This is a genomic window from Staphylococcus schweitzeri (genome assembly GCF_002902405.1).
Taxonomy (GTDB): domain Bacteria; phylum Bacillota; class Bacilli; order Staphylococcales; family Staphylococcaceae; genus Staphylococcus; species Staphylococcus schweitzeri.
In genome coordinates, this window is sequence record NZ_PPQS01000042.1 from 15,626 (window position 1) to 73,296 (window position 57,671).

Annotated in this window: 53 protein-coding genes (1 of these 53 cut by a window edge); 42 read left to right on the top strand and 11 right to left on the bottom strand. The window is 33.0% G+C overall.

Annotated features, from left to right (window positions below; translation table 11 throughout):
• From CD116_RS09355 to CD116_RS09365, 3 genes are all read left to right on the top strand, one after another.
• On the top strand, positions 1-345 hold a 345-nt coding region (locus CD116_RS09355), incomplete at its 5' end, for a DUF1433 domain-containing protein (RefSeq protein WP_240625125.1).
• 16 nt (positions 346-361) lie between these two features.
• Positions 362-781, top strand: a complete 420-nt coding sequence (locus CD116_RS09360) for a DUF1433 domain-containing protein (RefSeq protein ID WP_047549977.1) — start codon at positions 362-364, stop codon at positions 779-781.
• 449 nt (positions 782-1,230) lie between these two features.
• Positions 1,231-1,653: a carboxymuconolactone decarboxylase family protein gene (locus CD116_RS09365; protein ID WP_047549974.1), complete on the top strand. Its 423-nt coding sequence runs from the start codon at positions 1,231-1,233 to the stop codon at positions 1,651-1,653.
• Positions 1,654-1,728: 75 nt separating this feature from the next.
• Here CD116_RS09365 and CD116_RS09370 read toward each other — a convergent pair whose 3' ends face one another.
• Positions 1,729-3,267 (bottom strand): AbgT family transporter, encoded by a 1,539-nt coding sequence (locus CD116_RS09370; protein WP_047549971.1) that lies wholly within the window; start codon positions 3,265-3,267, stop codon positions 1,729-1,731.
• Positions 3,268-3,501: 234 nt separating this feature from the next.
• Between CD116_RS09370 and CD116_RS09375 the strand changes: the two genes are divergently transcribed.
• From CD116_RS09375 to cntE, 12 genes are all read left to right on the top strand, one after another.
• Positions 3,502-4,320: an SDR family oxidoreductase gene (locus CD116_RS09375; protein ID WP_047549968.1), complete on the top strand. Its 819-nt coding sequence runs from the start codon at positions 3,502-3,504 to the stop codon at positions 4,318-4,320.
• A 99-nt stretch (positions 4,321-4,419) separates the two neighbouring features.
• A complete protein-coding gene (locus tag CD116_RS09380; RefSeq protein WP_047549965.1) occupies positions 4,420-5,187 on the top strand; it encodes an MBL fold metallo-hydrolase in 768 nt (255 codons plus the stop codon).
• Between the two features lie 279 nt (positions 5,188-5,466).
• Positions 5,467-5,598 (top strand): hypothetical protein, encoded by a 132-nt coding sequence (locus tag CD116_RS14065; protein WP_269320005.1) that lies wholly within the window; start codon positions 5,467-5,469, stop codon positions 5,596-5,598.
• A 279-nt stretch (positions 5,599-5,877) separates the two neighbouring features.
• Positions 5,878-6,699, top strand: coding sequence for a histidine racemase CntK (cntK, locus tag CD116_RS09385; protein ID WP_047449334.1), 822 nt, complete (start codon positions 5,878-5,880; stop codon positions 6,697-6,699).
• 10 nt (positions 6,700-6,709) lie between these two features.
• Positions 6,710-7,528: a D-histidine (S)-2-aminobutanoyltransferase CntL gene (gene cntL / locus CD116_RS09390; RefSeq protein WP_047426444.1), complete on the top strand. Its 819-nt coding sequence runs from the start codon at positions 6,710-6,712 to the stop codon at positions 7,526-7,528.
• On the top strand, positions 7,521-8,825 hold the full coding sequence (gene cntM, locus CD116_RS09395) for a staphylopine dehydrogenase CntM (protein ID WP_047549963.1): 1,305 nt from the start codon (positions 7,521-7,523) through the stop codon (positions 8,823-8,825). The genes cntL and cntM overlap by 8 nt, the downstream gene beginning before the upstream one ends.
• Positions 8,826-8,964: 139 nt before the next feature.
• Positions 8,965-10,563, top strand: a complete 1,599-nt coding sequence (cntA, locus tag CD116_RS09400) for a staphylopine-dependent metal ABC transporter substrate-binding lipoprotein CntA (protein ID WP_047426441.1) — start codon at positions 8,965-8,967, stop codon at positions 10,561-10,563.
• 12 nt (positions 10,564-10,575) lie between these two features.
• Complete coding sequence (opp1B, locus tag CD116_RS09405) at positions 10,576-11,511, top strand: nickel/cobalt ABC transporter permease (RefSeq protein WP_000472237.1); 936 nt, start codon at positions 10,576-10,578, stop codon at positions 11,509-11,511.
• The gene (gene cntC, locus CD116_RS09410; RefSeq protein ID WP_000584765.1) at positions 11,508-12,377 is read left to right on the top strand and encodes a staphylopine uptake ABC transporter permease subunit CntC; all 870 of its coding nucleotides are present in this window, start codon (positions 11,508-11,510) and stop codon (positions 12,375-12,377) included. Before opp1B ends, cntC begins: the two co-directional genes overlap by 4 nt.
• On the top strand, positions 12,374-13,189 hold the full coding sequence (cntD, locus tag CD116_RS09415; RefSeq protein ID WP_000173873.1) for a staphylopine uptake ABC transporter ATP-binding protein CntD: 816 nt from the start codon (positions 12,374-12,376) through the stop codon (positions 13,187-13,189). Before cntC ends, cntD begins: the two co-directional genes overlap by 4 nt.
• Positions 13,182-13,931: an ABC transporter ATP-binding protein gene (locus CD116_RS09420; RefSeq protein WP_047549960.1), complete on the top strand. Its 750-nt coding sequence runs from the start codon at positions 13,182-13,184 to the stop codon at positions 13,929-13,931. The genes cntD and CD116_RS09420 overlap by 8 nt, the downstream gene beginning before the upstream one ends.
• Positions 13,932-13,942: 11 nt before the next feature.
• Positions 13,943-15,136: a staphylopine family metallophore export MFS transporter CntE gene (gene cntE, locus CD116_RS09425; protein ID WP_006191034.1), complete on the top strand. Its 1,194-nt coding sequence runs from the start codon at positions 13,943-13,945 to the stop codon at positions 15,134-15,136.
• A gap of 223 nt (positions 15,137-15,359) precedes the next feature.
• Here cntE and lnsB read toward each other — a convergent pair whose 3' ends face one another.
• Positions 15,360-16,109 carry a CPBP family lipoprotein N-acylation protein LnsB gene (lnsB, locus tag CD116_RS09430; RefSeq protein ID WP_047549957.1) on the bottom strand — a complete coding sequence of 250 codons (750 nt, stop codon included), beginning with the start codon at positions 16,107-16,109 and terminating at the stop codon, positions 15,360-15,362.
• 189 nt (positions 16,110-16,298) lie between these two features.
• Between lnsB and CD116_RS09435 the strand changes: the two genes are divergently transcribed.
• Entirely contained in the window at positions 16,299-17,876 is a 1,578-nt protein-coding gene (locus CD116_RS09435) for an FMN-binding glutamate synthase family protein (RefSeq protein ID WP_047549954.1), read from the top strand.
• Between the two features lie 167 nt (positions 17,877-18,043).
• Here the strand turns inward: CD116_RS09435 and CD116_RS09440 are convergent, their stop codons facing one another.
• The gene (locus CD116_RS09440) at positions 18,044-18,508 is read right to left on the bottom strand and encodes a YehR family lipoprotein (protein WP_047426431.1); all 465 of its coding nucleotides are present in this window, start codon (positions 18,506-18,508) and stop codon (positions 18,044-18,046) included.
• A 356-nt stretch (positions 18,509-18,864) separates the two neighbouring features.
• Here CD116_RS09440 and CD116_RS09445 point away from each other — a divergent pair, with 356 nt between their 5' ends.
• The 6 genes from CD116_RS09445 to CD116_RS09470 all read left to right on the top strand — a co-directional run bounded on the left by CD116_RS09445 (position 18,865) and on the right by CD116_RS09470 (position 23,986).
• The gene (locus tag CD116_RS09445) at positions 18,865-19,122 is read left to right on the top strand and encodes a type II toxin-antitoxin system Phd/YefM family antitoxin (RefSeq protein WP_000587615.1); all 258 of its coding nucleotides are present in this window, start codon (positions 18,865-18,867) and stop codon (positions 19,120-19,122) included.
• On the top strand, positions 19,122-19,388 hold the full coding sequence (locus tag CD116_RS09450; protein WP_047549951.1) for a Txe/YoeB family addiction module toxin: 267 nt from the start codon (positions 19,122-19,124) through the stop codon (positions 19,386-19,388). Before CD116_RS09445 ends, CD116_RS09450 begins: the two co-directional genes overlap by 1 nt.
• Positions 19,389-19,700: 312 nt before the next feature.
• Positions 19,701-20,777, top strand: coding sequence for a M42 family metallopeptidase (locus CD116_RS09455; protein WP_047549948.1), 1,077 nt, complete (start codon positions 19,701-19,703; stop codon positions 20,775-20,777).
• A gap of 240 nt (positions 20,778-21,017) precedes the next feature.
• Positions 21,018-21,680 carry an ABC transporter ATP-binding protein gene (locus CD116_RS09460; RefSeq protein ID WP_047549945.1) on the top strand — a complete coding sequence of 221 codons (663 nt, stop codon included), beginning with the start codon at positions 21,018-21,020 and terminating at the stop codon, positions 21,678-21,680.
• Entirely contained in the window at positions 21,673-22,446 is a 774-nt protein-coding gene (locus tag CD116_RS09465; protein WP_047426423.1) for an ABC transporter permease, read from the top strand. Before CD116_RS09460 ends, CD116_RS09465 begins: the two co-directional genes overlap by 8 nt.
• Positions 22,447-22,798: 352 nt before the next feature.
• A complete protein-coding gene (locus tag CD116_RS09470) occupies positions 22,799-23,986 on the top strand; it encodes an MFS transporter (RefSeq protein WP_047529796.1) in 1,188 nt (395 codons plus the stop codon).
• Between the two features lie 61 nt (positions 23,987-24,047).
• Here the strand turns inward: CD116_RS09470 and CD116_RS09475 are convergent, their stop codons facing one another.
• Positions 24,048-25,400, bottom strand: coding sequence for a carboxylesterase family protein (locus CD116_RS09475; RefSeq protein ID WP_047549942.1), 1,353 nt, complete (start codon positions 25,398-25,400; stop codon positions 24,048-24,050).
• 288 nt (positions 25,401-25,688) lie between these two features.
• Here CD116_RS09475 and CD116_RS09480 point away from each other — a divergent pair, with 288 nt between their 5' ends.
• The 8 genes from CD116_RS09480 (at position 25,689) to CD116_RS09515 (ending at position 34,359) form a co-directional block, all read left to right on the top strand.
• On the top strand, positions 25,689-26,288 hold the full coding sequence (locus tag CD116_RS09480) for a YdeI/OmpD-associated family protein (RefSeq protein WP_047549939.1): 600 nt from the start codon (positions 25,689-25,691) through the stop codon (positions 26,286-26,288).
• Positions 26,289-26,885: 597 nt separating this feature from the next.
• On the top strand, positions 26,886-28,112 hold the full coding sequence (locus CD116_RS09485; RefSeq protein ID WP_047549937.1) for a betaine/proline/choline family ABC transporter ATP-binding protein: 1,227 nt from the start codon (positions 26,886-26,888) through the stop codon (positions 28,110-28,112).
• Entirely contained in the window at positions 28,109-28,744 is a 636-nt protein-coding gene (locus tag CD116_RS09490) for an ABC transporter permease (protein WP_047549934.1), read from the top strand. The genes CD116_RS09485 and CD116_RS09490 overlap by 4 nt, the downstream gene beginning before the upstream one ends.
• Before the next feature lie 16 nt (positions 28,745-28,760).
• Positions 28,761-29,702, top strand: a complete 942-nt coding sequence (locus CD116_RS09495; protein ID WP_047529804.1) for an osmoprotectant ABC transporter substrate-binding protein — start codon at positions 28,761-28,763, stop codon at positions 29,700-29,702.
• Entirely contained in the window at positions 29,702-30,397 is a 696-nt protein-coding gene (locus CD116_RS09500; RefSeq protein WP_047426411.1) for an ABC transporter permease, read from the top strand. The genes CD116_RS09495 and CD116_RS09500 overlap by 1 nt, the downstream gene beginning before the upstream one ends.
• Before the next feature lie 294 nt (positions 30,398-30,691).
• Entirely contained in the window at positions 30,692-32,092 is a 1,401-nt protein-coding gene (locus CD116_RS09505) for an MFS transporter (RefSeq protein WP_047549932.1), read from the top strand.
• 225 nt (positions 32,093-32,317) lie between these two features.
• On the top strand, positions 32,318-33,253 hold the full coding sequence (locus CD116_RS09510) for a 2-dehydropantoate 2-reductase (protein WP_047549929.1): 936 nt from the start codon (positions 32,318-32,320) through the stop codon (positions 33,251-33,253).
• Between the two features lie 254 nt (positions 33,254-33,507).
• Positions 33,508-34,359 (top strand): NAD-dependent epimerase/dehydratase family protein, encoded by an 852-nt coding sequence (locus CD116_RS09515; RefSeq protein WP_047529813.1) that lies wholly within the window; start codon positions 33,508-33,510, stop codon positions 34,357-34,359.
• Between the two features lie 90 nt (positions 34,360-34,449).
• On the opposite strand, the gene CD116_RS09520 is transcribed toward CD116_RS09515, so the two are convergent.
• The gene (locus CD116_RS09520; RefSeq protein WP_047549926.1) at positions 34,450-35,946 is read right to left on the bottom strand and encodes a serine hydrolase domain-containing protein; all 1,497 of its coding nucleotides are present in this window, start codon (positions 35,944-35,946) and stop codon (positions 34,450-34,452) included.
• Positions 35,947-36,176: 230 nt separating this feature from the next.
• Between CD116_RS09520 and CD116_RS09525 the strand changes: the two genes are divergently transcribed.
• Positions 36,177-38,006: an APC family permease gene (locus CD116_RS09525; protein WP_047549923.1), complete on the top strand. Its 1,830-nt coding sequence runs from the start codon at positions 36,177-36,179 to the stop codon at positions 38,004-38,006.
• A gap of 76 nt (positions 38,007-38,082) precedes the next feature.
• Here CD116_RS09525 and CD116_RS09530 read toward each other — a convergent pair whose 3' ends face one another.
• Together CD116_RS09530 and CD116_RS09535 are read right to left on the bottom strand one after the other, a co-directional pair.
• Positions 38,083-40,161 (bottom strand): cation:proton antiporter, encoded by a 2,079-nt coding sequence (locus CD116_RS09530; RefSeq protein WP_047549920.1) that lies wholly within the window; start codon positions 40,159-40,161, stop codon positions 38,083-38,085.
• A 156-nt stretch (positions 40,162-40,317) separates the two neighbouring features.
• On the bottom strand, positions 40,318-41,727 hold the full coding sequence (locus tag CD116_RS09535) for an amino acid permease (RefSeq protein ID WP_047549917.1): 1,410 nt from the start codon (positions 41,725-41,727) through the stop codon (positions 40,318-40,320).
• 286 nt (positions 41,728-42,013) lie between these two features.
• On the opposite strand from CD116_RS09535, the gene CD116_RS09540 reads away from it, so the two are divergent.
• Positions 42,014-42,820 carry a metallophosphoesterase gene (locus CD116_RS09540; RefSeq protein WP_047549914.1) on the top strand — a complete coding sequence of 269 codons (807 nt, stop codon included), beginning with the start codon at positions 42,014-42,016 and terminating at the stop codon, positions 42,818-42,820.
• 76 nt (positions 42,821-42,896) lie between these two features.
• Here the strand turns inward: CD116_RS09540 and CD116_RS09545 are convergent, their stop codons facing one another.
• Positions 42,897-43,553 carry a C39 family peptidase gene (locus tag CD116_RS09545; protein ID WP_047426392.1) on the bottom strand — a complete coding sequence of 219 codons (657 nt, stop codon included), beginning with the start codon at positions 43,551-43,553 and terminating at the stop codon, positions 42,897-42,899.
• A gap of 112 nt (positions 43,554-43,665) precedes the next feature.
• On the opposite strand from CD116_RS09545, the gene CD116_RS09550 reads away from it, so the two are divergent.
• On the top strand, positions 43,666-44,145 hold the full coding sequence (locus tag CD116_RS09550; protein WP_047549911.1) for a GyrI-like domain-containing protein: 480 nt from the start codon (positions 43,666-43,668) through the stop codon (positions 44,143-44,145).
• Positions 44,146-44,259: 114 nt separating this feature from the next.
• Here CD116_RS09550 and CD116_RS09555 read toward each other — a convergent pair whose 3' ends face one another.
• The 3 genes from CD116_RS09555 to CD116_RS09565 all read right to left on the bottom strand — a co-directional run bounded on the left by CD116_RS09555 (position 44,260) and on the right by CD116_RS09565 (position 47,518).
• Complete coding sequence (locus CD116_RS09555; protein WP_047549907.1) at positions 44,260-45,471, bottom strand: putative multidrug effflux MFS transporter TcaB; 1,212 nt, start codon at positions 45,469-45,471, stop codon at positions 44,260-44,262.
• Positions 45,472-45,663: 192 nt separating this feature from the next.
• On the bottom strand, positions 45,664-46,317 hold the full coding sequence (locus tag CD116_RS09560; protein ID WP_047549905.1) for a membrane protein: 654 nt from the start codon (positions 46,315-46,317) through the stop codon (positions 45,664-45,666).
• A gap of 58 nt (positions 46,318-46,375) precedes the next feature.
• On the bottom strand, positions 46,376-47,518 hold the full coding sequence (locus CD116_RS09565; RefSeq protein WP_047449388.1) for a glycerate kinase: 1,143 nt from the start codon (positions 47,516-47,518) through the stop codon (positions 46,376-46,378).
• 267 nt (positions 47,519-47,785) lie between these two features.
• Between CD116_RS09565 and gtxA the strand changes: the two genes are divergently transcribed.
• The 9 genes from gtxA to CD116_RS09610 form a co-directional block, all read left to right on the top strand.
• Positions 47,786-48,172, top strand: coding sequence for a flippase GtxA (gtxA, locus tag CD116_RS09570; protein WP_047426382.1), 387 nt, complete (start codon positions 47,786-47,788; stop codon positions 48,170-48,172).
• Positions 48,173-48,304: 132 nt separating this feature from the next.
• Positions 48,305-48,412 carry a type I toxin-antitoxin system Fst family toxin gene (locus tag CD116_RS09575; RefSeq protein WP_000482651.1) on the top strand — a complete coding sequence of 36 codons (108 nt, stop codon included), beginning with the start codon at positions 48,305-48,307 and terminating at the stop codon, positions 48,410-48,412.
• An 810-nt stretch (positions 48,413-49,222) separates the two neighbouring features.
• Positions 49,223-50,986: an ABC transporter ATP-binding protein gene (locus CD116_RS09580; RefSeq protein WP_047529842.1), complete on the top strand. Its 1,764-nt coding sequence runs from the start codon at positions 49,223-49,225 to the stop codon at positions 50,984-50,986.
• 24 nt (positions 50,987-51,010) lie between these two features.
• Positions 51,011-52,744: an ABC transporter ATP-binding protein gene (locus CD116_RS09585; RefSeq protein ID WP_047549901.1), complete on the top strand. Its 1,734-nt coding sequence runs from the start codon at positions 51,011-51,013 to the stop codon at positions 52,742-52,744.
• A gap of 445 nt (positions 52,745-53,189) precedes the next feature.
• Entirely contained in the window at positions 53,190-53,876 is a 687-nt protein-coding gene (gene bioD / locus CD116_RS09590; RefSeq protein WP_047529847.1) for a dethiobiotin synthase, read from the top strand.
• The gene (gene bioA, locus CD116_RS09595) at positions 53,854-55,212 is read left to right on the top strand and encodes an adenosylmethionine--8-amino-7-oxononanoate transaminase (protein WP_047529848.1); all 1,359 of its coding nucleotides are present in this window, start codon (positions 53,854-53,856) and stop codon (positions 55,210-55,212) included. Before bioD ends, bioA begins: the two co-directional genes overlap by 23 nt.
• Position 55,213: 1 nt before the next feature.
• Entirely contained in the window at positions 55,214-56,221 is a 1,008-nt protein-coding gene (gene bioB, locus CD116_RS09600; protein ID WP_047529849.1) for a biotin synthase BioB, read from the top strand.
• Positions 56,199-57,314 carry an aminotransferase class I/II-fold pyridoxal phosphate-dependent enzyme gene (locus CD116_RS09605; RefSeq protein WP_047549898.1) on the top strand — a complete coding sequence of 372 codons (1,116 nt, stop codon included), beginning with the start codon at positions 56,199-56,201 and terminating at the stop codon, positions 57,312-57,314. The genes bioB and CD116_RS09605 overlap by 23 nt, the downstream gene beginning before the upstream one ends.
• Before the next feature lie 10 nt (positions 57,315-57,324).
• Positions 57,325-57,671 carry the 5' portion of a 6-carboxyhexanoate--CoA ligase gene (locus CD116_RS09610; RefSeq protein WP_047529856.1) on the top strand. The gene runs 346 nt beyond the window's last position, so only the first 347 of its 693 coding nucleotides appear in the window; its start codon is at positions 57,325-57,327; its stop codon lies beyond the right edge, outside the window.

The following is a 57,671-nucleotide window of genomic DNA, read 5'->3' on the forward strand; positions in this document are numbered from 1 at the left end:
AAAATGAAATATGACGAAAAAGAAAAACAAAAATCGATTTACTACAAAGAACAACAAGAGCGTATTACACTTTATCTCAAGCATAATACCAAAGAACCAAACACAATCAAAACTGTACATTTCACTAACTTGGAAACAAGTCCTATGGGAAGTGCTGTGATTGAAGGATACATAAACGAAAACAAAAAAGATGATTTTGTTGCTTATGCTACACCTGAACATAATTATCAATTTGGTGGAGCTATGATAGAAAGTGAAAAATTAAGTGAATTACTAAAACCAGCAAATCAATTAAAATCGCCTGATGATATAAAAAAAGAGCTAAACAAAAAGAAGAGTCACTAAAATTTGGAGGTGTTAAATGTCCAAAAAACATGTTTTTATAATTATTGGTGTTATTTTATGTATATGTATAGTCGCTACGGTCATACATTTAAAAATGAAATATGATGAAAAAGAAAAACAAAAAGCAATTTATTATAAAGAACAACAAGAGCGTATTACACTTTATCTCAAGCAAAACACTAAAGAACCGAATACGATCAAATCTGTACACTTCACAAATTTGGAAACAAGTCCTATGGGAAGTGCAGTGATTGAAGGATATATAAACGAAAACAAAAAAGATGATTTTGTTGCTTATGCTACACCTGAACATAATTATCAATTTGGTGGAGCTATGATAGAAAGTGAAAAATTAAGTGAATTACTAAAACCAGCAAATCAATTAAAAACACCTGACGAAATCAAAGAAGAATTAGATAAAAAAGAAGGACACTAGAGCCTTCTTTATTTTGGTTTTAATCTTCCAATAATCTATGTCATTGCTATCGAAGGTGTTTCGCAATTAATATAAATCACTTCATATTCACAAGTATTTGCCTATTTTTCAGGTACATTAACACACCTGAACCACGTTAATTTAAATGAAATAATAGCGTGGTCAGTATAAGAAAATCATATACCGAATAACAATGTCGATGACGTGATTTATTGACATTATCAAATTTTCTCAAATGTGTGTGATTTTTTATAAAAAAGGGTAGAGCAAGGTATAATATCCTTTCAATCTGTTTTCATATTTTATATATTTTTTAAATATAAGCGCTAAATGTTTTAACTAAAGCATAGATTGACAAGATGTTATACAGAATTTCAAATTCTATCAAATATTGTTCGAAGTGTAGTATCACTGGATTGGTATTAAACAATGTAAAGGAGAGATTGCAAATGCCGTATAATTACAAGAAACAAAATGGAGAGTTAATGTCTGTGATGAGCCAAGGTGAAAAGTTTATTCATCAATCACCTGTTAATGATGAACTAAGTGCTTTGATTAAGTTACTGATTTCGAAAATTAATGGCTGTAACTATTGTGTTGATCTTCATAAGAAAGAACTGAAAGATTTAGGTGTAACTCAAATGAAAATCGATGAAGTGATGAGTTATAATCATCTAGATTTATTTTCAGAGGAAGAAAGAGTGACCTTAGAATTTGCTGAAAAATTAAATGCGATTAAAGATTTTAAAAAATTCGATATTATCGAAAGGCTAAAAACATTTTATGATGAAGAGCAAATTACAGATTTAGTATTCGTGGTAAATCAAATCAATAGTTGGAATCGATTGAACATTATCAGTGAAAATTTATAGTTTTATGTCTTAAATATTTATATTATTAAAGCCACTGAACGATTAGAATCCTCGTTTAGTGGCTTAAAAAAACTGCTATTTAACGAATATCGGTCCACCTGGTCCAACAGGGATACCTAATAGGAACCAAATGATGACAAATACTGTCCACACAATACTTAGCGCGATTGAATACGGCATTAAACTAGAAAGTAAGGCTCCGAGTTTCATGCGTTTATCGTATTTTTGTGCATAAGTTAATAATAAAGGTAAGTACGGCATCATCGGTGTAATTGGATTGGTAATTGAATCTCCTACACGGTAAATGACTTGTGTAAATGCGGGATGAAAGCCGATAAGGATTAACATTGGCACGAATATCGGTCCTAAAATACCCCATTTAGCCGATGCGCTTCCAATTAACATGTTGACCATTGCACTCAGTACAATAATACCTAGTATCAATACAATACCGTTTTGATGTTCTAATAATTTGGCACCTTTAACAGCAGCGATAATTCCTAAATTACTCCACTTTAAATACGCAAGTAGCTGTGCTGCAAAAAACACAATAACGATAAATGTTCCCATTGATCCTACAGCATCGCCGAACATTTTACCTAAGTCTTTTGTATTTTTAATTTCTTTGCTTAAAATCCCATAAACTAATCCAGGTACTAAAAATACGACGAGAATAATTAATCCGACGCCGTTAATTAATGGCGCATCGTCTAGTAAGCTGCCTGTTTTAGCATTTCTTAAAAAGCTATGTTCAGGAATAGCTGCAATAATTAATAAAATAATTGTAATTATGAAACTGATATTTGCCCATTTTAAAGCATGTGCTTCTTTGTCAGTAATATGTGAAGACGTTTCTTCATGATCATCATGCATTAAACGATCATCATACTGACCTAATCTAGGAATAATCAGTTTAGTTGTAACTAGCAATATCGTAGGAAGTAATACAACGACACTCGCTGCGATAAAGTACCAGTTCATAGCAACGTTTGTTTTAATAGAATCTGAAACGATACGTGTTGCTGGTTCTGTAAATGAATAGACCAAAGCATCTTGCATACCAACAACTATATTTGCGGCAAAGCCACCTACAGCGGAAGCATATGCCATCGTTAGTCCAGCGATAGGGTGATAGCCAATTTTAATAAAAAGCATCGCTGCGAGTGGCGGCAAGATAATTGTAGCAGCATCGCCGGCTGTACTACCTAAAATACCAATTAATATAATAGTCGGTAAAATTAAGAAACGTGGTGCGCGATTCACAACAGAAATCATTAACTTGTCGAAGTATCCGGTTTTCTCTGCAACACCAATACCAATCATCACAGCTAGTACTAAACCTAATGCTGGGAACTCTGAGAAATTTTTAATCGTATCATTCATTATCATCGTTAATCCATCATGGCTAATTATATTTTTAATATAGATGGTTTGATGCGTACCTGGATGCTTAACAGATACATTAAATAATGAGATAACCCACGTCATAATGGCTAAGCCCACACACATTAAAAAGAATAACACGCTAGGATCTGGCAATTTATTTCCAATTTTTTCAACACTATTCAAGAAACGATTGACGATAGACCCCTTTTGTTGTTGTTTTGATGTCATCAATAATTCCCCCCTTTGTTAAATATTTAAAGTGTAACAAAAAATACTCTCAAAAGTAACAATTTTCAGAAAATGAGGAAACTAATATTGTTAAATATTTTGAGTTATTCAATAGAAATTGTATAGCAGAGAGTAGTTAAGACTGCCTAGAGACTTATCTATTAGGTTTATGAAGCATTGAACAGTGGAAAATAAGGACTGTAAGTTTAAGTTATATAGTAAGGGAGTGTCTATATGAAACGTTTGGAAAATAAAATTGCAGTCGTAACAGGAGCAAGTACAGGTATAGGACAAGCTTCAGCAATCGCTTTAGCTCAAGAAGGTGCGTATGTATTGGCGGTAGACATAGCTGAAGCTGTATCAGAGACTGTCGATAAAATTAAAAGTAATGGTAACAAAGCAAAGGCTTATATTGTGGATATTGCAAGTGAACAACAAATTGAAAATTTTGTATCTGAAATAAAAGAACAGTTTGGCCATGTCGATGTGTTATTTAATAATGCCGGTGTGGATAATGCGGCTGGTAGAATTCATGAGTATCCAACAGATGTATATGACAAGATTATGAATGTAGATATGCGCGGAACATTTTTGATGACGAAAATGATGCTACCTTTAATGATGACTAAAGGTGGCTCTATTGTTAACACATCTTCATTTTCAGGACAGGCAGCAGATTTGTATCGCTCAGGATATAATGCTGCGAAAGGGGCAGTGATTAATTTTACGAAATCCATTGCAATCGAATATGGTAGAGATGGCATTCGAGCTAATGCGATTGCACCAGGTACGATTGAAACCCCGTTAGTAGATAAACTGACAGGTACTAGCGAAGATGAGGAAGGCAAAGCATTTAGAGAAAATCAGAAATGGATGACACCGCTGGGACGTTTAGGTAAACCAGAAGAAGTAGGCAAGCTCGTTGTCTTTTTAGCATCTGATGAGAGTTCATTTATCACTGGTGAAACAATTCGCATTGATGGTGGTGTTATGGCTTACACATGGCCTGGCGAGATGTTGAGTGATGATTCGTGGAAGCGGACATTGGAATAATTGTTTAAAATCGATATCCAGTGGAAAATAATTTGGCATGAAGTAGGCAATGTATGCATATTGTCGCAATGATAGACATATAAAATAGGGGGATTTAACATGAATATTAGACATATAAGAAATGCCACGGCCGTGATTGAGTATGGAGGTAAACGCGTTTTGATTGATCCAATGTTAAGTGACAAAGGCGCACTTGAACCATTTCCAAATTCACCGAGACAAGATCAAAACAATCCACTTGTAGAACTACCATTAGCAATTGAAGACATTATAAATGACATCGATTTAGTGATTTTAACGCATTTGCATATTGATCATTTTGATCCGAAAGCAATTGAAGTATTGCCGAAAGATATTAAAATTTACGCACAAAATGAAGAAGATGCAAGTGAAGTAGAGAGTTATGGGTTTACAAACGTTTCTGTATTTAATGATGTGGCACACATTGGAGAAATTGAATTGATTAAAACAGATGCTCAACATGGTCATGGTGAAATCTTGAAAATGACAGGACATGTTCATGGTTTAGTGCTGAAACATTCTGAAGAGCCAACGTTATATTTAGCTGCTGATACGGTTTGGTTCGACGGTGTTGAGAAGACTTTAAAAGCGCATCATCCAGATATCGTAGTACTTAATGGTGGTGCAAATCAATTCTTTGAAGGCGGGCCGTTAGTGATGGATGAACATGATGTGTTGAAAGTCGCTCATACATTGCCACTTGCTCAAATAGTTGTTGTACACATGGAAGCGGTCAATCATTGGCATTTATCTCGTGAAGAGCTGAATAAATTTTTAGAATCACATGAATTAACTAATAGAGTAGTCGCGCCAAACGATGGGGAATTATTAACCTTTGAAAAATAAATGTTTGTTTATTTGAAGTGTATTGCTTAAGGCTAGTTTTAACGTATTTTACGTTGAAGCTGGCTTTTTTGTTTGGTAAAAATTTTCAAAATGTCTCTAAAGTCTTGAATATGCCATGTTTAAGGAAGAAACTCGTTTGAATATATAAAATTCATTTACAACCTTTATTGACAATGATTCTCAACTAATATAGTATATAATCAAATCGTAATAGTTACGATTTGTTTTCTGCAACTTTTTTGAAGTTTTAGTTGAGGTGAAAACAGTAAAAGCATCTAAGTGAATGTAGTTAACGGACAACTGCATTCACTTGTAGAGCCACAAGAAGCAACTTTAAATAAGGTTTACGGTTGCATGTTGATGCAACAACCGATTACTAAGTCATGCTTTTCGCTATGCGGATTAGCATGACTTACCTAATAGATGGGAAACTATTAGGGTTCATCTTCTAAAAAATTACAGGTTAAGAGGAATACAGTTGTTTGCTTCGCACCAACTGCATATAAAGCCATGCTTTTCGCTTTTGCGGAATTAGCATGACTTACCTAATAGATAAAAAGCTATTAGGTTCATCTTCTATTAAAATTACAGGTTAAGAGGAATACAGTTGTTTGCTTCGCAACAACTGCATAAGAGCCTCTAATTACTTATGGTAAAAGAGGCTCTAAAATACATCTAAAGGAGTGTCGTATGAATCGGCAGGTTATAGAATTTTCTAAGTATAATCCTTCGGGGAATATGACGATACTTGTTCATTCAAAACATGATGCTAGTGAATATGCATCTATCGCCAATCAGTTGATGGCCGCAACACATGTATGCTGTGAACAGGTAGGCTTTATAGAATCAACACAAAATGATGATGGCAATGATTTCCATCTAGTTATGAGCGGTAATGAATTTTGCGGTAATGCGACGATGTCATATATACATCATTTGCAGGAAAGTCATTTGCTTAAAGACCAACAGTTTAAGGTTAAGGTATCTGGCTGTTCGGATTTAGTGCAATGTGCAATTCATGATTGCCAATACTATGAAGTTCAAATGCCACAAGCCCATCGTGTTGTGCCAACAACAATTAACATGGGTAACCATTCATGGAAAGCAATAGAAATTATTTATGAAACATATGTACATTACGTGATTCCAGTTAAACAAGTAACGACTGAAATTCAACATTTAGTTGAAACATTCGTGCATGAGCAACAATGGAATCACAAATATAAGACAGTAGGTATGATGCTTTTTGATGAACAACGTCAATTTTTACAGCCATTAATCTATATACCAGAAATCCAAAGTTTAATTTGGGAAAATAGCTGTGGTTCTGGTACAGCATCAATTGGGGTTTTTAATAATTATCAACGTAATGATGCATGTAAAGATTTTACAGTACATCAGCCAGGGGGCAGTATTTTAGTGACATCAAAGCGATGTCATCAATTGGGATATCAAACTTCAATTAAAGGACAGGTTACAACTGTAGCTACAGGAAAAGCATATATAGAATAAGGAGCCTACAATGAATAACTTTAATAATGAAATCAAATTGATATTACAACAATATTTGGAAAAGTTTGAAGCGCATTACGAGCGTGTATTACAAGACGATCAATACATCGAAGCATTAGAAACATTGATGGATGACTACAGTGAATTTATTTTAAATCCTATATATGAACAACAATTTAATGCTTGGCGTGAAGTTGAAGAAAAAGCACAATTAATAAAATCACTTCAACACATTACAGCTCAATGTGTAAAACAAGTCGAGATAATTAGAGCTAGACGTCTATTAGACGGACAGGCGTCTACAACAGGTTATTTTGACAATATAGAACATTGTATTGATGAAGAATTTGGACAATGTAGTATAGCTAGCAATGACAAATTATTGTTAGTTGGTTCAGGTGCATATCCAATGACATTAATTCAAGTTGCAAAAGAAACAGGTGCTTCAGTTATCGGTATTGATATTGATCCACAAGCTGTTGACCTAGGACGCAGAATCGTAAACGTCTTAGCACCAAATGAAGATATAACAATTACGGATCAAAAGGTATCTGAACTTAAAGATATCAAAGATGTGACACATATCATATTCAGCTCGACAATTCCTTTAAAGTACAGCATTTTAGAAGAATTATATGATTTAACAAATGAAAATGTCGTAGTTGCAATGCGCTTTGGTGATGGCATCAAAGCAATATTTAATTATCCGTCACAAGAAACAGCGGAAGATAAGTGGCAATGTGTGAATAAACATATGAGACCACAGCAAATTTTTGATATAGCACTTTATAAAAAAGCAGCTATAAAGGTAGGTATTACGGATGTCTAAATTATTAATGATAGGCACTGGTCCGGTCGCAATCCAATTAGCGAATATTTGCTATTTAAAATCAGATTATGAGATTGATATGGTTGGACGTGCCTCAACATCAGAAAAATCAAAACGCTTATATCAAGCGTATAAAAAAGAAAAACAATTTGAAGTCAAAATACAAAACGAGGCGCATCAACACCTTGAAGGTAAGTTTGAAATTAATCGTTTGTATAAAGATATCGAAAATGTCAAAGGTGAATACGAAACAGTTGTCATGGCATGCACAGCAGACGCTTATTATGACACACTACAGCAATTGTCGTTAGAAACTTTGCAAAGTGTCAAACATGTCATTTTAATTTCACCGACATTTGGCTCGCAAATGATTGTGGAACAATTTATGTCTAAGTTCAATAAAGATATTGAAGTCATTTCGTTTTCAACTTATCTCGGTGACACACGTATAGTTGATAAAGAAGCGCCTAATCATGTGTTGACAACAGGTGTTAAAAAGAAACTATACATGGGATCAACGCATACAAACTCAATGATGTGCGAACGTCTTTCTGTTTTAGCTGAGCAATTGAGTATTCATTTAGAAGTCGTTGAATCACCACTACATGCTGAAACGCGTAACAGTTCGCTTTATGTGCACCCACCACTATTTATGAATGACTTTTCATTGAAAGCCATTTTTGAAGGAACGGATGTACCGGTTTATGTGTATAAGTTATTCCCTGAAGGACCGATAACGATGACGCTAATTCGTGAAATGCGTTTAATGTGGAAGGAAATGATGACTATTTTACAAGCATTTAGAGTGCCGTCAGTCAACCTGCTTCAATTTATGGTGAAGGAGAATTATCCAGTACGTCCTGAAACTTTGGATGAAGGTGATATTGAGCATTTCGAAATCTTGCCAGATATTTTACAAGAATATCTGCTTTATGTAAGATATACCGCAATCCTCATTGATCCATTTTCACAGCCAGACGAAGAAGGACATTACTTTGATTTTTCAGCTGTACCATTTAAGCAAGTCTATAAAAATGAACAAGATGTTGTTCAAATTCCAAGAATGCCAAGTGAAGATTATTACAGAACAGCGATGATTCAGCATATTGGGAAAATGCTAGGTATCAAAACGCCAATGATTGATCAGTTCCTAACCCGCTATGAAGCAAGTTGTCAGGCGTACAAGGATACTCATGACAATCAACAACTATCTTCTCAATTTAATACAAATTTATTTGAAGGAGATAAGGCACTCGTCACAAAATTTTTGGAAATTAATAGAACGCTTTCACAATAAGGGTTTGAAGTTTTATAATAGAAAAAAATTATTGAATTACGTTTGACATTTACATAAAAATAAGCAAATAATTGAGAAAAATAATCATTACGATTTGATTAAGTAATGCAACTTATCAATTTAGAAAGAGGAAAAGCAAATGAGAAAACTAACTAAAATGAGTGCAATGTTACTTGCATCAGGGATAATTTTAACTGGGTGTGGCGGTAATAAAGGTTTAGAAGAAAAGAAAGAAAACAAGCAATTAACGTATACGACAGTTAAAGATATCGGGGATATGAATCCGCATGTTTACGGTGGATCGATGTCTGCTGAAAGTATGATATACGAACCGCTTGTACGTAACACAAAAGATGGAATTAAGCCTTTACTAGCTAAAAAATGGGATGTGTCTGAAGATGGGAAGACATATACATTCCATTTGAGAGATGATGTTAAATTCCATGATGGTACACCATTTGATGCTGACGCAGTTAAGAAAAATATTGACGCAGTTCAACAAAATAAGAAATTGCATTCTTGGTTAAAAATATCAACATTGATTGACAATGTTAAAGTTAAAGATAAGTACACGGTTGAATTGAATTTGAAAGAAGCATACCAACCTGCATTAGCTGAATTAGCGATGCCTCGTCCATATGTATTTGTATCTCCAAAAGACTTTAAAAACGGTACAACTAAAGATGGCGTTAAAAAGTTCGATGGTACAGGTCCATTTAAATTAGGTGAACACAAAAAAGACGAGTCTGCAGACTTTAACAAAAATGATCAATACTGGGGCGAAAAGTCTAAACTTAACAAAGTACAAGCAAAAGTAATGCCTGCTGGTGAAACAGCATTCCTATCAATGAAAAAAGGTGAAACAAACTTTGCCTTCACAGACGATAGAGGTACAGATAGCTTAGACAAAGACTCTTTAAAACAATTGAAAGATACAGGCGACTATCAAGTTAAACGTAGTCAACCTATGAATACGAAAATGTTAGTTGTCAATTCTGGTAAAAAAGATAATGCTGTCAGCGACAAAACAGTCAGACAAGCGATTGGTCATATGGTAAACAGAGATAAAATTGCTAAAGAAATTTTAGATGGCCAAGAAAAACCAGCGACTCAATTATTTGCGAAAAATGTAACAGACATTAATTTCGACATGCCAACACGTAAGTATGACCTTAAAAAAGCAGAATCATTATTAGATGAAGCTGGTTGGAAGAAAGGTAAAGACAGCGATGTTCGTCAAAAAGATGGTAAAAACCTTGAAATGGCAATGTACTATGACAAAGGTTCTTCAAGTCAAAAAGAACAAGCAGAATACTTACAAGCAGAATTTAAGAAAATGGGCATTAAGTTAAACATCAATGGCGAAACATCAGATAAAATTGCAGAACGTCGTACTTCTGGTGATTATGACTTAATGTTCAACCAAACTTGGGGATTATTGTACGATCCACAAAGTACTATTGCAGCATTTAAAGCAAAAAACGGTTATGAAAGTGCAACATCAGGCATTGAGAACAAAGATAAAATATACAACAGCATTGATGACGCATTTAAAATCCAAAACGATAAAGAGCGTTCAGACGCTTATAAAAACATTTTGAAACAAATTGATGATGAAGGTATCTTCATCCCTATTTCACACGGTAGCATGACAGTTGTTGCACCGAAAGATTTAGAAAAAGTATCATTCACACAATCACAGTATGAATTACCATTCAATGAAATGCAGTATAAATAAAGGAGCGTTTAGATGTTCAAATTTATCTTAAAACGTATTGCGCTCATGTTTCCATTGATGATTGTAGTAAGTTTTATGACATTTCTATTGACGTATATTACAAATGAAAATCCAGCTGTGACAATTTTACATGCGCAAGGAACGCCAAATGTAACTCCGGAGTTGATTGCGGAAACGAATGAAAAGTACGGTTTCAATGATCCATTATTAATTCAATATAAAAATTGGTTACTTGAAGCGATGCAATTTAATTTTGGTACAAGTTACATTACAGGTGATCCAGTAGCTGAACGCATTGGCCCAGCATTTATGAATACATTGAAATTAACAATGATTTCAAGTGTTATGGTAATGATTACATCAATTATTTTAGGTGTAGTTAGTGCATTAAAAAGAGGGAAGTTCACTGATCGTGCGATACGTTCAGTGGCTTTCTTTCTAACTGCATTACCATCATATTGGATAGCTTCAATACTTATTATTTACGTTTCAGTGAAGTTAAACATATTGCCGACTTCTGGATTAACAGGTCCAGAAAGTTACATATTGCCAGTGATTGTTATTACGATTGCGTATGCTGGTATTTACTTTAGAAATGTTAGACGCTCGATGGTGGAACAATTAAATGAAGATTATGTACTTTATTTAAGAGCAAGCGGTGTGAAATCTATCACATTAATGTTGCATGTGTTGCGTAATGCTTTACAAGTTGCGGTATCGATCTTTTGTATGTCTATACCGATGATAATGGGTGGACTAGTTGTTATCGAGTATATCTTTGCATGGCCTGGACTAGGTCAATTAAGCTTAAAAGCAATACTTGAACATGATTTTCCAGTCATTCAAGCATATGTATTAATTGTAGCGGTATTATTTATTGTATTTAATACATTAGCAGATATCATTAATGCGCTATTAAATCCAAGGTTAAGGGAGGGCGCACGATGATAATTTTAAAACGATTATTACAAGATAAAGGTGCAGTGATTGCTTTAGGCATCATTGTATTATATGTCTTTTTAGGATTAGCAGCACCACTTGTGACATTTTATGATCCTAACCATATCGATACAGCAAACAAATTTGCTGGCATGAGTTTTCAACATCTACTAGGTACTGACCATTTAGGTAGAGATATTTTAACTAGGCTAATTTATGCAATTAGACCAAGTTTGTTATATGTCTTTGTTGCGCTATTTGTTTCTGTACTTATTGGATCTATTTTAGGATTCTTATCAGGATATTTCCAAGGGTTTGTTGACGCCTTAATCATGCGTGCGTGTGATGTTATGTTGGCATTCCCAAGTTATGTTGTAACGTTAGCATTAATTGCATTGTTTGGTATGGGTGCCGAAAATATTATCATGGCATTTATTTTGACGCGTTGGGCATGGTTCTGTCGTGTTATACGTACAAGTGTTATGCAGTACACTGCTTCTGACCATGTAAGATTTGCTAAAACAATCGGTATGAATGATATGAAAATTATTCACAAACATATTATGCCGTTAACATTAGCAGATATTGCTATCATCTCTAGTAGTTCGATGTGTTCAATGATCTTGCAAATATCTGGCTTTTCATTTTTAGGATTAGGTGTCAAAGCGCCTACTGCAGAGTGGGGTATGATGCTTAACGAAGCTAGAAAAGTGATGTTTACACATCCTGAAATGATGTTTGCGCCAGGTATTGCCATAGTGATTATAGTGATGGCATTTAATTTCTTATCAGATGCATTACAAATTGCCATTGATCCCCGCATCTCTTCTAAAGATAAACTTCGTTCTGTGAAAAAAGGAGTGGTGCAATCATGACATTATTAACAGTTAAGCATTTGACGATTACAGATACCTGGACAGATCAACCACTCGTGAGTGATGTGAATTTTACATTAACTAAGGGTGAAACTTTAGGCGTTATTGGAGAAAGTGGTAGCGGTAAATCAATTACATGCAAATCGATTGTAGGTTTAAATCCAGAACGATTACGCGTAACAGGTGATATAACCTTTGATGGTAAGCCAATGTTGTCGTTATCGGAAGCACAATTGAAAAAATACCGTGGTAAAGATATTGCGATGGTCATGCAACAAGGTAGTCGTGCCTTTGACCCATCAACTACTGTCGGTAAACAAATGTTTGAGACTATGAAAGTACATACGTCAATGTCTACACAAGAAATTGAAAAGACATTGATTGAATATATGGATTATTTAAGTTTGAAAGATCCTAAACGTATATTAAAATCATACCCTTACATGTTATCAGGAGGAATGTTACAGCGATTGATGATTGCTTTAGCGTTAGCTTTGAAACCAAAGTTAATCATTGCTGATGAGCCGACAACGGCTTTAGATACAATTACACAATATGATGTACTGGAAGCATTTATAGATATTAAGAAACACTTTGACTGTGCGATGATTTTCATTTCACATGATTTAACGGTTATTAACAAAATTGCAGACCGTGTTGTTGTGATGAAAAATGGTCAACTGATTGAGCATGGTACGCGTGAATCAGTCTTGCATCATCCAGAACATGTTTATACAAAGTATTTATTATCAACTAAGAAGAAGATTAATGATCATTTTAAACATGTGATGAGGGGTGATGTACATGATTAAAATTAAAGATGTTGAAAAGTCATATCAAAGCGCACATGTCTTTAAGCGTCGTCGAACACCTATTGTGAAAGGTGTGTCATTTGAGTGTCCAATCGGTGCGACGATTGCGATTATCGGAGAAAGTGGTAGTGGCAAATCGACATTGAGCCGAATGATATTAGGTATTGAGAAACCGGATAAAGGTTGTGTAACCTTAAATGATCAACCGATGCATAAGAAAAAAGTGAGACGTCATCAAATTGGTGCTGTATTTCAAGATTATACGTCATCATTACACCCATTTCAGACTGTTAGAGAAATCTTATTTGAAGTGATGTGTCAATGTGATGGACAACCTAAAGATGTTATGGAAGTCCAAGCAATTACATTGTTGGAAGAAGTCGGTCTATCTAAGGCATACATGGATAAATATCCTAATATGTTATCAGGTGGAGAGGCGCAGCGTGTTGCGATTGCGCGTGCAATATGTATTAACCCTAAATATATTTTGTTTGATGAAGCCATTAGTTCACTCGACATGTCTATTCAAACACAAATATTAGATTTATTGATTCATTTACGTGAAACGCGTCAGCTGAGTTATATTTTTATCACACATGATATTCAAGCTGCCACGTATTTATGTGATCAATTAATTATTTTTAAAAACGGAAAAATAGAAGAACAAATTCCGACTAGCGCATTGCATAAAAGTGCCAATGCTTATACAAGAGAATTAATAGAAAAACAACTATCATTCTAAGGAGTGAGATAATGAAAGGTGCAATGGCTTGGCCCTTTTTGAGATTATATATATTAACATTGATGTTCTTTAGTGCCAATGCAATCTTAAACGTGTTTATACCTTTACGAGGGCATGATTTAGGCGCAACGAATACGGTTATCGGTATCGTTATGGGGGCATACATGTTAACAGCAATGGTATTTCGACCATGGGCAGGACAAATTATTGCTCGTGTCGGTCCCATTAAAGTATTAAGAATTATTTTGATTATCAATGCCATAGCTTTAATTATTTATGGTTTTACAGGCTTAGAAGGTTATTTCGTAGCACGTGTTATGCAAGGTGTGTGTACGGCATTCTTTTCTATGTCTTTACAGCTAGGTATTATTGATGCATTACCAGAGGAACATCGTTCTGAAGGTGTATCATTGTACTCGCTATTTTCAACGATTCCAAACTTAATCGGACCATTAGTTGCCGTAGGTATTTGGAATGCAAATAATATTTCACTATTTGCAATTGTCATTATCTTTATCGCATTAACAACAACATTCTTTGGCTATCGCGTGACCTTTGCTGAACAGGAACCCGATACGTCAGATAAGATTGAAAAAATGCCATTTAATGCTGTAACTGTTTTTGCGCAATTTTTCAAAAATAAAGAGTTGTTGAACAGTGGTATTATCATGATTGTTGCATCGATTGTATTTGGTGCAGTTAGTACATTTGTACCGTTATACACAGTGAGTTTAGGATTCGCGAATGCGGGAATCTTTTTGACAATACAGGCCATCGCAGTTGTTGCAGCAAGATTTTACTTAAGGAAATACATTCCATCAGATGGTATGTGGCATCCTAAATATATGGTATCTGTACTATCATTATTAGTGATCGCGTCATTTGTAGTGGCATTTGGTCCGCAAGTAGGTGCAATTATTTTCTATGGTAGTGCGATATTAATAGGAATGACACAAGCAATGGTGTACCCAACATTAACATCATACTTAAGCTTCGTCTTACCAAAAGTAGGTCGTAATATGTTGTTAGGTTTATTTATTGCCTGTGCAGACTTAGGTATATCGTTAGGTGGCGCATTGATGGGACCTATTTCCGATTTAGTAGGATTTAAATGGATGTATCTAATTTGTGGTATGTTAGTCATTGTAATAATGATTATGAGTTTATTGAAAAAGCCAACACCACGTCCAGCGAGTAGTCTTTAATGAAAAAGTTTAAAGCATATTAAGTTAATGAATATTTAAATTTAAAAAGATATATTGAGTATGGTGTTTCATGTGCTTCATGATAGGACACGAAACATTTTATATGGCTCGTTTATAGAACGACAATAGATCTAAAGAAAGCACACTTAGAAGTTAGTTATGATACTGACTTTTAAGTGTGCTTTTTGATGTGTATGGATAATGGATAATACTCTGAAAAATTTTACATGAAAATATGCAAAACGAGTATGACTGCTAATTGATAAAAGTAGCTCACCATAAAGTTACGGTTTGATTTTAAATATAATAAAGTCGTACTACTTGCTAGTATCAATGCTGGAATGAATTCCCACCATGCATTAATGTATGGATAATAGTACAGTGTTTCAAGGATAACGGATAATACTATTGTAATCTTTAAAGGTATTAATCTGCTTAATTCTTGAATTAAAATATGACGGAAAATAAGTTGGCAAATCAAAATATTTAATATAATGATTAACGAAAATAAAGCTATTAAACTGATGGAACCATACCCTTTAATTAGCGAATAAATGTCAAAGGCAGTAAAGGCATCTACATTTAGTGCGAAAATATCAAAATGATTTAAAAGTAAAAAGAGAATGATACTTAGTGTAAATGATATAAGAATATGCCATTTATATTTGGTGCTGGCAATGATTTGCGTACGTATCATCGGAACAAATGCATCTTCATGCATCCGATGGAAAATAGCTAGTGAAATAATAACTGCGAGTAAACAGCTAATATTCAATGAAATAGGAAAAAAGAAATCCCACGGAGCTTGTTGAGTGAAAATAGCGATTAAGCCTAATGTTGAAAACACGATAACAATCGGCAAGATGTTAACCAAAAATATATAAAGGAAAATAAATCCAATATCACGTTTGAAAAATCTTGATTGTTCGGTAGCGTATTCCTCGTCTATGTATTGTTTATTTGTATTTGACATAGTATACCTCTTAAAGATTTTTATTATATTGATACTTTAGCACATATTACTTTGTATTATATGTTCTATATATTAAAATTTAAAGGAAATATATGATGATTTTATCCAAAATAGCGAAGCGCTTCCATTGTAATTTGTTTTTTAAGGTGTATCATTATGATGAATTGAAATTTTGGGGGAGGTATTGTAATGACGTTTCTTACAGTCATGCAATTTATAGTTAATATTATTGTTGTAGGATTTTTACTTACAGTCATTGTAATCGGGCTTATTTGGTTGATAAAAGATAAAAGGCAGTCGCAACACAGTGTATTAAGAAATTATCCGTTATTAGCACGTATTAGATATATTTCGGAAAAAATGGGCCCGGAATTACGACAGTATTTATTTTCTGGGGATAATGAAGGGAAACCTTTTTCACGCAACGATTATAAAAATATCGTTTTGGCTGGAAAATATAACTCTCGTATGACCAGCTTCGGTACTACAAGAGATTATCAGGAAGGCTTTTACATACAAAACACGATGTTTCCAATGCAACGTAACGAAATATCTGTGGATAACACTACATTGATATCTACATTTATTTATAAAATTGCAAATGAGCGTCTGTTTAGTCGCGAAGAATATCGAGCACCGACTAAGATTGATCCTTATTATTTAAGTGACGAACATGCAATAAAGCTAGGTGAGAATTTGGCACATCCTTTTATTTTAAAACGTATAGTAGGCCAATCTGGTATGAGTTATGGCGCTTTAGGTAAAAATGCAATTACGGCATTATCTAAAGGTTTGGCTAAAGCGGGTACATGGATGAATACAGGTGAAGGTGGTTTATCGGAATATCATTTAAAAGGAAATGGTGATATCATATTCCAAATTGGTCCTGGTTTGTTTGGTGTTCGTGATAAAGAAGGTAATTTTAGTGAAGATTTATTTAGTAAAGTAGCACAGTCCTCTAATGTTCGCGCATTTGAATTAAAATTGGCGCAAGGCGCAAAAACTCGTGGTGGTCATATGGAAGCAGAAAAAGTGAATGAAGAAATTGCTGCGATACGTAATGTCGAACCTTATAAAACAATCAATTCACCTAACCGTTACGAATTTATTCACAATGCTGAAGATTTAATTCGCTTTGTTGATAAAATACAAAAATTAGGTCAAAAACCTGTAGGTTTCAAAATTGTTGTTAGTAAAGTATCAGAAATAGAAACACTTGTACGCACAATGGTTGAATTAGATAAGTATCCAAGCTTTATTACGATTGATGGTGGTGAAGGTGGTACTGGTGCAACATTCCAAGAATTACAAGATGGTGTCGGCTTGCCGTTATTTACAGCTTTACCTATCGTGTCTGGCATTTTAGAAAAATATGGTATTCGAGATAAAGTGAAATTGGCTGCATCAGGTAAGCTAGTGACGCCAGATAAAATTGCGATAGCATTAGGTTTAGGTGCAGATTTTGTGAATATCGCGCGTGGCATGATGATTAGTGTCGGTTGTATAATGAGTCAACAATGTCACATGAATACGTGTCCAGTTGGTGTTGCAACGACAGATGCTAAAAAAGAAAAAGCATTAATTGTAGGTGAAAAACAATATCGTGTAACCAATTATGTGACAAGTTTACATGAAGGTTTATTTAATATAGCAGCGGCAGTTGGTGTATCAAGTCCAACAGAAATTACAGCAGACCACATTATTTATCGAAAAGTCGATGGTCAGTTGCAAACAATACACGATTATAAATTAAAATTGATTAGTTAAACTGTGTATCTAGAATCATTGGAAGAAGCGGATGCTAGATTTAGTGAAAATCCCCTTCCTAGTATGTTGTATCTTTTTGATACTGGGTTTTTATAATAGAAATACCCTCAGAATGAGATTAAGCTTTGTAGCATTAGTCATTTCTGAGGGCATTTTTATGTTATAAACTATTTGTCGTCCATTTTGTCTTTTTCTTTTAAACCGCTATGTTTTAACTGTTTTTCAACTTTTTCAAAGCTAAAATATTTATTGTCTTTAGTATCTTTAGATGATACACCAAATCGTTTGTTTAATTCTTTCATATCAACTTTTTTATAATTAATGTCTAAATGTTCAATTGCTTTTTTGTCTTTATAGTCGACTTTATATTTAGCACCTTTAAGGTCTTTAAAGGTATTTTCAGTTTTTGCGAATAACTTTTTAGCTTCATCTTTGTCTATACCAAGATCATCGTACTTAATTGTGTTAATAGTAGACTGTTTTAAAACTTTATCGTCTTTATAAGTGATTGACGTTATTACGTGTTTACCATTTACGTCACCTTCATAGGTTTTTGTTTGTTCTTTACTACAAGCTGATAATGCAATGATGCATATTAATACTACTACAATTAATGAACTTAATTTTTTCAAAGTCAGTCGCCTTCTTTCAGTATTGGATTATAAATAAATTATAACATTTAGAAAAAAATGATGTTATTCAAATATTTAAATTTTGCAAATTTTTTTGGAAATATGAGAGTTTTTAAGCGGATTTCTCACAAAATTTTTAAAATTATTAAGTCTGAAAACGATAAAGCGGTAGGGAACGTAGTATGGACACTGTTGATTTCATCCTTAGCATTATTGACAGTATACTGAAAGAAAAGGACAAATGATTATTTACAATTGCATCTAGAGGTTAAGATTACGACGAATGTGTCGGTGATATTGACGTACTTAAGTGCGTACGCTACAATTAGATTAACAGAAGACAAAGGAGGGTTTATATGATTATCACTAGCCCTACAGAAGCGAGAAAAGATTTTTATCAATTACTAAAAAATGTTAATAATAATCACGAACCAATTTATATTAGTGGCAATAATGCCGAAAATAATGCTGTGATTATAGGTTTAGATGATTGGAAAAGTATACAAGAAACAATATATCTTGAATCTACTGGTACAATGGACAAAGTAAGAGATAGAGAAAAAGATAATAGTGGTACAACAAATATAGATGATATTGATTGGGATAATCTTTAATGAGCAATTATACGGTTAAGATTAAAAATTCGGCGAAATCAGATTTAAAGAAAATAAAACATTCTTATTTAAAGGAGTCATTTTTAGAAATTGTTGAAACTTTAAAAAATGATCCGCATAAAATAACACAATCTTTTGAAAAATTAGAACCTAAATATTTAGAGCGATATTTAAGGAGAATCAACTATCAGCACAGGGTCGTCTATACTGTAGATGATCAAAATAAAGAAGTATTAATACTATCGGCGTGGTCACATTATGATTAATGGATATTCAACATCTGAATAAGTTTAATGGTAAGTTAAATAAAGAAACTAGTATTTAAGTGTAGAGAAAATAGCGGCATTAATGCGTTGTTATCTCTACACTTTTTAGTTTTTTAATAGCGCAGGACTAAACAGATTGAAATTAATAACAATAAAAGAATAACGTATTATAATAAACTACTTTAAACTGTGATTTTTTCTGAATATTAATTTTTAAAATATTTAAGCCTGAAAACGTTAAAGCGGTAGGCAGTATTTTTCAGAAAGTTAGTGATACAATGTTTATAAGATGAATACAGGAGGATGAATAACATGAATCAGTCAGTCAAATTACTTAAACATTTAACAGATGTTAACGGCATTGCTGGATATGAAATGCAAGTTAAAGAAGCAATGCGTAATTATATAGAACCGATTAGTGATCAAATTATTGAAGATAATTTAGGAGGCATTTTTGGAAAGAAAATTGCTGAGAATGGCCAATATTCAATTATGATTTCTGGTCATATGGATGAAGTTGGTTTTATAGTAACTAAAATTGATAAACATGGTTTCATTTCATTTACGCCAGTTGGTGGATGGTGGAACCAGGTTATGTTATCGCAAAAAGTAACCATTACAACAGATTCAGGTAAAGAAATTAGAGGTATTATCGGTTCTAAACCGCCACATGTTTTATCACCAGAAGAACGTAAAAAGCCAATGGAAATTAAAAAGATGTTTATTGATATTGGTGTGAGTAGTAAAGAAGAAGCAGAAGAAGCTGGTGTTGAAGTAGGAAATATGGTGACGCCGTACAGTGAATTTGAAGTGCTAGCAAATGATAAATATTTGACTGCAAAAGCATTTGATAATCGTTATGGTTGTGCTTTAGCAGTTGATGTATTAAAACGTTTAAAAGATGAAGTGATTGGAATTAATTTATATAGTGGCGCAACAGTACAAGAAGAGGTTGGCCTACGTGGTGCGAAAGTTGCAGCGAATACTATCAAGCCTGATTTAGCGATAGCTGTAGATGTTGGTATAGCATACGATACGCCAGGTATGTCTGGGCAAACAAGTGAAAGTAAACTAGGCGGTGGCCCAGTCGTTATTATGATGGATGCTATGAGCATTGCACATCAAGGTTTTCGTAAACATATCAAAGATGTAGCTAAAAAGCATAATATCGAAGTACAATGGGATACTACACCGGGTGGAGGTACAGATGCGGGAAGTATTCATGTCGCAAATGAAGGTATTCCAACAATAACAATAGGTGTTGCGTTGCGATACATGCATTCTAATGTATCAGTACTCAATCTAGATGATTATGAAAATTCTGTCCGTCTTGTAACTGAAATTGTTCGTTCTTTAAACGATGAAGCATATAAAAATTTAATGTGGTAATATAATCCACGAATAATTAAGCGTTCCTTTAATATGATATCCTGTTAGGCGATTGTCTAAGTTTAATACTTAGTCACCAAACAGTGCTCATGTTAAAGGGATTTTTTATTTAAGTAGTGAAAACCAACGGTAACTAATTTTTGATATAACAATGAAATGAATTTCACTTAAATTTAATTGCACTAAAAACCAAAAAAACGGGAATAATACACCTGATATGTTACATGAGGAGCGGTGCAAATGTTGTTAGAAATTAAAGATTTAGTGTATAAAGCGAGCGATAGAATCATATTAGATCATATCAGTCTAAAAGTAGATAAAGGTGAGAGTATTGCCATTATCGGTCCATCAGGTAGTGGTAAAAGTACATTTCAAAAGCAAATATGTAATTTAATTAGTCCAACTAGTGGTGAACTTTATTTTAAAGGTAAACCTTATAATGATTATGACCCGGAAGAATTGCGTCAACAAATCAGTTATCTGATGCAGCAAAGTGACTTGTTTGGTGAAACGATTGAAGATAACATGATATTCCCGTCACTTGCACGTAATGATAAATTTGATAGAAAACGTGCGAAGCAATTAATTAAAGATGTCGGTTTAGGACATTATCAATTAAGTTCGGAAGTGGAAAATATGTCTGGTGGTGAGCGACAAAGAATTGCTATTGCGCGCCAACTTATGTATACGCCGGATATTCTTTTGTTAGACGAATCAACCAGTGCATTAGACGTTCATAATAAAGAAAAAATAGAAAATATCATTTTTAAGTTAGTAGAACAAGGTGTTGCTATCATGTGGATTACCCATAGCGATGATCAAAGTATGAGACATTTTCAAAAACGCATAACGATTGTTGATGGCAAAATTTCTAAGGTTGAGGAGTTGAATCAACATGAGTAATACAGCACTTGGGTTGACGGCATTGTTATTAGTTATTCCGATTATCATTTCATATAAAGAAGGTTTACATATTATTAAAGATTTGATTGTTGCAACAATACGTGCAGTTGTGCAATTAATCATTTTGGGATTTTTGCTACATTATATTTTTAAAATTAACGATAAATGGCTGCTTATTTTATGTGTATTGGTCATTATTATTAATGCATCATGGAATACGATTAATCGAGCATCACCTGTGATGCATCATGTGTTTTGGATATCATTTCTAGCTATCTTCATTGGAACAGCATTGCCACTTGCAGGTACTGTGGCAACAGGGGCGATTAATTTTACAGCAAATGAGGTTATACCGATTGGAGGTATGCTAGCAAATAATGGTCTTATTGCAATTAATCTGGCGTATCAAAATTTAGATCGCGCATTCGTGCAAGATGGAACCAACATTGAATCTAAATTGTCACTTGCAGCAGCACCGAAATTAGCATCTAAAGGTGCCATTCGAGAAAGTATACGTTTAGCGATTGTACCAACCATTGATTCAGTCAAAACATATGGGCTTGTGTCGATTCCAGGTATGATGACTGGTTTAATTATTGGTGGCGTACCACCATTACAAGCTATAAAATTTCAATTGTTAGTTGTGTTTATTCATACGACAGCGACAATTATGTCAGCTTTGATTGCGACATATTTAAGTTATGGTCAGTTTTTCAATGCTAGACATCAATTGATTGCGCGAACTACCGATGTTAAAAGTGAATAATTAAAGATAGTCATTATTGTTACTTAGTTTATAGTTACGCATATAAAAAACATGGAGTTACGCATACATCTTAAGTTAGTATATTTACGTGCTAATTTAAGATGCGTGCGTTGTTTATTGTTATATTTGTTAGAAAGTTAAAAACTGCGTCTTAACACATTGAGATGCGTGTTTTAATTTTGCAAATACTGAAAAATAATTTCATTCTTTTTTCAATATATCACAGAAAATAGTTGCCAAATATTATATAATAGAACGGTTATAAGTAAATTTGTGTTGTACACATTTATTAATAAATCGTTATTCTATGGGAAATGAATATCGAGAAATTTGTTCGAAAGGAGTTTTATAAATGTCTGTTATGCGATTATTCACATTCATTTTAAGTATATTTATAGTAGGAATGGTTGAAATGATGGTTGCAGGAATCATGAACTTAATGAGTCAAGACTTACATGTATCAGAAGCTGTCATTGGTCAATTAGTGACGATGTATGCTTTGACATTTGCGATATGTGGACCAATCTTAGTTAAGTTAACAAATCGCTTTTCTACTAGACCGGTATTGTTATGGACGTTACTTATTTTTATTCTCGGAAACGGTATTATCGCTGTTGCACCTAATTTTTCAATATTAGTTATAGGTAGAATCATTTCATCTGCAGCTGCTGCTTTGATTATTGTTAAGGTACTAGCTATTACTGCGATGCTAACTGCGCCTAAAAATCGTGGCAAAATGATTGGACTTGTTTATACCGGTTTTAGTGGTGCAAATGTCTTTGGTGTACCTATTGGAACTGTTATTGGTGATTTAGTAGGTTGGAGATATACATTTTTATTCTTAATTATTGTCAGTATCATCGTAGGTTTATTGATGATGATTTATTTACCGAAAGAACAAGAATTAAACCGAGGTCCTGTGAATCATGAAGCACCATCTCATGAAAATCATGTTACTTCAAAAATATTAAGACCTGCAGAAGTAGCAAAATATTTAATCATTACGTTCTTAGTCTTGATTGCTAACTCAGTTACATTCGTCTTTATAAATCCACTTATTTTATCTAATGGTCACGATATGTCATTTGTTTCATTAGCACTTCTAGTAAATGGAATCGCTGGGGTCATTGGCACATCATTAGGTGGTATATTCTCCGATAAAATTACAAGTAAACGTTGGTTAATGATTTCTGTCTCTATTTTTATCATCATGATGTTAGTGATGAATATTATTCTTCCAGGAACGGGCTTATTGTTAGTAGGACTGTTTATTTGGAATATTATGCAATGGAGTACAAACCCAGCTGTTCAAAGTGGTGTAATTCAACATGTTGAAGGTGATACAAGCCAAGTCATGAGTTGGAACATGTCGAGTTTAAATGCCGGTATAGGTGTTGGCGGTATTATTGGTGGCTTAGTTATGGCGCACGTTTCAGTTCAAGCTATCACGTATACGAGCGCGATTATTGGCGCATTAGGTTTAATTGTTATTTTTACATTAAAAAATAATCATTATGCTAAAACATATAAATCATCATAATTCTCATATGAAAAGCACGCCTGCTATTAAATTCAGGTGTGCTTTTTTAAGTGCGATACAATTATTGATATGTGCGGAAGTATCGGCGTTCATTATGATATTTTGGCCAAGGCATTTTACCTGTTTTAGCAAAATTAGCTAAATCATTTTGCATTTGTCGACTTAAAAATTTAAGATGAGCAGTTGTTGGATATTGATGTGCCGCTAAAATTTGTAAGTTTCCGAACCAAAATATCATATCAAGAATATGAAAAGCGCTACGATAGTGTTTGCTAGAAGTATCATGCCATGCAAATTCCGCAAACCATAATTGTACGTTTGGATCTTGAATATTGAGTTGTTGTAAAAATTGTTCCATCGGTTGTTTGAAATAGCAATGTGTAATCGCTAAAGATTGTTGCTTCGCCGTTTGAACATCTTCGTATTTTAAAGGAATATCATTTAATTCCATAATGTCGATAAAGCGTTGCGGCGATAATTTTTTCTGTTCACTAGTAATATAAATATCGCCTTCATCTTTTGTATAGCATGCAAAAATTGGTTTCGTCGTTGGATAATTATTTTTTATATAATCTGTTTTAATAGGTGCATATATTAAATCAAGGCCTTTAGAAGGTCCACGAGATTGCTTGAGTTTAGACATTAGCATCAAAATATCATCTGTGGTTAGCGTTGTTACGTCATCCGTATCTAAATAATCGGCCATCATTTTTTGAAAATGCATAGCTTTGTTGCGCGCATTTTCCAAGGTGTCTAAATGTAATGCACCACTTAATAGAATAACTTTATGGAAATAAGGTTCAATGTCAGGTAGTTTCATTAAAGTTAGAATACTCATACTACCTGCAGACTGCCCCATTAAAGTAATGTTATTAGCATCGCCACCAAAGGATTCGATAAATTGGTGCACCCATTTTATGACATTTATTTGATCTGAAAGCCCATTATTGGAATGGAAATCTTTATTAAAATATGACCAGTCTAAATATCCTAATGCGCCTAAACGATAATTGCATGTGATAACGATGACATCATTATTTTTTACTAAATGCGTTGGTTGATAGAGTTCAGCAGAACCATGACCATTTTCAAAGCTTCCACCATAAAAATAAATGATGACGGGCTTATTAGTTTTGTCATTATGTTGTTTCCAAATATTAAGATATAAACAGTCTTCGTGTTCATTAAAAGTTGTAGATTGTGAGGAGAAAAAATCTTCTAATTTATTTTCGGGTTGAGGTGGTATAGGCTTAATAGTTGTAGCATCAATTGGCTTTGACCATTGTGTTTTTAACTTAGAATGTTTAAAACGATTGATATTAATCGGTGGTTCAGCATATGGAATGCCTAAGAAGATATCTAGGCCATCTTGTGTAATACCATGTATTTGACCACCTGCAGTACTTATCTTCATATTTATTAACCTCCTTTATCATCCCCAATTTAATCATACCACGGTCTATAGATGATGGGTGACAAGTATAACAAGACAATTTTGTGACTGAATTAGACGCGAACATAGTTCTTATTAAATCGATATACATAAGGCGCTGTTATTACTAGAAGTACAATAAATACATTTGTGGATGTAATAGTCAAATTTACCTTTTGTGAAAGTGTAAAAACAATGACTAAATTAGTTTTTTTGAAATTTTGGATATATAATACAATATATAGGAAAAATAGACTGGAAGTGATTATTATGAACATTAAACAACCGAATGAACAAGTAGAAGCATTTTTAAATAAAGAAAGCCAATGGCAGCAGGAATATAAATATTTGAGAGAGTTAATTTTCAATGAAACTGAATTAGAGGAAGCATATAAATGGATGCATCCTTGTTATACTTTAAATAATAAAAATGTAGTGATTATCCATGGTTTTAAAAACTATGTCGCACTATTATTTCATAAAGGTGCCATTTTGGAAGATAAATATCATACATTAATTCAACAGACTGAAAGGGTACAAGCGGCACGTCAGTTACGCTTTGAAAATCTAGAAGAGATTCAAGCGCGTACAGAAGAAATTAAATTCTATGTAGAGGAAGCAATTAAAGTAGAAAAAGCTGGTAAAAAAGTTGAAATGAAGAAAACTGAGGATTATGTCATTCCAAGAGAGCTTGAAGTTAAGTTTGAAGAAATGCCACAGTTAGAGTCGTCATTTTATAAATTAACGCCGGGCAGACAACGCCAATACATTTATCATATTGGACAAGCTAAACGTAGTGAGACTAGACAAAAGCGCGTTGAAAAGTATATTAACCAAATATTAGAAGGTAAAGGAATGCATGATAAGTAGTTAATGAGTAATGGAAATGTGCACTCGAAATTATACATGATATATAATGCGATACAACCAATGGCTAATGCTGTTGGTTATTTTTTAGTGCGATGGATTTGGCTACAATGATAAAGATATTGGAATATAACAGACACTTTTTGAATGTAAGATGAGTCGGTTGTTTCTGTGTAATTATAAATTTGAATAAGTATTGCAAAAATTCGACAATTGTAATAATTTTCTACGTTTTCGACATTTTTTTGTCATAAAACAACCAATTGAGCGATAATAAATTCGTGTTTGAAAAATATGAGTTATCTATTTAGTTGCTAAAGATAAAATAATAATGTTTAATAAAATCATATAGAGTATGTTAGTTTTAAATGTCGAATATACGAATGTGCAAACAAAGTAATCGGTAGAAATATAACATACATAGTGCCTTTTACTTTGAATGATTCACATTGCAGATGATAAATATATAATTCTACATAATCAAGACCATGATGTGTACTTGTTTAACTTATGACTCTATTTGTTTAACAATTGCGATGATGGTCTTTTTATTTTATGTGTATCATTCGTCATATTTTTTATGAGGAAGGAGAAATGATTATGTTAAGTATTAAGCATTTAACGAAAATTTATTCTGGTAATAAAAAGGCAGTCGATGACATCTCTTTAGATATTCAATCTGGGGAATTTATCGCATTTATTGGAACCAGTGGAAGTGGCAAAACGACTGCTTTAAGAATGATCAACCGTATGATTGAAGCGACAAAAGGACAAATTGAAATTGATGGTAAAGATGTTCGAAGTATGAACCCTGTCGAATTGCGTCGAAGCATTGGCTATGTTATTCAACAAATCGGGTTAATGCCTCATATGACGATTAAAGAGAATATTGTGTTGGTACCTAAATTGCTGAAATGGTCTAAAGAGGAAAAGGATAAACGCGCAAAAGAATTAATAAAACTTGTGGATTTACCGGCATCATTTTTAGATCGATATCCTGCAGAATTATCTGGTGGACAACAACAGCGTATCGGTGTCGTTAGAGCACTTGCAGCTGAGCAAGATATTATTTTAATGGATGAACCTTTTGGTGCATTAGATCCTATTACGAGAGATACACTGCAAGATTTAGTGAAAACTTTACAACGGAAATTAGGAAAGACATTTATCTTTGTAACGCATGATATGGATGAAGCGATTAAATTAGCAGACAAAATTTGTATTATGTCAGAAGGTAAAGTGGTGCAATTTGATACGCCAGATAACATCTTAAGGCATCCTGCAAATGATTTTGTGCGTGATTTTATCGGTCAAAATAGACTGATTCAAGACCGTCCGAATGACAAGACTGTTGAAGGCGTTATGATTAAGCCAATCACGATACAAGCAGATGCAACGCTTAATGATGCTGTTCATATTATGAGACAAAAGCGTGTAGATACGATTTTTGTTGTTGATAGTGACAACCATTTACTTGGATTCTTAGACATTGAGGATATTAACCAAGGTATACGAGGACACAAAACTTTGCGTGATATGATGCAACAAAATATTTATACCGTTCAAATTGATTCTAAGTTACAAGATTCTGTACGTACGATTTTAAAAAGAAACGTTAGGAATATCCCTGTAGTAGAGCAAGATAATCGTTTAGTCGGACTAATTACACGTGCCAATGTAGTAGATATAGTTTATGACACGATTTGGGGTGAAAGCGAGGATACAGTGCAAACAGAACATGTGGAGAAAGACACTGCGTCCTCAAAAGTGCATGAGCAACACACTACTAATGTCAAAGCACGTGACATAGGAGATGATGAATCATGATCGCATTCCTTCAAGAAAATGGTGGACAACTCATTTCGAAAACATTGGAACACTTCTATATTTCTATAGTGGCATTATTACTTGCCATCATCGTTGCTGTTCCTTTAGGTATATTACTATCTAAAACGAAGCGAACTGCCAATATTATTTTAACTGTGGCAGGAGTCTTACAAACGATTCCTACATTAGCTGTACTTGCTATTATGATACCGATTTTCGGTGTTGGTAAAACGCCAGCAATTGTAGCGCTCTTCATTTATGTATTATTACCTATTTTAAATAACACAGTGCTAGGTGTTCAAAATATTGATAGTAATATTAAAGAAGCTGGAAAAAGTATGGGCATGACACAAATCCAACTTATGAAAGATGTTGAATTACCCCTAGCCTTACCGCTTATACTAGGTGGTATTCGCTTATCATCTGTATATGTTATTAGCTGGGCAACACTTGCAAGTTATGTAGGTGCGGGTGGATTAGGTGATTTCATTTTCAATGGATTAAATTTGTATGATCCACTGATGATTGTAACTGCAACTGTACTCGTTACTGCACTAGCATTAGGTGTTGATGCCTTATTATCACTAGTAGAAAAATGGATAGTCCCAAAAGGGTTAAAAATATCTGGATAATTAGGAGGAGAAGATAATGAAGAAACTAAAATGTATCGTAGTCGTGCTTGTATTATCTCTTATTGTGTTATCTGGATGTAGTTTACCCGGACTAGGTAGTAAAAGCACGGAAAATGATGTCAAAATTACTGCATTGTCGACAAGTGAATCTCAAATTATTTCGCATATGTTGAGACTATTAATCGAACATGATACGAATGGCAAGATTAAGCCAACATTAGTAAATAATTTAGGATCAAGTACGATTCAACATAACGCATTAATTAATGGAGATGCCAATATTTCAGGAGTAAGATATAATGGCACAGATTTAACGGGTGTTTTAAAAGAAAAACCAATCAAAGAACCGAAGAAAGCAATGATAGCGACACAACAAGGATTCCAAAAGAAATTTGATCAAACATTTTTCAACTCATATGGTTTTGCGAATACGTATGCATTTATGGTAACGAAAGAAACGGCTAACAAGTATCATTTGGAGAAAGTTTCAGATTTAGCAAAACATAGTAAGGATTTACGCTTAGGAATGGATAGTTCATGGATGAATCGCAAGGGAGATGGATACCAAGGATTTAAAAAAGAATATGGATTCGATTTCGGTACAGTAAGACCAATGCAAATCGGGTTAGTATATGATGCTTTAAGTTCAGGAAATTTAGACGTTGCATTAGGGTATTCTACAGATGGACGAATAGCTGCATATGATTTGAAAGTACTAAAAGATGACAAACATTTCTTTCCTCCTTATGCTGCAAGTGCTGTCGCTACAAATGAATTGTTGCGTCAACATCCAGAGCTTAAAACGACGATTAATAAATTAGATGGCAAAATTTCAACTTCAGAGATGCAACGATTGAATTATGAAGCGGATGGAAAAGGCAAAGAACCAGCAGTAGTTGCTGAAGAATTTTTGAAAAAACATCACTACTTTGAAAATCAGAAAGGTGGTCATAAATGATGGAAGGGAATTTATTACAGCAATTGTTTCATTATTATGCCATGAACTTTGGTTATCTTTGGGATTTATTTTTCAAACATTTATTAATGTCAGTATATGGTGTGCTATTTGCATCGTTAATCGGCATCCCATTAGGTATCTTACTTGCAAGATATACTAAATTATCAGGATTTGTAATTACAATCGCAAATATTATTCAAACGGTGCCAGTTATAGCAATGCTTGCTATTTTAATGTTAGTTATGGGATTAGGCGCAGAAACAGTAGTATTAACAGTATTTCTATATGCCTTATTACCAATTATTAAAAACACTTATACTGGTATAGCTAGTGTTGATGCGAATATTAAGGATGCTGGCAAAGGTATGGGAATGACACGCAATCAAGTGCTACGAATGATTGAATTACCGTTATCTGTTTCGGTCATTATTGGTGGTATTCGTATAGCTTTAGTTGTTGCGATAGGCGTTGTTGCCGTTGGATCATTTATAGGAGCACCTACGCTTGGTGATATTGTAATTCGTGGTACCAATGCGACGGATGGCACAACATTTATTTTAGCGGGTGCGATTCCAATTGCAATCATTGCAATCGTCATTGATGTACTATTAAGATTCTTAGAAAAACGATTAGACCCAACGACACGTCATCAAAAACATAGATCAAAGCACCGTCCCCAAGGGATAAACTTATAGAGAAAATGGATATATTGTAATTTGTTATTATCTAAAACATTTGAAATGAATCAATGGGCTATCCAATATCTTGAATGGTATTTGGATGGCCTATTTGTATTGGGAGAATGTATGCGTTTACACTAAAATGGCAATAATTATCCTGAAATATTTTGTATAAATAGTCTCCAATGTTGTAAAAATACCAAAAATTGAAATGTTTTATTTATAATTTTCTGCAAATTTATGATATTGTTTCTTAATATATCATATTAAAAATTTGTTTTTCTTAAACATAGGAGGCTTATCTTATTCATGGACACATCAAAACAATTTAGAGGTGACAATCGATTGCTATTGGGTATTGTTTTAGGGGTTATTACCTTTTGGCTATTCGCGCAGTCACTTGTTAATCTTGTTGTCCCATTACAATCAACATACAGTAGTGACGTTGGAACGATAAATATCGCTGTTAGCTTATCTGCCTTATTTGCTGGCTTGTTTATCGTAGGTGCTGGTGATGTAGCTGATAAAATTGGTCGCGTCAAAATAACTTATGTAGGGTTGATATTGAATGTTGTAGGTTCATTACTTATCATTATTACACCTTTGCCAGCATTTTTAATTATAGGCAGAATAATTCAAGGTTTTTCTGCAGCATGTATTATGCCAGCCACACTTGCTATTATTAACGAATATTATATTGGTACAAGAAGGCAACGTGCCTTAAGCTATTGGTCTATTGGTTCTTGGGGTGGTAGTGGTATTTGTACGTTGTTTGGTGGCTTAATGGCTACATATATAGGTTGGCGCTCAATATTTGTTGTTTCAATTCTGTTAACATTATTAGCAATGTACTTAATCAAACATGCACCTGAGACTAAAGCAGAACCAATCAAAGGTAAGAATGTAGAAGCTAAAAAGTTTGACGTTATCGGGTTAGTCATTTTAGTAGTGACGATGTTAAGTTTAAATGTAATCATCACACAGACGTCTCATTTTGGTTTAGTCTCACCAATGATACTAAGCTTAATTGTTATTTTTATCTTGTCATTAATCGGTTTTGTTTACTATGAAAATAAAATTAAATATCCGCTTGTTGATTTTTCTATTTTTAAAAATAGAGGGTACAGTGGGGCGACTATATCTAATTTTCTATTAAATGGTGTTGCTGGTGGTGCTTTAATCGTCATTAACACGTATTATCAACAACAATTAGGATTTAATTCTTCGCAAACGGGTTATATTTCATTAACGTATTTAATAGCAGTGTTGTCAATGATTCGTGTAGGTGAAAAGATTTTATCTCAACATGGTCCGAAACGCCCACTATTACTAGGAAGTGGCTTTACAGTTATTGGGTTAATCTTATTGTCGTTAACATTTTTACCAGAAATGTGGTATATCGTGTCTAGCATTGTTGGCTACTTACTGTTTGGTACTGGTTTAGGATTATATGCTACACCATCGACTGATACCGCAGTTGCGAGTGCGCCAGATGATAAGTCGGGTGTTGCTTCAGGCGTATATAAAATGGCGTCATCATTAGGAAATGCATTTGGAGTAGCAGTATCTGGTACGGTTTATACTGTATTAGCAGCTAATTTAAATTTGAACTTAGGTGGCTTCACAGGTATGATGTTTAATGCCTTGCTAGCAATTGTTGCATTTTTAGTCATTTTACTATTAGTTCCTAAAAATCAAACGAATTTGTAAAACTGAAATGAAAGCAAGTATTATGTAGAGAGTTTAAAGTGAATTTTATGAAAGTAAGTTTATCATACACACTTAATGTTGCGTATTGACGTTTAATGTTAGGTGTGTTCTTTTATAGACGTAAAAGCTGTGTTTGTATATTAAGCGAATGATTTTCAAATTGACGCCTATATACGAAAGTAGTATTTTAAAATTGAACAACAATGATGAAGAGGGGTTTACAGTATGAAAATTGCAATTGCAGGGGCAGGTGCGCTAGGTAGTGGCTTTGGTGCTAAATTATTTCAAGCAGGTTATGATGTAACGCTTATTGATGGATATACTTCTCATGTTGAAGCGGTTAAGGAACATGGGTTAAATATAACGATTAATGGAGAAGCATTCGAGTTAAATATTCCGATGTATCATTTTAATGATCAACCGGACGAAAGCATTTACGATGTTGTCTTTCTATTTCCAAAGTCTATGCAATTAAAAGAAGTGATGGATGCTATGAAGCCCCATATTGATAATGAAACGATTGTCGTATGTACAATGAATGGTTTGAAACATGAAGAAATCATCTCGCAATATGTTGTTGAATCGCAAATTGTTAGAGGTGTCACAACTTGGACGGCAGGTCTTGAGAGTCCAGGACATAGTCACTTGCTTGGTAGTGGACCAGTTGAAATTGGTGCGTTACTTGGTGAAGGTGAAGAAAACGTTACGAAAGTTGCTGAAATTCTTAACAAATCAGGATTAAATGGTATTATTAGTCAAGATTTACATCAATCAATTTGGAAGAAAATTTGTGTTAATGGTACAGCCAATGCTTTAAGTACAGTATTAGAATGCAATATGGCAGCACTTAATGAAAGCAGTTATGCCAAATGTTTAATCTATAAATTAACACAAGAAATAGTACATGTTGCAACTATAGATGATGTTCATTTAAATGTTGATGAAGTATTTGAATATTTAATAGGCTTAAATGACAAAGTAGGTGCACACTATCCATCTATGTATCAAGATCTAATCGTTAATAATAGAAAGACTGAAATTGATTATATCAATGGTGCAGTTGCAACACTAGGAAAGAAGCGCCATATAGAAGCACCTGTGAATCGATTTATTACGGATTTAATACATGCTAAAGAAAGTCAGCGACAAGCACAAGATTAATTGATGTGATTTGATATGGCAGTGTTGAGGATTGCTCAATTTATAATTTGAGAATTGCAACAGTTTATATGATAACATGTAGTCATTTTATTCAAAAATAATATCGGCTTTTAGAGCATATGAATGTTATCTTTTAGATTTTATTTCAGCGAATTTTTTAAAATTTTGAGTCAAATTGTTTGGAAGTATAACGTGAATTTTGTACACTCTTCAAGAAAGTAATTATAAGACAAAAAATAGAAAAGGTGTTTATAATGAGTAAAATTTTTGTGACTGGTGCAACTGGCTTGATAGGTATTAAATTAGTTCAAAGACTGAAAGAAGAAGGGCATGAAGTTGCTGGTTTTACAACTTCTGAGAATGGTCAACAGAAGTTAGAATCGGTTGGCATTAAATCATATATTGGTGATATTTTAAAAGCCGATACAATTGATCAAGCTTTAGCTGACTTTAAACCAGAAATAATTATCAATCAAATTACTGATTTGAAAAATGTCGATATGGCAGCGAATACCAAAGTACGTATTGAAGGCTCTAAAAACTTAATTAATGCAGCTAAGAAGCATGACGTGAAAAAAGTCATTGCACAAAGTATTGCCTTTATGTATGAACCTGGAGAAGGTTTAGCAACTGAAGAAACATTACTTGATTTTAATTCAACTGGAGATAGAAAAGTAACAGTTGATGGTGTCGTTGGACTAGAAGAAGAAACGGCACGTATGGATGAATACGTTGTCTTACGTTTTGGTTGGTTATACGGTCCAGGTACTTGGTATGGTAAAGATGGTATGATATACAATCAATTTATGGATGGACAAGTAACGTTATCAGACGGCGTAACATCATTTATCCATCTTGATGATGCGGTAGAAACATCTATTCAAGCTATCAATTTTGAAAATGGTATATACAATGTTGCTGATGATGAACCTGTAAAAGGCTCTGAATTTGCAGAATGGTATAAAGCGCAATTAGGCGTTGAACCAAATATTGATATTCAACCTGCGCAACCATTTGAACGTGGTGTGAGTAATGAGAAGTTCAAAGCACAAGGTGGCTCTTTAATTTATAAAACATGGAAAGACGGCATGAATCCAATTAAATAATAATTTATCCGTTTAATATGTAAAAAATAAAGACTTGGTCGAATCGTGGATGATATATTATCAAACGCACGATTCGAACAAGTCTTTTTATTATGTCTTCGTTATCTTTGTATGAAGGAATAACAGAATTAAAATTAATGTACTGAATAATGCAATTAATGTTGTGATTAGTGCTAATTTAATTTCTATTGGTAACCAAGTCAGTACAAAAGACCAATTATTGCTACCGAGAATTAAATATGGTAATGCATAAAGCGTGAGCGCTAAAGCAATACATATACATAATGATAACCAACTCAATACAGCAATCCGTTTTGACCTACGCAAAAGAATTTGACCATGGCGCATTTGCCAACCACGATAAGTCGTAAATAAAAATGATAACAATATAAATGTTGTCATGACAGTCGTCACAATATTGAAGTGTCCTTTATAATGATTCAACGTTGAAGCAACAGTAGTATAGTGTGTGTTGTTAACTATCTGTGTATTAAGATGTTCAACTAACTTAGGCACATAGTCAGAATTTAAATTTGCTAGTACGACAATACCATAGGATTTTTTGGGATTGAGTAAAATAAATGATGAAAAGTTATCTAACGTACCGGAATGGAAGACTAAATGTTCATCAGTATTTGTAAACCAACCAGATGCATAAGCATTAGCATTTGGTTCACCAATAGTTGATGATAAATTTTTGTGTGATTGCTGAACTAACTGCTTATATTTATTAGATGGATTAAGTTGAAATTTGATCCAATGTTCTAAATCTTCTGTTGAAGTCATCATATATGCAGAAGGTGTATCCCAATGATTAAACTCAGGCTTTGAGACAACAGGGCTTGAACCTTGTAATTCATATCCTATTGCATCATGCTTAGATTTATCATTTGTTTGTTTAAATGTCGTGTGTGTCATATGAAGTGGTTTAAGCCAATGGTCTGTTATATATTGCGTATATGACTGCTTTGTGACATTTTGGATGATTAAACCTAATAGATCATAATTCATATTCGAGTATTCAAATTCCTCGCCTGGCTTATGGTGAAGCTCATCTCCCATAATAGCACTTGCCACATCTGTTAATTGATTACGCTTACTTGTCACAGAATCTTCGCTTGTTATATTACTAGGAATACCACTTGTTTGAGCTAAAAGTTGTTTGATAGTGATATCTTCATTTTGACCATTATATTTCATTTTAAAATGAGGAACATATTTTGAAACGGGATCATCTAGGTTTAATCTGTTTTGTTGGGCTAATTTTAAAATTGCTATACCTGTAAATGCTTTTGTATTAGAAGCAATTTCATACTTTGTTGATGGTGTTGCATTTATTTTTTTATCAATGTTTTGATAACCGTATCCCTTATTTAAAAAGACTTTACCATTTTTTATAATCAATACGGACGCACCTGGTATATGGCCTTGCTGTAAATCATGACGAATAATAGTATCAATTTGTTTCTGTGAATCATTTGTCAGTTGCGTCTTTGTATTACTGTGTATTGCTAAGAAAATGATAACGGATATCGCGACTAGAATAATGAATGAGATAGATAGAAAATAGATTTTTTTTATAGTCATAAATGTATCCTTATTTGTTAATAATTTCTTTAATTTGTAATGGATTATATTTCATTATAGCAGTTCTAAGCAAATAGTTGACTTAAGGTGTATATTTACAATAATTTTTAACACAATTTAGCTTGACGAGTGTATAATTACATACGAAATATCAATATATGTACTATACTTTTTGACAAGATAAGCGTATAGTGATATCCATCAAAAAGTATAAAAAGGATTAGGAGATTATGTTCAATCAATTTAAAAGACTTATAATAGGGCAACCTAAAAAAAACAGAGAATTAAAAGACGAAAAAATCTCAAAGTTTAAAGGGTTAGCGATTCTTTCGTCTGATGCATTGTCTTCAGTTGCATATGGACCTGAACAAATACTGATTACATTGTCTGTTGTAGGTGCATTAGCGACTTGGTATACATTACCGATTGCCGGTGCAGTTCTTATTTTATTGGCTGCATTAATTATGTCATATCGACAGGTGATTTATGCCTATCCAAAAGGTGGCGGCGCTTATATGGTGTCGAAGACGAATTTAGGAGAAAAATGGGGTTTACTTGCAGGTGGATCATTATTAGTTGATTATATATTGACTGTCGCAGTTAGTATATCGTCTGGGGCAGATGCTTTTGTAGCTGCATTTCCAAGTTTATATGACCATAAAGTTTTAATTGCCTGTTTACTTGTACTGTTTATTTTAGTGTTAAATTTACGTGGATTAACTGAATCTGCGACGGTGCTTTCTTATCCGGTTTATTTATTTATCATTGGTTTAGTGGTACTTATATTAATCGGAACAATTCGCGTGGCAACAGGTAATATCCAACCGCATATGCATGCATCTGTTGGAACAGCAGTACCTGGTGTTACATTATTTCTATTATTAAAAGCATTTTCTTCAGGGGCTTCATCATTAACGGGTGTTGAAGCTATTTCAAATGCGGTAACGAATTTTAGAGAGCCGAGTGCTAAAAACGCTGTAAAAACGTTAATTGCTATGGGTTCAATTTTAGCGTTTTTATTAGTAGGTATTGTGGGGTTAGCTTATATTTATGGAATTATGCCACAAACTGAAACGACAGTATTATCACAATTAGCAATGCAAATATTTGGTGATAATGCGGCTTTCTATTTTGTACAAGCTACAACTGTAATGATCTTAGTGTTAGCGGCAAATACTGGCTTCACAGCATTTCCAATGTTAGCTGCGTCAATGTCTAAAGATAAATATATGCCTAGAATGTTTACTGTTCGAGGAGATCGCTTAGGTTACTCTAACTCAATTATTATTTTAGGTGTATTAGCTATTATTTTAATTATTGTGTTTGATGGTATGACTGAAGATTTAATTCCATTGTACGCTGTAGGTGTATTCATTCCATTTACGCTAGCGCAGTTCGGAATGGTTATTAAGTGGATACATGAACGTCCGAAGAATTGGGTGAGTAAGTTGTCAGTGAATTTACTCGGTGGTATCGTAACATTTATTGTTTTTATGATTTTACTCATAACTAAATTTAGTCAAGTTTGGCCGATACTTATATTCTTACCATTCGTTGTGATTTTCTTCTTGAAAATTAACAAACATTATCGCGACATTGCAGAGCAACTTCGTTCAGATATAGATGTACATAATGTTGACGTAGTAGACCGTAACTTAGCGATTGTGCCAATTACGAGTATTACTACAGCAGTAGATAAATCGATTTATTATGCTCAAATGCTTGCTAATAATGATGTGATTGCTGTGCATGTATCATTTGGTGATGAGGATGAAAAGGCATTCCAAGAAAAATGGAAGCGACATTTCCCGGATGTAAGATTAGTTATTTTACATTCAGAATACCGGAGTATTATACGTCCGATTTCTCGGTTTATCGATAAGATTAATCGTAAAGCAAACGATCAAAATTATATGATTACAGTAGTGATTCCGGAGTTTATTACGAAGAAGCGTTGGCATAATTTATTACACAATCAAACAAGTTTGCGTATGAAATTGTATTTGATTTACCAAAAGAATGTTAACGTATGTACGATTCCATTTAAACTAAAAAAATAACATAAACATAATAAATCCCGCTCATATGAGATGATAATGTCATTTTCTCATATGAGCGGGTGTTTTTATAACTTGTTTAGTTTTTGGACTGTAGGGCTAAGACAATTTCATTATAGTTGATATTTTCGCGTATTTGGGCAGCAACGACATTATTGATTTTGTTACGACGAATGAGTTCATCTAAAAGGTTACGCTGTAAATATAATGCTTCTAATTTATGATTATGGAAAATAGCTTGTGGAATCATTTGATTGCGATTTTCTTGACGTTCTTTGCGACGTTGCGCACGCCATTTTAATGAACGACTCATATTGTAATAATGGTTGATGACTAAACTTACTTCAAGTACATTTGTACTATTTTGCTCTTCTTTTAAGCGTAAAATAATATTATGGTTAACGATACGCATCATTTTTTGAACGTCTTTAAAGGCATTTTCATATTCTTGTGCTTTTGTTTCTCTATCAATAGCTTTGTTGTGTTTAAATGTTTTAAGTCGTAACCAAAACATTTTAAAGAAGTTAGTTAATTTTTCAATGATTGATGAAGTTCGGTGCGTTTCTGTGAGTTCAACGATATCATGATAATTTTTAATATCTTGAGATGTTGCTTTACCTTTTTCAATTAATCGTTCTAGTGTTGATGTTTCTATATTTTTTGCTATATCCTCTAAACGTTTAAGTTCTTTAGTATTTTTATTTTCAGGTTCTGAATTTAATAAAAATAACAATTCACCGAAGTATTGATTTAATACTGGACGATAATTCGTGTCGTTTTTATCTTTTTTGCTTTCATTATTAAAATGTTCTATTACTTTTTGGACAATAAAAATTTTGGCAGATTGGTATGTCATACCTTTAAATAAATCATCTTGAATCGCTGGTGTAATTAAAGGTAATATAATTTGCGCTAAAATTAAGCTAATCAATACCATTAGAGAAGCAATAAATAATAAGTCATTTCTATATTCAAAAGCTTGTCCATTTGTAATAATGAATGGCAATGTTAGGGCCATTGATAATGAAATTGTTCCGTGAATACCACACATTGTCATGATGAAAGCATACTGTACACGTGAAGGTGGTGTTTCATGTGAATCATTGTCATCATCTAGGTATGATTGAATATTTTTCGGGAAATAAAAATCTTTGTACCAGAAATAGACCCATGCAAATCTACAAACATAGATAGCTAATGCGATTAGTATCGTAATTAAAATTAAAAATGACAAGTTTTCAGGTTCTGTTTTAATGATATCAATAACTACAGTAGGAATCATAAAACCTAATAATACAAAAACAAAACCGTTTAGCGCATAGCTAAATGTATTCCAAATTTGATGGTAATTCATTTGAAGTTCTGTTTGTGCTTTAATTAAACGATCACGTTCTAAACCATGAATAAGACCAGTTACAACGACAGCGATAATTCCCGATGCATGAACTTGTTCTGCTAAAAAGTAAACGACAAAAGGTGTTAATAACTGAATGAATGTTAATGTATTATTGTCTTTTAAACCTTTGTTTGCTGTTAAATCTACACGGACTCTTACGATGATAAAGCCAATGATTGCACCAATCAAAACACCTAAAACAGTTGAAATAATAAATTGCTCAACAGCTTGGAATAATGAAAAAGTCCCTGTTACTAATGCTGTAACAGCAATTTTGAAAGAAATGATACCTGCAGCATCATTTAAAAGTGATTCTCCTTCAAGAATTGTCATTGAACCTTTTGGTAGCAATTTTCCACGTGTAATTGCAGATACTGCCACGGCATCAGTTGGACATAATATTGCTGCTATCGCAAAGGCAGCTGGCATAGGTAATGCTGGCCAAATCCAATGTATAAAATAGCCAACACCAACAACAGTTGCAAATACGAGAGCCATGGACATTAGTAATATAGGCTTACGATACTCCAATAATTTTGTTCGTGACACATGAGTTCCTTCAACAAATAGAAGCGGTGCGATAACGGCGAACATAAATACTTCCGAATTAAATTGGAAATCAACATCTATCGGAATTAAAAAGACGATAGCACCTAATGCGATTTGAATAAACGCAGTTGGGATTTTCGGGAAACGATTATTAATGATTGAACTGATAATGACAGCAAAGATAAATATTAAAAATGCTTCTAATAACGCCATAGTACACTCCTCAAAATTTTAATAGTTAATATTTTAACATTTTTAAGGCATATTGACATAGACTTATTAAAAAAAACGATGTGAATTACACTGAAATTTTCTTGAAATAAAAAACTCTAGCATTCATTGTATAAATACTAGAGATTTAAAACTATCTTATTTATTATCATATCTGAAATGACCACTATCTATTTGACGCTGTTCTTCAGCTAATCTTTCGGCATTTGCTTTATATTTTTTGTAGAAAAAGATTAAGAATATAAACCAGAATGGCGAAATATAGATGGCTGCTCTTGTCTCATCACTAAAGAATAATAAGATGAATACAAAGAAGAAGAAAGCCAAAATAATATAGGCAATCGGTTTGCCACCAATTAACTTGAATTTACTATTTTTATGTGCCTCAGGATGCTTTTTCAAATACATAATGTAAGCAACGATAATCATTGCCCAAACAACTAAAAATAGCACGGTAGATAAAGTTGTAACGTAAATAAATAGTTGAATTGCATTTGGGAAAATGTAGTTTAACAATGCTGCTATGAGTAATGCAATAGATGATACTAACATTGATAAATAAGGTACGCCGTGACTATTTGTTTTATTTAAGACTTTCGGGCCGAGTCCTTGTTGTGATAAACCAAATAAAATTCGACTATTTGAATAAATACCACTATTTGTTGCTGATGCCGCAGCGGTTAATACAACAAAGTTAACAATACCTGCAGCGAATGGAATGCCAATCAATGTAAACAATTTAACGAATGGACTACTATCTGGATCAATATCATTCCATGGAATTACAGACATAATTACTAAAAGTCCACCGATATAGAATAGAAGTATACGAATAGGTACATTATTAATGGCTTTCGGTAATGTTTTTTCAGGATCTTTGGTTTCACCAGCAGTTACGCCTATTAGCTCAATACCTATGAATGAATATACAGCGATTTGGAATGACATTAAGAAACCAAATGTTCCTCCAGGAAACATGCCACCATGACTGACTAAGTTTGAAAATGATGCATGTCCATAATGTGTTTTGAATGAGAAAAAGATAAGCACAAGTCCGACAATAACCATCGCAATAATTGTAACAACTTTAATAATAGAGAACCAAAACTCTAATTCACCAAATAATCTGGCACCTAATAAGTTGAAGCTAATCAAGATTAATACAATAAATAGCACAGTAATCCAGTTTGGTACTTGTGGATACCAAAATGCAAAGTATTGTCCCATTGCAGTTAGGTCTGACATACTTGATACAATCCAACATAACCAGTATGTCCAGCCAATCACAAATCCTCCAAAAGGACCCAAATATTCATTTGCAATATCAACAAATGAATTAAATCTCGTATTGCTCAACAACAATTCGCCTAATGCGCGCATAAAAGCGAATAGTACAACCCCAATAATCATGTATGTGAATAACAGGGATGGACCGGTTAACGATATTGTCTGACCTGATCCTAGGAATAATCCAGTACCAATTGCGCCCCCAATTGCTATCAATTGGATGTGTCTGTTATTCAACTCTCTATGCAATTTTCTTGCCATGTTTTTCCTCCTCAGGATAAAGCAAATAAAAAAAGTTGTGTGTAAGCGTTTTCTTATTTATAAATACTAAAGAAATCCATTAAATAAAGCAATTATTTTTTTAAATATAAGAAAAAACATTAGATAGGTATGCTTATGATAACTAAAACTTATCGAATTTATGAAAAGATATAAGTTTTAATGCAAAATTATAAAATAACACTAAGAATTAAGCTATTCTGTATCATTCCGTGTTAACTTGTGACATAATGAATGTCATTTCAATTTATGTAAAGAAGGTATAAGTATGAAGGTAGGAGTTATTGCTGATTTACATATTGATCGTCATAATCGATTGAAGCCAGTGAATTACTTAAACACTTTAATAGAAGCTGTTAAAAGTAAAAATATGGACATCTTGTTGATTGCAGGAGATATATCGAATGATTTTAAATTGACTAGTCACTTTATTGAGCAATTGACACAAAATTTAGATACATTAGTACGTTTTGTTCCTGGGAACCACGATTTATGGAATACTGAGGATACATCGACACAAGAAACATGGGATAGCTATAAAAGTATGTCACAATGCTTAGTTGGACAGCCTAATATTATTAATGACGAATGGGCGATTGTTGGACACACTGCTTGGTACGATTATAGCTATGCTGCGAAACGATTTTCATTAGAACAGTTGCAAAAAGGTAAGTATTATGGCGCGACATGGCAAGATAAAGAACGTATTTCTTGGGGTATATCGGATCAAACGCTTTCGAAACAAGCAGTAGAAGAAGTATACAAAGATATAAAGAAAGTTGGAAACCGACGAATTATTTTAGTGACGCATGTCGTAACGCATCCTGAATTTGTTGTACCAATGCCGCATCGTATATTTGATTTTTATAATGCTTATATCGGAACAAGTGATTTTAATGATTTATATGATACTTTTGATATTCCATATAGTGTTATGGGACATGTTCATTTTAGAAAAAGTATTGTTGACAATGGCAGGCATTATATTTGCCCGTGTCTTGGCTATCCTAGGCAATGGCGTACTGAAGATATTTACCAAGAAATAATTGAGACAATGCAAATAATAGAAATATAAAATGCGCAAGACCGAAAATTCTTGCGCATTTATCATGATATTTATTATGTTTTACACACGCGAGCAATGTGGGTACTTATGTGTGTTTATTTTGTTGTTGCTTTTCGATTGTATAAGAATGAGGCTGCACATAAATGCATTTTCTACCGGGTGAATTAAAGCTGTATTCCATTTTTTCTTTACGAATTTTAATAATTTGTTTGCGATTAGGGAAAATAGCAGGTAGCACAAGACCACGTCTGATATGACTCCATAGTGGATCAATGTAATAATAGTAATAATCGTCATAACCAATTAATAGCGTTACATGTATATTAGATACTTGTTTTGCTGGTTTATTATCAAATCGGAATACACGTAGCAAAGGTTTTGATCCAAGGTTTGTATGATAAATTAACACTGGTTGCCCTTGATCGATAATTTTTTTTAGGTCATCTAGTGACTTACCAGTACCGTCTACGATATTTGGATTATATTGTTGTAAAAATGGTACATATGCTTCAGGGAAAATAGTTTGATGATAGTTGCCAAGCTTAATAAATAAGTGATGACCAACATATCCTTTGTGAGGATTATTCGGGTGTGTAGGCCAATTTTTCATTATTTCTGTTGCAGGAACATGCTGATTATTATATTGCAACATCATGGCGGCTGATACACCTTCGCAACCCATAACCATTGGAATTGGGAATAGTTGACTGATAGGTTTAACTGGTAAAATTTTTCGGTTCATAATGTAGTCCTCGCCTTTGTTCTGTAAATATTAATTATAATTATATATCTTAAGTTTGAAATGTCATATCAATTTGTTTGGCATAATAAAAATAAAATGGAGATGGGCTTCTATGAAGTATAAAGAAACGAAACTTCCTGAATTAACTTTGTTTGGGATTAAGAAAATATATAAAAATGGACGTGAAGCACAACAACAAATTGCAAAGTTTTGGGGAACGTGTTTTGCAGAAGGAACGATTTCAAAGTTACAAGCATTTAATAATGGAGATTTAGATGGTTTGCTGGGTATTTGTATACCTGAAATAGATGGGAAAATGTCTTACATGATAGCAGTTACTGTGACTAGAGACAATTGTTCGGTCTTTGATGGTTTTGAATTAACAACTTTGCCAAGTTCAACATATTTTGTTTTTGAAGCACGAGGTGTAGTTCCTGATGCAGTGCAACTAAAAATGGAAGAAGTGCATAATTATATTCATAAATATCATGATGATCAAATTAAAGAAACACCATTTTTTGAATATTATCAAGAAGGAGATACATCGAGTGAACAGTATATTACGGAACTATGGATGCCAGTATATGGATGATAAATATATAGGTTCAACACTTCGATATTATTTAAATTTTAATAGTACTAAATAAAATGTTAGAACCCCAGCAAGACATGATGTCTATGTTGGGGTTCTAATTGTATAAGTACATTAAGCTGTATGTTGCTTTTTAATCATTTTAAAGTAAATAATTTGTAGACTCACTAATAAAACAGCAGTAATAAAGATAATAATCATATATGGTGATGTATTGAATTCACCTTTTAAACCAACTAAAGGTGCAATAATTCCACCTAAGATAAATTGGAATAAGCCAAGTAGACTTGATGCGTTACCACTGCCACCTGTACGTTCTTCCATTGCCATCGTAAATCCTAAAGGCCCAATTGAAGTTACTGGACATACATTTAAGAAGAAAGCGATTAACAATACCCAAAGTGGTAAATGGAACGCAAGAGTCAAGATAATTAAAGCAACACCAGTGACTTGTATAATAGTTAAAATAATCAATAAAATATGACGATGTAACTTTTCAACCAATAATGCTACTATTTGACTGACAACAATTAGGCCTACGCCGTTAACAGCAAACATAATACTAAATTGTTGTGGTGTCATATGATACATTTTCTGGGTAATAAATGGAGATGCTGATGAATAACTGAAAAGCATCACATATGTTAAACCTTGTAAAAGCATTGGAATTATAAATGCTGGCTTTTTCAAAAGGTTCCCAAAATCTTTAATTACACTACTAAAATTAACTTGCTTTAATTCTGCTTTAGGTGTTTTTGGTAACTGTGATGCAACACCAATTAAGATAATTAATGCTACAATTGTTAAAATTGTAAAAATTGAGCGCCATGATGCGACAGAAAGGGCTAAACCACCTGCTAAAGGTGCAAGTATAGTGATAATACCATTGACTACCATTAATGATGCTAAAAATTTTGCAAGAGCATTTCCATTAAATTTATCTCCCGCAGATGCTTTGGCAATTACAATAACACCTCCGCCAGTTAAACCTTGAATCAAGCGCAAAGTTAAAAATAAAGGTAATTGTGTAACGAACATAGATAAACCTGATACCAAGATGAAAATAATTAAAATAGACACAGCAATTCGTTTGCGACCAAAGGCATCGGATAACGGACCAAAGATAAATTGTCCAAGTGCTAGACCAATCATTGTGAATGATAGAGTTAATTGAATTTCTGAAGTAGTAGAACCAAAATCACTTTGTACTTTAGGTAAAGATGGTACATACATATCTATAGTTAGAGGGCCAAATGCTGTCATGACACCTAACGTGATTAACAATAAAAATGAAAACTGTTTTGTTTTATTACTCGAAGATTGCATAATCCGTCTCCTTATTTCTTATAATTACGTTAAAGTATAAACGTTTTATGTAGATTTGTATGTAGTTAGAATACAAGTTTATATAAAAAACCCTATACTCGCAATGTATCATCACAGTTTTGTGTTGGATACATAGAAAGTGTAGGGCTTTATTGTCTCAATTTATTAAATGATTAAAGTTAGCGTTGAACATCAATTATTACTATCACCATTAAATAAGCTATCTAATTTTGATTTAATGCTGTCGAATTTTGTATTAATGTCATTTAACATACTTTCGATTTTACCTTGATTTTCATTGTTTTTGAGTGCATTGTTTGCTTCTTTTAATTTATTGATTTGCTCTTGATAATATTGTGTCAGTTTAGAATCTGCTTTGTTTTGCTCTTGTTGCTTTAAACTATCGATTTGGTTTTGTAAATTTTTGATAATACCGTCAGTATTTTGGTTGTTTTTAATGTTGTCTTTAGCATTATCTACATTTTTATTGATCTGACCATCTTGACTTTCAACTTGTTTTTTATAGTTTTGAGAGACTTTAGGATCATTGCTTACTTTATCGTTATCATTGCTAAGTAAGGCGCGTGTGACAAAAATAGCGACAATAATTAAGAGAATTGCAATAATGACATATAACCATTTTTTTGAACGGCGGGACTTTTCGTTTTCTTCTTCGAGCATTTGTTCTCTTCGATAATCTCTACCGTTGTAATAACGCTCAGGATGTTTTTCGGAATTGTTATTAGAATTTTGTTGTCTATATGATGCATCCTCAGATTGATGTCGATGTTTTTGATTTTGGCTATCATATTGATAAGAATCACGATATTTATCAGTTCTTTTCATGGTTTTCACCTCATCCAGAATTTAACTGCCTAAGTATATTTAGTATAATACTTTGACATTATTTTAATTTTAAAATGCGGGCAATGTCAGTTGCAGTATTTAACAAATTTTGTTCACTATTTTGCAAGATGTTTTCTAATGAGCTAGGCGAAGAAATAATAGAAAAAACACTATCAATACCGTAATCATAAACATTTTGATAATTTTCACCTAGACTGCCACAAATTGCGATGACAGGAATATGATGTTGTTTAGCCGCTAACGCAACGCCTATGGGTGTCTTACCAAAAATAGTTTGATAATCCATTCGACCTTCTCCGGTAATAATGAGATCTGCATCTTTAATTCTTTGATGAAAATTTGTAATGTCAAAGACGATATCAATACCTTTTGTTAATGTTGTGTTGAAGAAAGCTAATAATGCAGCACCCATGCCACCAGCTGCACCAGAACCTGGTACTTGATTAACAGATTTTCCTGTGCACATTTTTATCTTATCATGATAATGCGACATTGCGAAATCCAACTTTAGTATCATCTTCGCATCCGCGCCTTTTTGAGGGCCATAAATATAGGTAGCGCCATGTTCACCTAGTAATGGGTTAGTAACATCACATGCAACTTTAAATGTTACTTCTTTTAATCTTGTATCAAGGTTTGTTATATCAATTTGTGCAATATGAGCAAGATTAGCACCATGCATATGTAATAATTCCCCATTCACATCAGTAAACTGAACGCCCAGTGCACTTAGCATTCCAGTACCACCATCATTAGTCGCACTGCCACCAATACCTAAAATAATCGTCTTAGCACCATGATCTAATGCGTCTTTAATTAGTTCACCAGTACCATATGATGATGTATATAAAGGATTACGTTCCTCTTTTTTTAATAAATCTAAACCCGACGCTGCCGCCATTTCAATAATTGCAATTTGATGTTCATCTGCGCGTGCATAACATGCTTCAATAGGTCGCATTAAAGGATCATTAACGATGACTGTATACTTAGTGGCACCAGTTGCATGCATTAAAGCATCTGTGGTACCTTCACCACCATCAGCCATCGGAATGATATCATAATGAAGGGTATTTCCATAAACGTTAGTAAATGCCTGTTTTATTATATTGCCAACTTGCTGTGCAGTCATACTTTCCTTAAATGAGTCAGGAGCGATGACAATTTTTTGTAATTGCATAGTAGACATCCTCTCATTACTGTTGTCGCTCTTATTGTATATAAAATCACTCGTGAACTAAAGCAATCTCCATAGCGCTAATGAGCCGCGCGATAAATTAGTTGCATTATAATGGCATATAAGAATGAGGGGAAAGGGACTAAATTTGCTGTGAAAGGGTATGAAAATTGAAGTAAGCATATTTGAATAGAAGCGTATTGGCACGCATTTTCGAGTATGTTGGAGAACGTAGTTATACATATATTTTAATGTTGAGGAGTTACACATATGAAACTGACACAAACGCATGCTGAAATTTTAAAATTTATCATTGTTGGTGGCATTAATACGTTGAATTATTATATTGTCTATTTATTGCTGTTAAAATTATTACACATTGAATATATGATTAGTCATATTACCGGATTTATAGTCGCTTTTGTGATTTCGTATTATTTGAATTGTTATTTTGTTTACAGGGTAAAACCTACTTGGAGAAAATTCATTAGTTTTCCAATTACACAGATTGTCAACGTAGGCTTACAAACAGTTTTATTATATGTTTTTGTATCCTGGCTAAATTTGCCAGCGGAAATTGCACCATTTGCAGGTTTAATTATTACGATACCCATCACATTTGTATTATCTAAATGGATTTTAAAAGAAAGCAATTAAAGTATACTAAACCACTAAAAATACTTTGCTTGAGCTTTAATATTGCGTGAAATATAATAAATAAATGATATAATATAATAGTCGCCTAACATCTCGGGCGTTACTTTAACGCAGAGAGGAGGTGTATGACGGATGTTCAATTTATTAATTAACATCATGACTTCAGCTATAAGCGGCTGTCTTGTTGCGTTTTTTGCACATTGGTTACGAACGCGCAGCAATAAAAAAGGTGACAAATAACCAACACCTAAATAAATCCCCTCACTACGGCAATAGTGAGGGGATTTGGTGTATTTAGATGTTCAATTTATTATGTAACTAATTATAGCATTGATGAACAAGGTATGCAATGTATTTTTACAATATTACAATTAATGAATTTAATTATATTAGAATTAAGTATTTTGAAAAATGATTTAATAGTTGAGTCATAGGATCATTAGATATAGAGAATAAATAATTATAGGGAGCAAATCAGAATGTCCTAGGCTTTACAATGTTATAAAGGCAGTAGTTGACTGAATGAAAATACATTTGTAACTAGATTTTCCAATTCTAGTCAAGCTTATAGGGGGGGCGGTCCCCAACACAGAAGCTGATGGAAAGCCAGCATACAATAATGTGCAAGTTAGGGTGCGGAGAGTCCTAAACATAGAGAATTTCAAATAGAAATTCTACAGACAATGCAAGTTGGGGAAACAACGATAAAGATATACTTTTTCTTTAGAAATTAGTATTTCTTATACATGAGTGTTGCTCATATATTCCTATTTTTAAGTGCACATTAGCCACAGCTAATGTGTAAGAACCACTACATAATAAATCATTAGTGGTTCTTTATCATTTTTGTCTCATTTTCATGTGAGTTTTAAAGGGAATGTGTCACAAATTTATGTGATATTGATAATCGTTATCAACTGATATATGATGTACTTGTAATAAGTATTAAATTTTAACAAATAACAAATTTATATTTTATGCATCATTTAGCGAAATAAATAATATAAATAACTTAATTTAGGTTATTAATTAAAAGGAGTTATGGATACGATGAACAATCAGACACATTGGATAAAGATACTCAGTGGATTTGCTTCAGATAGTAAATGGAAAATTATGTTGTCAGTTTTGTTGTCTATCATTAGTGTATTTTCTGGATTAGTGCCTTATTGGGCAGTATTTAAAATTATTTTAATGATGATTAATGATACATATACGATTAATTTGATTATGGTTTATATATTGATTGCTTTAATTGCTTATATTATACAAGCATGTTGTTTTGGAGCGTCAACGATGCTATCACATATTATGGCCTATGAGATTTTGTCCGATATTCGTAAAAAGTTAGCTCGAAAATTAATGCGTCTACCTTTAGGAGTAGTGGAATCTAAGAAAATAGGTGAATTAAAAAATATATTTGTCGATAAGGTTGAAACAATAGAATTACCTTTAGCACATATGATTCCTGAAATTGTTGGAAACTTACTTTTGTCAGTTGCTATCTTTATATATATTATGTTCATTGATTGGCGTATGGCTTGTGCTTTATTAGTAACGATACCAATTGCAGTGTTTGCTTTTAACAAATTAATGTCTGGATTTAATGAGACATATGCAAAGCAAATGCAATCGAATAATTATATGAATAGCGCCATTGTCGAATATATAGAAGGCATTGAGGTGATTAAAACATTTAATCAATCTCAAAGCTCGTATAAAAAATATAAAGATGCAGTAGATAATTATAAAATACATACTTTAAATTGGTTTAAAAATACATGGGGATATATGAATTTAGGTGCAAGTGTATTACCTTCGACGTTTTTAGGCATTCTACCTGTTGGTATGTATTTGATATCTATCAACCAATTAAATTATGCAGAATTTTTTATTTGTATAGTATTATCTCTTGGTGTGGTAGCACCGATTAAGAATTTTACTAATTATGTGAATCATTTAAAATCAATTCAATATGCGTTAACTGAAGTAAATCAAATATTAATCTTAGAAGAGTTAGCATTGTCATCACAATTTATGGAACCTCAAAGTTATGAAATTACGTTTAATAATGTTGGCTTTTCATATACAAATGATAAGGATGAAATGGTGTTTAAGCATTTATCATTTACGGTACCAGAAAATCATTTCACGGCGATTGTTGGAGAATCTGGAAGCGGGAAGTCAACTATAGCTAAGCTCATATCACGTTACTGGGATGCGACGACTGGAGATATCACGATTGGTAATGTAAACATAAAAAATATAGAACCAAAGCTACTTAATAATTTAGTTGGTTATGTAGGACAAGATAACTTCTTATTAAATCTTACTTTTAAAGAAAATATTAAATTAGGTAATCCAGAAGCTAGTGATGATGCGGTTGAAAAAGCAGCCAAGTTAGCGCAATGTCATGAATTTATCGAAAAGTTACCAGAGGGATACGATACGAATGTAGGTTCAGTTGGAGATAAGTTATCAGGTGGGGAAAGACAACGTGTCACTATTGCCAGAATGATATTAAAAGATGCGCCTATCATTGTGTTAGACGAAGCTACTGCTTACGTCGATCCAGATAGTGAACAAAAAATTCAAAAAGCATTAAGTGTGTTGACACAAAATAAAACACTTATAGTTATCGCGCATCGTTTATCTACCATTCAACATGCAGATCAAATTATTGTATTAGGCAATCATCAAATTTTGGAAAGAGGATCACATCAATTGTTGCTAAAATTAGAAGCTCATTATAAAAATATGTGGGATATGCACATGCATACCAAAGATTGGGGTATTAATACCGAAAATAATTAAGCTGATGGGTAAAGGAGGTTAAACATGTTTAGGATAACATTTAAGATTTTAAATTGGGCATCACCATATAAAATAAGGATGATTTTAGGTTTTATCATGTCATTTTTAAATGCCATATTCATTGCGATGCCTATTTTTTTAGCGGCACAAATATTTAACAATGTAGTATCTCATAAACCTATTTATGGGAAAGATATATTAAATATTGTAATTATCATGATTTTGTTAGTTCTTGGTCGATTTATTACAGCATATTATAAAAGTAAAAATCAGGAGAGTATCGCTTATGAAATGAGTGCAAATGAACGTTTAAATATTGGTGATAAATTGAAAAACGTTCCTTTAGGATATTTTAATACGCATCACTCAAATGAGTTAATTACTATTGTTACTACGGATTTAACGTTTCTAGAAACCTTTGCCATGAAAATGGTGGATATTGTTATTAATGGATACATATTAATTTCAGTACTTATCTTGTCTTTATTGGTCGTATCATGGCAAGTAGCATTATTAGCATTCATTGGTGTATTATTATCATTTTTAGCTGTTCAATTATTGGAAAACAAGAGTAGAAAAAATGCACCAACGTATCATTATGCACAAAATCAACTAATTGAAAAAGTGGTCGAAGTTATCCGTGGCATTCAAGTGATTAAATCATTCTCGAAAGAAAATACAAGTCTTAGAAGCTTTAATAGAGCTGTTAATGAGAGTAAACGTGTTAATACAAAAATTGAAATGCAGTACATTCCATTTAATCTATTACATTTACTTAGTTTGAAAGTCATTTCGATATTGATTGTATTGGTGGCCTGCTTATTATTTATACATAATAGTATTGATTTACCTACCTTCATTATGATTTCAATTTTTTCATTTGTTATTTTTGATAGTATTGAAAACATTAATAGTGCAGCACATGTACTTGAAATAATTGATATGACAATAGATGAGATCAAAAAGATTAAAAGTGCGCCTGAGTTAGATGAGAAGGGGGAAGATTTAACAGTTGAAAATGATGATATTGCTTTTGAAAATGTGAATTTTTCATATGATGACAAGCAAGTGATAAAGGATGTAAGTTTTGACATTGCTTCAAATACTTCAACAGCTATCGTCGGTCCATCTGGAAGTGGTAAGTCTACTTTGTGTCACTTACTTTTACGTTTTTATGATGTTAATGATGGATTTATACGTATTGGTGGTATTGACATTAAAGATTTGAAATTAACGACACTGATGTCACAAATTAGTGCAGTATTTCAAAAGGTATATTTATTTAATGATACGATTGAAAATAACATATTATTTGGCAATCCAGATGCGACGAAAGAAGAAGTTATTCGTGCAGCAAAACAGGCATGTTGTCATGACTTCATAATGAAGTTGCCTGAAGGATATAAAACAGTATTAAATGAAAAGGGCAATAATTTATCTGGTGGAGAAAGACAGAGAATATCTATCGCCCGAGCAATTTTGAAAGATGCGCCAATCATTATTTTAGATGAAGCAACTGCAAGTATTGATCCTGAAAATGAACATCTCATTCAGCATGCAATTGATGAATTAAGTAAAGGTAAAACCGTGATTACAATTGCGCATAAACTAGAAACTATTAAAAATGCAGATCAGATTATCGTACTCAGTGATGGTGAAATAATTCAAAAAGGAAGCCATGATGAATTAATTCAACAACCAGGAATGTACCAAGACTTTATGACAATAAAAAGGAAGTCAGCAGGCTGGAAATTATAAATGATTGTTTAGTATGGAATCGTTAATGTGGAAATAAAAAAAGTGACAAATAACCAACATCTAAATAAATCCCCTCACTTCTGCAATAGTGAGGGGATTTATTTAGATGTTCAATTTATTATGTAACTAATTATAGCATTGATGAACAAGGTGCGAAACGTATTATTACAATTAATGAATCGTTTAAGAATATGATAAAGATAGGGTTTCTTTTTATAAGAAATAATGTGATTATTAATTTCAACTGACATATTTTATCGAATCATTTTTTGTACTTAACAAACTAAGTTCAAAGTTTTATGCCACTTCAATAGGAAAGTCAAACTTTTGACGAAATTTATAGTTATACAGAGAAGTTTAAATTCATGTTTTCTTGAAAAATGCTCGCCCTAAATGTAAACTTATTAATTATAAAAGTTTACATTTAAGTGGAGGTGTCTTTTTTATGAGGATTTTTATAACAAGTACGAATACAGATATAGGTAAAACTTATGTCACAAAGCACTTATATCATGCTTTGAAAAAGCTTGGCTATCGTGTTTGTATTTTTAAACCGTTTCAAACTGAAGAACTTCAGGATGGAACGTTTCCAGATTTAGAAGTGTTTAAAAATGAATGTGATTTGAATTATGATACAACGTCGCTTTATACATTTAAGCAACCTGTATCACCACACTTAGCATTTAAAATGGCGAATAAAACCTTCCTAAATAAACAATATGTATTAGATAAAATAAATGATTTAGATAATGCATTTGATTTTATCTTAATTGAGGGTGCCGGAGGAATTGGCGTGCCAATATATGAAGGTACAAATGATTTCTATATGACTAAAGATCTTATTAATGATTGTGCAGATTGTGTCATCAGTGTTCTGCCATCAAAACTAGGTGCCATCAGTGATGCGATTGTTCATCAAAACTATGTTGACCATCATGTATCACTGTATAACTTTTTAATCATGAATCGATACACAGATAATTACATTGAAAAAGACAATCAAATTACAATTGAAAAATTAACAAATAAAACGGTGTACACGTTTGAAGAACATGCCACGTATGAAAATTTCTCAGAAGCATTTTTAAAACAATTAATAGGAGTTAAAAATGAATTATACACAAGAACTTAAACAAAAAGACTCAGAATATGTTTGGCATCCATTTACACAAATGGGTGTATATAGTAAAGAAGAAGCTATCATCATTGAAAAAGGAAAGGGAAGTTACCTTTACGATACGAATGGTAATAAATATTTAGACGGTTATGCATCGTTATGGGTCAATGTGCATGGCCATAATAATAAGTATTTGAATAAGGTAATTAAGAAGCAACTCAATAAAATTGCACATTCAACGCTTTTAGGGTCGTCAAACATTCCGTCAATCGAACTTGCTGAAAAATTAATCGAAATCACTCCAAGTAATCTTAGAAAAGTTTTTTATTCCGATACGGGTAGTGCGTCAGTTGAAATCGCAATAAAAATGGCATATCAATATTGGAAAAATATTGATAGAGAGAAATATGCTAAGAAAAATAAATTTATTACGCTCAATCATGGCTACCACGGCGATACGATCGGCGCGGTAAGTGTTGGGGGGATCAAGACATTTCATAAAATATTTAAAGACTTAATATTTGAGAATATTCAAGTAGAAAGTCCGTCATTCTATCGCAGTAATTATGATACTGAAAAAGAAATGATGACAGCAATTTTAGCAAATATAGAGCAGATTCTAATTGAAAGAAATGATGAAATCGCAGGGTTAATATTGGAACCATTGATTCAAGGTGCAACAGGCTTATTTGTTCATCCTAAAGGCTTTTTAAAAGAAGTCGAGAAATTGTGTAAAAAATACGATGTCTTATTAATTTGTGATGAGGTAGCTGTTGGTTTTGGAAGAACTGGTAAGATGTTTGCATGTAATCATGAAGATGTTCAACCCGATATTATGTGCTTAGGTAAGGCGATTACAGGTGGCTACCTACCACTTGCAGCTACATTGACATCTCAAAAAATATACGATGCATTTTTAAGTGATTCGCACGGTGTGAATACCTTTTTCCATGGTCATACATACACTGGAAATCAAATCGTTTGTACAGTTGCTTTAGAAAATATAAAACTTTATGAACAGCGTAATTTGTTGTCACATATTAAAAAAACATCATCAACACTTGCAAAGCAGCTACAAACATTGAAACGCCATCGAAATGTTGGTGATGTAAGAGGACGAGGCTTAATGTTTGGTGTTGAACTGGTTGTAGATAAAGATAGTAAAACACCGTTAGAAATTGAAAAAGTTGAACGTATTGTACGGAGTTGTAAAGAAAACGGGTTAATGATTAGAAATTTAGAAAATGTCATTACGTTTGTGCCAGTGTTAAGTATGTCAAATAAAGAAGTGAAAACGATGGTACGTATTTTTAAAAAGGCAATACATAACATACTAGATAGGAAGTGTTAATATGAAATTGGCTAAACGCATATTACAAGGGGAACAATTAACAAAAGATACTGTATTGAAAATTTATGAAGATACTAATATTGATACTTTAGATTTATTAAATGAGGCGTATATTTTAAGAAAACATTATTTCGGTAAGAAAGTAAAATTAAACATGATTTTAAATGCTAAAAGTGGTATTTGTCCTGAGAATTGTGGGTACTGTGGACAATCACGAGATATTAAGCAAAAACAGCGATATGCTTTAATTCCAGAGGAACAAATTATTGATGGTGCAAAGGTGGCACATGATAATCATATCGGGACATATTGTATTGTTATGAGTGGTAGAGGACCAAGCGATAAAGAAGTTGATCATATTAGTAACACTGTGAGAACGATTAAATCTCAACACCCACAACTGAAAATATGTGCATGTTTAGGATTAACGAATGACGAACAAGCAAAGAAACTTAAGTCAGCTGGTGTAGATAGATATAATCATAATATTAATACAAGTGAAAATTACCATGATAACGTCGTGACAACGCATAGTTATAAAGATAGAACAGATACGATAGAACTAATGAAAGCGAATAATATATCACCATGTTCTGGCGTGATTTGTGGTATGGGAGAATCTAATCAAGATATTGTTGATATGGCATTTGCTTTGAAAGAAATGGATGCCGACAGTATTCCGATTAATTTTTTGCATCCAATCAAAGGCACAAAGTTTGGAAGCATGGATGATTTAACACCAATGAAATGTTTGAGAATCGTAGCATTATTCCGATTAATTAATCCTACGAAAGAAATTCGAATTGCTGGAGGAAGAGAAGTCAACTTACGTTCGTTACAGCCATTAGCATTAAAAGCGGCGAATTCAATATTTGTCGGTGATTATCTAATTACTGGCGGTCAACCTAATCAATTAGACTACGACATGATTAATGATTTGGGCTTTGAAATAGATTATGGAACTTGTGAAAATAAGGAAAGCAAGAATGATGTTTCAAGATCAAATTGATTTATTACAACAGAAAGGGGTGTATCGGTCGCTTAAATCCGTAGGGTATTTAGATAAGCAGTATATCGAAGTAGAAAATAAGCGATGGACGAACTATACTTCTAATGATTATTTAGGATTAGGGCAAATAGCACTTGATAAGGATGATTTCGAAAGATTTATGCGGAAGTATAGTTATCATTTATCAAGTTCAAGATTGATTAGTGGAAATTCGGCAACTTATGAAGAGATTGAAGCAATGTTAGCAGACTGGCTCGGATATAGTGCATGTACTATTTTTAATAGTGGTTATGATGCTAATTTGGCGTTATTTAATATTTTCAAAAATACACGTTGTGTCGTGTTTTCAGATCAAGAAAATCATGCGAGTATTATTGACGGTATTAAGTTAAGTGGTTTAGAAAAAGTAATATATGCGCATCTAGATATTGCTGATTTAGAAAAAAGGTTAGCTGAATACCCTAATCAAAATATACAAAAAATAATCATATCTGATAGTGTGTTTTCAACTAATGGAGACGTTGTGGATATTGAGCAATTAGTCTCATTAAAGTATAAATATAACGCAATACTGATACTTGATGTTTCACATAGTTTTGGAATAGAGAATTATTCAAACTATCAAGACATAGACATACTCACTTCTAGTTTATCTAAAGCATGTGGTGCTTACGGGGGTGTGATCCTGAGTCCAAATGATGTGAAGGATATGTTAGTTAATCACGGCAGACCACTTATCTACTCAAGTAGTTTGCCAATTTATAATTTGTATTTTATAAAAAGAAATATTGAAAAGTTAATAGATGCTGATGATAGACGCGCTAAATTAAATAGTTTGAGTGAATATTTTAATCAAAAGTTAAAAGCACTCAATGTTGATTGTAATAGTTCAAAATCACCGATTAAGTTTTTGGAGTTTGATGATTTAGAAGCGGCGCAGAATATTCATCAAACATTATTAAATCATCATATGTTTACAAGTTATTTAAGGTATCCAACTGTTACTAAGCCGATGTTAAGAATATCATTATCGTATTTTCATACTGAACAAGATGTAGATAGGTTGTTTGAAATTTTGTATCAAGAATATTGAGGTGATCGTCATGTATAGTATAAAAATGCGTTCTAGCAATCAAGATGTTCATATTAGTGGTGCTGAAACGATTTGTGAGTTTGACAAAATAGAACAGACGATACAAAGGTTTTATAATAAAGGTTTTTTTCATGAAAATGGGCAACCGGATTTTCTCAATATAAAAATCCAAAAAATTGTGGAACCGATTCAACAAATAAAAGCATTGCCTATTATTGAGGATGATAAAGAGAATCTCCAAAATTTAACACAGGAATGTGGTATCACTGAACAAGCGCTAAATCAAGGGATGACATATATTAAAAATGAAACGGTTTATAAAGGAGCTATTATTCTGTCTACTACGTCTGGTAAACG

What these genes read in the sequence shown, in the direction of transcription:
- cntL (WP_047426444.1), top strand. Translation starts at nt 6,710, where the DNA reads ATGAATAACTTTAATAATGAAATCAAATTGATATTACAACAATATTTG.
- CD116_RS09450 (WP_047549951.1), top strand. Translation starts at nt 19,122, where the DNA reads ATGAGCAATTATACGGTTAAGATTAAAAATTCGGCGAAATCAGATTTA.
- bioD (WP_047529847.1), top strand. Translation starts at nt 53,190, where the DNA reads ATGAGGATTTTTATAACAAGTACGAATACAGATATAGGTAAAACTTAT.
- CD116_RS09420 (WP_047549960.1), top strand. Translation starts at nt 13,182, where the DNA reads ATGATTAAAATTAAAGATGTTGAAAAGTCATATCAAAGCGCACATGTC.
- CD116_RS09560 (WP_047549905.1), bottom strand. Translation starts at nt 46,317, where the DNA reads ATGAAAAGAACTGATAAATATCGTGATTCTTATCAATATGATAGCCAA.
- CD116_RS09370 (WP_047549971.1), bottom strand. Translation starts at nt 3,267, where the DNA reads ATGACATCAAAACAACAACAAAAGGGGTCTATCGTCAATCGTTTCTTG.
- CD116_RS09445 (WP_000587615.1), top strand. Translation starts at nt 18,865, where the DNA reads ATGATTATCACTAGCCCTACAGAAGCGAGAAAAGATTTTTATCAATTA.
- CD116_RS09505 (WP_047549932.1), top strand. Translation starts at nt 30,692, where the DNA reads ATGGACACATCAAAACAATTTAGAGGTGACAATCGATTGCTATTGGGT.
- CD116_RS09575 (WP_000482651.1), top strand. Translation starts at nt 48,305, where the DNA reads ATGTTCAATTTATTAATTAACATCATGACTTCAGCTATAAGCGGCTGT.
- CD116_RS09500 (WP_047426411.1), top strand. Translation starts at nt 29,702, where the DNA reads ATGGAAGGGAATTTATTACAGCAATTGTTTCATTATTATGCCATGAAC.
- CD116_RS09360 (WP_047549977.1), top strand. Translation starts at nt 362, where the DNA reads ATGTCCAAAAAACATGTTTTTATAATTATTGGTGTTATTTTATGTATA.
- CD116_RS09555 (WP_047549907.1), bottom strand. Translation starts at nt 45,471, where the DNA reads ATGCAATCTTCGAGTAATAAAACAAAACAGTTTTCATTTTTATTGTTA.
- bioB (WP_047529849.1), top strand. Translation starts at nt 55,214, where the DNA reads ATGAAATTGGCTAAACGCATATTACAAGGGGAACAATTAACAAAAGAT.
- CD116_RS09605 (WP_047549898.1), top strand. Translation starts at nt 56,199, where the DNA reads ATGATGTTTCAAGATCAAATTGATTTATTACAACAGAAAGGGGTGTAT.
- CD116_RS09565 (WP_047449388.1), bottom strand. Translation starts at nt 47,518, where the DNA reads ATGCAATTACAAAAAATTGTCATCGCTCCTGACTCATTTAAGGAAAGT.
- gtxA (WP_047426382.1), top strand. Translation starts at nt 47,786, where the DNA reads ATGAAACTGACACAAACGCATGCTGAAATTTTAAAATTTATCATTGTT.
- CD116_RS09545 (WP_047426392.1), bottom strand. Translation starts at nt 43,553, where the DNA reads ATGAACCGAAAAATTTTACCAGTTAAACCTATCAGTCAACTATTCCCA.
- CD116_RS09470 (WP_047529796.1), top strand. Translation starts at nt 22,799, where the DNA reads ATGTCTGTTATGCGATTATTCACATTCATTTTAAGTATATTTATAGTA.
- CD116_RS09465 (WP_047426423.1), top strand. Translation starts at nt 21,673, where the DNA reads ATGAGTAATACAGCACTTGGGTTGACGGCATTGTTATTAGTTATTCCG.
- cntK (WP_047449334.1), top strand. Translation starts at nt 5,878, where the DNA reads ATGAATCGGCAGGTTATAGAATTTTCTAAGTATAATCCTTCGGGGAAT.
- CD116_RS09490 (WP_047549934.1), top strand. Translation starts at nt 28,109, where the DNA reads ATGATCGCATTCCTTCAAGAAAATGGTGGACAACTCATTTCGAAAACA.
- CD116_RS09530 (WP_047549920.1), bottom strand. Translation starts at nt 40,161, where the DNA reads ATGGCGTTATTAGAAGCATTTTTAATATTTATCTTTGCTGTCATTATC.
- CD116_RS09525 (WP_047549923.1), top strand. Translation starts at nt 36,177, where the DNA reads ATGTTCAATCAATTTAAAAGACTTATAATAGGGCAACCTAAAAAAAAC.
- CD116_RS09475 (WP_047549942.1), bottom strand. Translation starts at nt 25,400, where the DNA reads ATGAAGATAAGTACTGCAGGTGGTCAAATACATGGTATTACACAAGAT.
- CD116_RS09480 (WP_047549939.1), top strand. Translation starts at nt 25,689, where the DNA reads ATGAACATTAAACAACCGAATGAACAAGTAGAAGCATTTTTAAATAAA.
- opp1B (WP_000472237.1), top strand. Translation starts at nt 10,576, where the DNA reads ATGTTCAAATTTATCTTAAAACGTATTGCGCTCATGTTTCCATTGATG.
- CD116_RS09495 (WP_047529804.1), top strand. Translation starts at nt 28,761, where the DNA reads ATGAAGAAACTAAAATGTATCGTAGTCGTGCTTGTATTATCTCTTATT.
- CD116_RS09515 (WP_047529813.1), top strand. Translation starts at nt 33,508, where the DNA reads ATGAGTAAAATTTTTGTGACTGGTGCAACTGGCTTGATAGGTATTAAA.
- CD116_RS09485 (WP_047549937.1), top strand. Translation starts at nt 26,886, where the DNA reads ATGTTAAGTATTAAGCATTTAACGAAAATTTATTCTGGTAATAAAAAG.
- CD116_RS09580 (WP_047529842.1), top strand. Translation starts at nt 49,223, where the DNA reads ATGAACAATCAGACACATTGGATAAAGATACTCAGTGGATTTGCTTCA.
- CD116_RS09365 (WP_047549974.1), top strand. Translation starts at nt 1,231, where the DNA reads ATGCCGTATAATTACAAGAAACAAAATGGAGAGTTAATGTCTGTGATG.
- CD116_RS09550 (WP_047549911.1), top strand. Translation starts at nt 43,666, where the DNA reads ATGAAGTATAAAGAAACGAAACTTCCTGAATTAACTTTGTTTGGGATT.
- CD116_RS09585 (WP_047549901.1), top strand. Translation starts at nt 51,011, where the DNA reads ATGTTTAGGATAACATTTAAGATTTTAAATTGGGCATCACCATATAAA.
- CD116_RS09460 (WP_047549945.1), top strand. Translation starts at nt 21,018, where the DNA reads ATGTTGTTAGAAATTAAAGATTTAGTGTATAAAGCGAGCGATAGAATC.
- cntM (WP_047549963.1), top strand. Translation starts at nt 7,521, where the DNA reads ATGTCTAAATTATTAATGATAGGCACTGGTCCGGTCGCAATCCAATTA.
- CD116_RS09520 (WP_047549926.1), bottom strand. Translation starts at nt 35,946, where the DNA reads ATGACTATAAAAAAAATCTATTTTCTATCTATCTCATTCATTATTCTA.
- CD116_RS09455 (WP_047549948.1), top strand. Translation starts at nt 19,701, where the DNA reads ATGAATCAGTCAGTCAAATTACTTAAACATTTAACAGATGTTAACGGC.
- cntE (WP_006191034.1), top strand. Translation starts at nt 13,943, where the DNA reads ATGAAAGGTGCAATGGCTTGGCCCTTTTTGAGATTATATATATTAACA.
- CD116_RS09510 (WP_047549929.1), top strand. Translation starts at nt 32,318, where the DNA reads ATGAAAATTGCAATTGCAGGGGCAGGTGCGCTAGGTAGTGGCTTTGGT.
- CD116_RS09435 (WP_047549954.1), top strand. Translation starts at nt 16,299, where the DNA reads ATGACGTTTCTTACAGTCATGCAATTTATAGTTAATATTATTGTTGTA.
- cntA (WP_047426441.1), top strand. Translation starts at nt 8,965, where the DNA reads ATGAGAAAACTAACTAAAATGAGTGCAATGTTACTTGCATCAGGGATA.
- CD116_RS09540 (WP_047549914.1), top strand. Translation starts at nt 42,014, where the DNA reads ATGAAGGTAGGAGTTATTGCTGATTTACATATTGATCGTCATAATCGA.
- CD116_RS09535 (WP_047549917.1), bottom strand. Translation starts at nt 41,727, where the DNA reads ATGGCAAGAAAATTGCATAGAGAGTTGAATAACAGACACATCCAATTG.
- cntD (WP_000173873.1), top strand. Translation starts at nt 12,374, where the DNA reads ATGACATTATTAACAGTTAAGCATTTGACGATTACAGATACCTGGACA.
- bioA (WP_047529848.1), top strand. Translation starts at nt 53,854, where the DNA reads ATGAATTATACACAAGAACTTAAACAAAAAGACTCAGAATATGTTTGG.
- cntC (WP_000584765.1), top strand. Translation starts at nt 11,508, where the DNA reads ATGATAATTTTAAAACGATTATTACAAGATAAAGGTGCAGTGATTGCT.
- CD116_RS09380 (WP_047549965.1), top strand. Translation starts at nt 4,420, where the DNA reads ATGAATATTAGACATATAAGAAATGCCACGGCCGTGATTGAGTATGGA.
- lnsB (WP_047549957.1), bottom strand. Translation starts at nt 16,109, where the DNA reads ATGTCAAATACAAATAAACAATACATAGACGAGGAATACGCTACCGAA.
- CD116_RS09375 (WP_047549968.1), top strand. Translation starts at nt 3,502, where the DNA reads ATGAAACGTTTGGAAAATAAAATTGCAGTCGTAACAGGAGCAAGTACA.